Source organism: Clostridium algoriphilum (genome assembly GCF_020443705.1).
Lineage (GTDB): Bacteria > Bacillota > Clostridia > Clostridiales > Clostridiaceae > Clostridium_AD > Clostridium_AD algoriphilum.
On record NZ_JAIZZK010000004.1, the window covers coordinates 1 to 57,671 of the forward strand.

Sequence of the window (57,671 nt, forward strand, 5' to 3'; positions counted from 1 at the left end):
ACAATTATAACAAATAGAGGGGGTCATTGTTTTTTTTATTATAAAAGTAGCTTAAACCCTTGCTAATGCAAGGATTCAAATAAATAAAACAAAGATAGTGTTAACACTATCTATTAAATTATAGGGGGAGAAATATGGAAAATAGTAAATCAGTAATTAAAACTATTGATATAGTACAAATAAGTCTAATGGCGGCTATAACGTTTATAGCTACTTCTGTTATACATATACCTACTTTTATGGGTGTGCTACATTTGGGAGATAGTATGGTGTTTTTATCAGCTATTATATTTGGAAGAAAAAAATCAGCAGTAGCTTCTGCTGTTGGTATGTGTTTATTTGATTTAATAAGTGGATATACTTTATGGGCACCATTTACTTTTGTTATTAAGGGTTTAATGGGATATATCGCTGGAACAATTGCCTATAGAAAAGATTATAATGGAAATAATATAAAAAATAACATTTTTGCATTTGTGGTAGCTGGAATTTGGATGATAGCTGCATATTATGTTGGAGGAGCTATTATACTAACATTTATTTCTAAGGAGTTTGCTCTTAAACAGGCATTAATTATTTCTTTAAAGGACATACCTACTAATATAATTCAGGTAATAGGAGGTATTGCTTTATCATTACCATTAATAGCAGCTTTAAAAAGAAAAATAGGGTAGGGATATAAAATGGTTATAAAGAAGGCATTATGTTAAGATTAATTTTAACATAATGCTTTCTTTATTTTCTAGTTACAGGATTATTTTTATTGTGTTTTTTAGTATTAAAGTAGAATATAGTAAATATTATGGTTGGTATTACAATGAAACTTATTAAAGAAAAATAGGCATAAATATTTAAGAACTTATATAATACTATTATTTTATCGGATATGAAGAAGGATATTATAAATACAAATAAGCTAATAATATATACAGTGTATTTGTTGATGAAGGAAAGGTTTTTTAGTAGAATTAGCATAGCATTTAGTCCTAATATGTATTTTATAAACCAACCGCCTACCATTTGAAGCATTACAAAAAATTCTCCACCTTCTATAAAACTAAGATAACTTATAAGCTGAGTTTGTATAAGCTTAGGATAGTTAATGCTTAAGACCCTAACTAGACTAAAGGTGCTTAAAATACCAATGCTTGCGAAAATCTCCATCTGAATTACAATTAATATTGCAATAATGCAATGTTTTGCGATTTTCGATCTATTACGAACTCTTGATAAATATGGAATAGTAATAGCTATGCTACCATAACATCCTAGTGCCTTTATTATAGATAATATAAAAGGTTTGGTAACGCCATTCCCCATTATTGGAAGTAAGTAAGTATATTTTTTATATTTAGCTGTAAGAATTGCTAGAATTATGCCTGATACCATAATAAGAAATATACCAATTATAACAATTATAGTTATTGATCTAGTACCTTTCATTGTAATATATATGGCAGGTATTATTATAAACAAAAGAAAAAACCAAGGTGGCGTATCTGAAAGTAAATTTATATTCAGGGCACTTGCTTCTACAGAAGAACTTTCTATTAAACTTATAAATAAAGTTATAACAAATAGAATTAAAAAAATGTTTCCTATAGTATTACCTAAAGCTCTATGGTATATTTCATCCATATTATAGCAATTTCTTTTTTTACAAACGTAAAGTATATAAATAAAATAAAGAAACATAAGAATAGAGGCAATAATAACAGAAATCCACGAATCCCTACCTCCATTCATAATAAATACATTGGGGTAAGTTTTCATTGCTACAATGGAAGTCCCCCAAATTATGAACATTAAATGCTTTGTATTAAGTTTATCAATATTATCCATATTATCTCTTTGTCTCCTCATTGTTACTTTTATATTGAACTGTAATAAAATTTGCAATACATATAGTATTATTTCCCAATATCAAAATATTAAACTTAAATATTATAAAAAACTAGAATATTAAACTTATATATTACAAAAATACAGAATATTAAACTTAAATATAACAAACAATAAAATTGGGTGATTAAAATGGATAAAATAGATAGAGATTATGTTAAAGAAAAATTAAAAAACAGCTATGATGTAAAATATAGGGAAATAGAGTGTGAAGTAGGAACAATATATGGTGTATTCATTGATGATCTATGTGATTCTAAATTTATAAGTGAATATATATTTAGCCCGCTTATACATCACAAGATTGCGACAGTAGATTTAGATTATATAAAGAGAGAAGTATTACTAGCTAATAGCATTGGAGACATTAAGAGTAATGATGACGCGATATCACACGTTTTGTCTGGGGATTTAGTACTTTTATTTTCTTTTACAAGTAAAGCAATTTTTTGTGAGGCAAAAGGATATGTAAGGCGGGGAGTTGGTATCCCCGTTACTGAAAACGTAATTAAAGGTCCAAGGGAGGGATTTACCGAGGCTTTTGTAGATAACGTATCACTAATTAGGCGAAAAATAAAAAATCCATCGTTAAAATTTGAACCTCTGACCTTAGGAAGTAAATCTAACACAATAGTTATGATATGTTATATAGAAGGAGTAGCTCCCGTTAAACTTGTGAGTTATATAAGAAAAAAAGTGTCTAATATAAAATTAGAGTTTATACTAGACACAAATTATATTGAGGAAGCATTAAAAAATAAAAACACAGCCTTTGATACAATTGGAACTACAGAGAAACCAGATGTAGCTGCATCAAAACTTTTAGAAGGAAAAGTAGCAATAATTGTAGATGGGACACCTTTTGTTATTACTGCTCCATACTTTTTTGTGGATAATTTTCAAACACCAGATGATTACTATTCTAATAAGTTTTTTGGAAATATATCAAGAGCTACAAGATTAATTAGTTTTTTTGCGGCTGCTTTATTGTCAGGGATGTATTTGGCTTTTGCTACTTTTCATTTTTCACTTATTCCATCTGTACTTGCTATAAAGTTTGCAATATCTAGAGCAGGTGTACCTCTGCCTACGGGTTTAGAGCTATTATTAATGACATTCTTCTTTACATTACTTCGTGAGGCGGGAATAAGATTGCCACAGTCCATAGGTCAGGCAATGAGTATTGTTGGAGCTTTAATTCTTGGTGATGCTGTAGTTGGAGTAGGTATAGCTTCCCAAAGTACTGTGGTAATAGTAGCGCTGTCGGCTATATCATCTTTTTTAGTGCCCAAGGTTTATGGTGCTTTATCTGTATGGAATGTAATTATTATCTTATTTGCTGCGGTACTTGGACTTCCAGGATTTTATATTGGATTTTTTATATTTATAGCACATATGTCGGGCCTTGAAAGTTGTGGGTATCCATATTTATTCCCTTTAGGTACATCAGAAAGCTTTAGATTTAGTGATGTATTATATAGAAAAGATCTTAACAAGATATCTAATAGCATTTTTGATAAGGATGATTGTGATGAATAAATATAAAAAAGTATTGGTTATAATATGCATAATAATGAGTTGTTCAACAATGTCTGCATGTTTTAGTTATAGGGACATTAATAGGGCTTTATTTGTCACTGCATTAGTGATAGATGTAGATGATCTTGGTGATCCTGTAATATATGCTGAAACTTATAGGGGGGTAAAAGAAGGATCTCCTGAAGGGTTAGATCAGAGAATATTATTTAATGGGACAGGAAAAACAATGTTTGAAGCTATTAGGAATATGAATTCTACTTCTAGTTATAAATTAAATTATACACAAAATAAAGTCGTAATATTTACTAAAAAGGCTGCGGAGTTTGGGATGGAAAATTTTATAGATTTTTTAGATCGTGATCAAGAATTGCTTGTAAGACCATATATAGCTGTATATCCAGGAGATCCAGAGGAACTTATGAAGCTAAATATTCCACAAGAAAAATACATTGGAGTGTTTATATCAGAACTTATAGAAAATATTGGAACATCCCCAAGAGCTGTAGTTATAACTCTAAACCAATTTTACAATGAAAGAGTTACTGGAGATAGAACAAGCGTATTACCAATAATAGATATACCAAAAGATAGTTTGGAGGCAAAACTTGAAATAAATGGTGGAGCTGTTATTCAAAATGATAAAATGGTTAGTACTTTAGCAAGAGAAGAAGGGTTAGGATATAATTTTCTAAGAGACAAACTTTCAAGTGGTACCTTAGAAGTAACTAATCCTTGTGATATTAATAAGTTTGTAACTTTAGAAATTATAAAGAGTAAAACTAATACAGAAGTTAGTTATAAAAATAATACAGTTCATCTAAAAAAGAAAATTAAAGTTAAGGTAGATTTTGCAGAGGCACAAAAAAGTATTGTTCTTACAAAAGAAAATGTAATGAAAACGCAAGAGCAGTCAGAAGAAAATATTATAAAAGCTTGTAATCTACTATTTGCAAAATACAAGGAAATGGGTATAGATATTTTTGACATAAGAGATCAATTTTATGGAAAATATCCTTCAGTAAAAATAGATGATATTATAGAGAAAACTGAATTAAAGGTAGAGGTAGAAGTTGAAATAAGGAATACAGCGACTATTAATAACTTCCAGTAATTTGTTTAATTAAACTTAGGCGATGGTATTCCATCGCCTTTTGTTGTAAACTATTATTATAAAAACAATTACAAATATTATTGAAACATTACAATACAATATACATAGTATATTGTTATAGCGCGTTTGAGGTGAGATATATGGATATCAAAAAGATAAGAATGTTGCTAAAGAGAGATGAGGGTACAAAATTAGATTTTAAACAAAAAATTGATGCATTAACGGAAGGTGGTAAAAAAGAATTAGCTAAAGACGTATCTGCTATAGCAAACTCCCGTGGGGGACGTGGATACATTATTGTTGGAGTTGAAGATAAAACAAAAAGAATTGTAGGTATTGATGATTACCAATTTAAAGAAGAACAAATTCAACAAATCATTAGCTCGCGGTGTGAGCCTCCTATCCCAGTATCCATAGATTTTGTAATATACCAAAGTAAAAAGATAGCGATTATAACTATATATGATGGTGGTCAGAAGCCATATCAATTAAGGGAAAATGGGGCTTTTTGTATTAGGCGAGGGTCTACAACAGATACTATGCGAAAAGAAGAACTAATTTCATGTTTACAAGAAAATTTGAGCATCAATATTGAAACTATGCCTATTATAAATAGTGATATTAGTAGTCTGGATTTGAATATGGTTAATAGATATTTATTAAATAAGGGTATTTTAGTGAATGATGAAAATAGGTTTGGACTTATGGACAATGCAGGAATAACTTTTATTGAAAGAGATTATAACAAAAGAAGAGTTACACTTGGGGGGCTATTGGTATTTTCACATGTTAATAGTATTTACTTACCTCATAATATGATAAAAATAATAAATAAGTTAAACAATAATTCTGATGAGGTTATAATCGTTCAAGGAAATTTATTAAATATGTTGGATAGGGTAGAAGAATTTTTAAAAGAAATATGTCCCGCAAATTATCCCATAGTGGCAGTTCATGAGGCTGTAAAAAATGCAATACTTTATAGGGATTATACTATATTTTATAAGGAAATTGAGATAATAGTAAGCTATAACAGTGTAAGTGTAATTAGCCCTGGGAACCTATTATATTCGAATGAAACTAATGCACATAATTATTTAAAAAGAAACATGTGGATATATGATAAGTTAATAGCCTTAGATGATAGAAAAAGATTTATAAAATCCGGAAGAGGTTTTGCACGAATGAAAAAAGCTTTTATTAAATATGGTAAGGTAATATTTGTGGACTCAAAGAATGATAATACTTTTAAAGTGATTTTCCCAGGAATTAAAAATTATATTTGAAAATGACTTGATATATTTTAGAAACATATGTATAATTAGTGAAATGAAAAATTATATCTAAAAGGCTATGAAAGAAAAAAGTAACTGTAGGAATTATTAAGAGAGCTAGTGGTAGGTGTGAACTAGTTAATGAATACATTGAAATACATTCTGGAGCTTTAGGCTGAAATAAAGTTAACTTAAATTAAGCTGAGACGGGTTGACCTTACGTTATAAGGGAAAAGCGGATTGTTAAATCAATTTGGGTGGTACCACGGAATTATTTCGTCCCTTTCTTAGGGGGGCGTTTTTTTTATTTCCAAAAACATATTGAAATTAAAATAAGGAGGAATAATATATGCAAAATGTATATGATACACTATGTGAGCGAGGATACATAAAACAACTTACTCACGAGGATGAAATAAAAAAAATATTAGAGGAGGATAAGGTTACATTTTATATTGGGTTTGACCCAACAGGAGATAGTCTACATATCGGTCATTTTATCGCTATGATGTTTATGGCACATATGCAGAGGGCAGGGCATAGACCTATAGCATTAGTCGGTGGTGGAACTGCAATGATAGGTGATCCATCTGGTAAAACTGATATGAGGAAAATGCTTTCTAAAGAAGAGATTGATCACAATATAAGTTGCATAAAAAAACAACTTTCAAGACTTATAGATTTTAGTGATGGTAAAGCAATCCTTGAAAACAATGCTAATTGGTTATTAAACTTAAATTATGTAGACTTTATAAGAGATATAGGAGCACATTTTTCAGTTAATAGAATGCTAACTGCTGAGTGTTTTAAACAGAGATTAGAAAAAGGTTTATCTTTCCTTGAGTTTAACTACATGCTTATGCAAGGATATGACTTTCTAGTATTAAATCAAAAATATGGGTGCAGCATGCAATTAGGCGGAGATGATCAATGGTCCAATATAATAGCTGGTATGGAGCTAATAAGAAAAAAAGAAAGTAGGGCTTCTTATGGTATGACCTGCACATTACTTACTAACAGCGATGGCAACAAGATGGGTAAAACGGTAAATGGAGCTTTATGGCTTGATCCGGATAAAACATCACCTTATGATTTTTACCAATACTTTAGAAATGTTAATGACTTAGATGTAGAGAAATGCTTATCATTACTTACTTTTGTACCGATGGATGAAATAAGACGCCTAAGTTCTTTAAAAGATCAAGAGATTAACGAGGCTAAAAAAGTTTTAGCTTTTGAGGTTACAAAACTTATCCATGGGGAACAAGAAGCAATTAAAGCTCGGAGCGCAGCAGAGGCGTTGTTTGGTGTTGGAACTAATATGAGTAGTGTGCCTTCAATATCAATACCAGGCACCATGAAGAATGCTGGATTAATGGATATACTAGTTCATACTAAAGTGGTACCTTCAAAAGCAGAGGCTAGAAGACTAATTGAACAAGGTGGTTTAACCATTAACGACATAAAAGTTGTAGACAAAACTGCTACTTTATTAGATACGGATTTCAAAGATGGTTCTGTGCTTATTAAAAAAGGAAAGAAAAAATATTATTCTTTAATTATAGAATAGTAAAGATTGGCAAAGTTAAAATTTTAATTTTAGCTTTGCTTTTTATTTTTTTGAAAACAGAATCAACAATTAATACATAGTTATTAACTGTACCCTTTAAAAAACAATATTTTATACGATAATAAAGGAGTGTTAACTTTTAAACCGTAATTATGCCAAAATAATGGGATGTGGCTTATGTCAATAATTAGTAATGCACCAATACCTCAAAACCAACAAACCAAAAAAGCCTTTAGTAAAATATCTTTTGAGGCTGGAGAAAAATTCAACGCAAGAATTGTAAGTACAGATTTGCTAAAGGGAGAAATTGATTTAAAGTTATTAGATGGATGGCAATTTTCTGCAAAACTTAATAAACAACTAGAGCAAACTCTTGATGGCAGTGTGTTGAGGTTTGAGGTAGAAGGATTTGAAGAAGGCAAGCTTAAGTTAAAATTAATAAATGAAGATAAGGGAATAATAGAGGTTAGTGATAATTTAGAAGACACTCATTATGGTAAAACATTAAGTTCTGATAAAACTGACGCCTTACTTTTTGAAAAAATGATAAAACATGATATGCCTTTAACAAAGGATAATATATTTGACATAAAAAATTTAGTTGATTTTAGAGAAAAGATATCTTTAAACCCAGTCAAAGAGGATATATTTATTGCTAAATATCTTGAAAGTAGAAATGTAGACATAAATAGTGAAAAGGCAAATGAAATAACGATAAATTTAAAAAACTTTTTTGCTGCTCTAAAGAATTTAGATGTTGATGAGATATTATTATTTAAAGAAAATAATATTGAACTTACTAAAGGAAATCTTGAGAGCTTTATAAAGTTGTTTAAAGGCGACTCAGCTATATATAACAATTTAAAAGATATACATCACTATCTTTCAAATAGTGATGTAACTAAAGATATAATAAAAAACAATGAAGCTTCATTTTTCATTGAAAATGAAAACATTTTTAAGGGAATAGAGGAGGATAAAGGAGCGCTAATACCTAAGAATTTAGAAGCTTTAAAGCAAAATGAAGAAGTGAACGTAAATAGGTCTCAAAACAATACAACGAATGATGTTGGAGTAGATAGCAAAAACGCCAATACTAAAGTTAAAGGCTATGGTAAAAATAATTCGCTTAATGAAATTGTAAATATGATAAAAAAAGAACTGAATATTTTAGAGCTAGACAAGGGGATTATAAATAATGCATACAAAGAGATTGAGAAAATAGCTACGGATCTTTTCATTAAAGAACAAGTTCAATTAAAGACTGAAGAAATTAAGAATATAGTTAGCGCCATTATTGAAAATAAGTTTAATTTAAAACCAGAAACTTTCACGAAGGTTATGGATTTATTTAATCAAAATATTAACGATATAAAAATATATAATTCGATGTCAGAACAGTATTATCTTTTGGACTTACCAATAAATGTTGAAGAAAATGAACACCAATTAAAATTAATTATTAAAGATGATAGAAAAAAAGGTAAAAAGATAGATAGTAAAAATGTAAAAATTGCTACTAGTGTCAAAACAATGAATATGGGAACAGTGGATGCATATATAAAAGTTAACAATAATAATATGACTATTGATATTAAATGTGATAAGTTATATGTTAGAGCTTTGGATTTTAGTAAAGAGAATCTAGTTAAGGATCTATCTAGTATGAATTATAGGGTTAGTATTAAAGTCAATAAAAAGGTTAACGAATTTACTCTCGCAAGTTGCGGAGAATTTTTTAATGATAGAAGTTTAAATGCAATCAATATAAAGGTATAATAGTATGGAGACATTTCTAAGGTTGTAACTTTAAGCAATAATGAGGTGTGTTATAAAATGAAAAGGGTGAAAAAAGCTACTGCAATAAAATATGATAAGGGATATGATGCGCCTATAGTAACCGCAGCTGGAATGGGGTATATTGCAGATGAGATTCTTAAGACAGCAGAGGAGAGTAAGGTAGCTATAGTTCAGAATGAGGAATTAGCCAATTTACTAACAAACGTTGATATAGGATCGGAAATACCCTTAGAATTATATGATGCAATAGCAAAGGTTATTGCTTATGTAATGGATATAGATGCATTAAGAAAAAAAGACTAAATAGTTGATAAAGGAGGTATATTATGGCTTTATGGGCAATATCTGATCTGCATTTAGCTATAAATTCAGATAAACCCATGGATATTTTTGGAGATAACTGGAATAACCATGATGAAAAAATTAAAGAAAATTGGCTTAGGAAAATTTCTTCAGAGGACACTGTATTAATTGCAGGGGATATTTCATGGTCTATGAATATTGGTGAGGGCAGGTCGGATTTAGAATGGATTCATAAACTTCCAGGTAGAAAAATACTTGTTAAAGGAAATCACGATTATTGGTGGAGTAGTATCACAAAACTGAATTTGCTTTATGATGATATGGACTTTATTCAAAATAACTTTTTTAGTTATAAAGAGGTTGCTATATGCGGAACACGTGGCTATATTTGCCCGGGCGCAGCAAGGTTCTCATCTCATGATGAGAAAATATATAATAGAGAGTTAATAAGGCTTAGAATTTCATTAGATGAAGCAGTGAAAAATGGGTATAAAAAAATTATTGTAATGCTACATTATCCACCTACAAATGATAAGTTTGAGGAAACTGAACTTATAAAGATATTAAAAGAATATAATGTGGGAAGGGTTATTTATGGACATTTACATGGACCATCTTTAAATAGATTATATGAGGGAAATATAGAAGGTATAGAGTATATAGTTACTTCTTGTGATTATTTGAATTTTGATCCTTTATTAATATTAGAATAAAATAAAAAGTTAATATACTGTGGATAATTAAGACTATTAAATTTATTTCTGTGGATAATAAATTTAATAGTCTTAATTAGTGTTTAAAAAATTTAGATAAAAAACCAGATTTCTTAGTCGTATTTTCTTCATCAGGTTTGTTAGCTGAAAATTTATTATTAGTAGTAGCAGCTAGTGATGAGGATTTTGCATTTGTAGTGCCCTCTTCTTTAATCAAGTACTTCATGTCTCTAGCAAGTTTTTTCAAATTGTCCTTAACATCGGGGGTTGTTATGATAGTGCTAAACCAGATTAATGACTGATCTGAATGTCCGGTTCGTCTATTTAACTCACCGATGAGATACATAATGCTGTATTTATTCATCCCGTATAGGGGGAATGCTTCAACGTAATATGCATCATTAAGTCCATCTAGAGCCTGGGTTAAATACCTTAGTTCAATTTCTTTGGCGTTTTCTGTTTCTAGTAACCTGTACATCCATGCTAGCTTTAAACAATTAATTGCTTTCTTACTTGCTTTTGCGTTTATTATTATATAATTTAAGAGAGACAACTTATACCTTTCAATAGCAGTATTAACATCATAAATTTCAGGATACGTTCTTCCACGCCATTTAGGAGTAATTAATTTGTATACTAGGTCTATTTCTGTTTTTCTCAGAGTGTTAAAATCTGATTTCATAGCTGCATAACCGCAGCTGTTACAAACCCAAACATCATAGAAATAAGGATTAATTAGAGAATATCTAATAAAAAAATCACTGTCTTTGTTTATCATTCGATATGCCGAGGATTTTACTGTAGTAGCATTAAATACATTCTCGCATACAGGGCAGGTAACTTTCGTACTATATAAAAGAGATTTTGATTTCTTCTCTATTTCTTCTTTTATGGTTTCATTTCCACTATTATCAGTTTTATTACTAATACCATCATCAGAAATCAAACTATCATGATCGAAAAATATTTTATTATCCATCTAAACACCTCAAAACAAGATTTAATGTGGTATGATTGGTTTATATAATTTGGTATATTTTACTTAATTAATTGCTTTTATATTAATTAAGTAGTAAATTAATTATAACAGAAAATTAATATAATTATAATATAATATGTATCATGAACTAAATTTATCTATTTGTTAATTATGAATATTAAAATGATATGAAATTTTAAGTGAAGGACTGAGTATATGGCTATAAGAGAGTGGAAGAGATTTCTAATTCCTTATGAACAGGGAGTAGAAGAGCTAAAAGTGAAATTCAGAAGTATAAGGAGAGAATATAGACGTAAAAATGATTATTCTCCTATAGAATTTGTTACAGGAAGGGTTAAAGAAATATCTAGTATTCTTGAGAAAGCAAATAAGTTTTCTATTCCTCTTGAAAGAATTGAGTTTGAAATGGAGGATATTGCTGGAATAAGGATAATGTGCCAATTTGTAGATGACATTGATAAGGTTGTGAATCTAATTCGCGAAAGGCGTGATATGCAGATAGTTTATGAAAAAGACTATGTTGCAAATGTAAAAGGTAGTGGGTATAGAAGTTATCATATGATTATAAAGTATCCTGTAAACTTAGCTGCTGGGCAGACTGAAATACTCGCAGAATTTCAAATTAGAACATTGGCTATGAATTTCTGGGCAACAGTTGAGCATTCTCTAAATTATAAATATAAGCATGACATACCTGAGTATATAAGGGAAAAACTTAAAAATGCTGCAGATGCGGCTTTTCAGCTAGATGAACAAATGCTAGAGATTAAGGATGAAATTAAAGATGCACAAAAATTGTTTGAGGTAAAATCTAATTTGGTATCAGATATAATGAATAATATTCTTTTGCTTTCCTCTCTCGGAAAACTAATGGATGCGACTAGATATAGAGAACAATTAAATAAGCTACTTGAAGAAGGGGAGGTTTTTGAGCTTAGCAGCTTACTTAGGGCTACTCAAAAAACCTTAAATATGTATGGTGGTTAATATAATTAATAAATAAAAAAGAAGAGTAGAGCGTGAAATTAAGACGCTTTACTCTTCTTTTTAATAATTATATCCATTAATTTAAAATGTAAGTTATTTCGATTAAGAAGCTACAATATTAACTAGTCGTCCTTTAATTACAATAATTTTTCGTATAGACTTACCCTCAAGGGCAGTGATAACTAGTTCATCATTAAGAGAAATCTCTTTTATACTTTCTTCACTTAAACCTTGAGCTATAGTTATTCTAGATTTAATTTTGCCATTTATTTGAATGGCTATCTCTATTTCATCTTTAATAAGAGCACTCGCATCAAAGAAAGGCCAACTTTGATTAAATACAGAGTAATCCATACCTAAAGTTTCCCACTTTTCTTCTGCAAAGTGAGGAGCGAAAGGAGCTAAAAGCTTAAGATAATCAACAAGCACTTCTTTTAAGAATTTACTGTTTTTATTTTCTATACTAATATATTTTGTTATGGCATTTGTAAGCTCCATAAGTCTTGCAATAGCAGTGTTAAATTGAAGCTTTTCTGCATCTTCAGAAACTCCTTTTATTGCAAAATTTCTCCAGTAGTTTAATTCTTTCTCGTCAGGTCCAAGTGAAGTTTTACTATTACTTTCTTTTGATATTTCATGAGTTCCAGAATCAATTGATCTTTCAATTCTATCAACGAATCTTCCAATGGCTTTTATGCCATCATCACTCCAAGAACCACCATCGGCATAGCTAAAACCAAACATTAAATACATTCTAAATACATCTGCTCCAAACTCTTTTATATATCTGTCTGGAGAGATAGTATTCCCTTTTGATTTACTCATTTTTAGACCATCTTCTCCTAAAATCAAACCTTGATGGGTAAGAGATAAGAATGGTTCATCAAAATCTAAATATCCCATGTCACGAAGAGCCTTTGTGATAAATCTTGAATAAAGTAGATGCCCACAAGCATGTTCAGGCCCACCTACATATTTGTCTACAGGAAGCATTTTATTTACTAAATCTCTATCAAAAACTTTTTCACTGTTTTTGTTATCCACATATCTAAATTGGTAGAAAGAAGAACAAACGAAAGTATCTAAGGTATCAACTTCTCTATGAGCTGGCCCACCACATACAGGGCAAGTTACATTTACAAAATCATCACATTTAGCGAGTGGAGATTCTCCGTCTGGTGTAAATTCCACATTGTATGGTAATTCTACAGGAAGCTGATTCTCGGGTACAGGAACGGTACCACATTTATCACAATAAATTATTGGAATGGGAGATCCCCAATATCTTTGCCTTGAAACTAACCAATCACGAAGTCTGTAGTTTATTTTTCCTGAACCGAGATTTAAGCGTTCTAACTTTTTAACTATTGCTTCTTTTCCGTCATTTGTAGATAAACCATTAAATTCTTTACTATTTACTATTTTACCATGTTCAGTATAAGGAAGGTTTTCTTCGTTTTCATCAGTACATTTAAAACCAATAATTACTCTCTCTATTGGTAATTTGTATTTAGTAGCAAAGGAAAAATCGCGATCATCATGAGCAGGAACAGCCATTACTGCACCAGTTCCATAAGTGTTTAGCACGTAGTCTGCAATCCAAATTGGAACTTTGCGGTTATTAATGGGATTGATAGCATAGGAACCTGTGAATACACCAGTCTTATCCCTTGTAATAGACTGTCTTTCTATATCAGTTTGTTTTCTAGCCTCATGTTTGTAAGCTTCAACAGCATCCTTATTTTCGTCTTTAGTGAGAACATCAACAAGATCATTCTCAGGTGCTATAACTACATAAGAAACACCAAATAAAGTGTCTACTCTTGTAGTGAATACACTAAAGTTTACATCGGAATCAGATACTTTAAATACAACGTCAGCACCAGTAGATTTTCCTATCCAATGTCTTTGCATTGCTTTAGTTTTTTCAGGCCAATCTAATGTTTCAAGTTTTTCTAGTAGCTCCTCCGCATAATCAGTAATTTTTAGAAACCATTGCGTTAAATTCTTTTTAGTAACTTCAGTGCTGCATCGTTCACAAGAGCCATCTGCTAGTACTTGTTCATTTGCAAGTACTGTATTACAGCTAGGGCACCAATTTACAGGGGCTTTTTTTCTATAAGCAAGGCCATTTTTAAATAGTTGTAAGAATAACCATTGAGTCCATTTATAATAATCTGGCCTACAAGTTACAACTTCATGATCCCAATTAAACATTGCACCCATAGCTTTTAATTGCTTTTTCATATTAATAATATTTTGCTTTGTAGAATCCTTTGGGTGTACTCCTGTTTTTATTGCGTAGTTTTCCGCAGGTAGTCCAAAGGCGTCAAAACCCATTGGCTCAAATACATTATAACCCTGCATCTTTTTCATCCTAGCCCAAGAATCTACAGGTCCGTAATTAAACCAATGGCCTGCATGTAGTTGGCTTCCAGATGGATATGAGAACATTTCAAGCACGTATAGCTTTTTATCAATTTTATTCTCATCAAATTTGTATAGATTAGTTTCTTCCCATTTTTGTTGCCACTTTTCATCGATGGTTGTATTGTACTTTGCCATTAATATTCCTCCTCAAGGTGCTTTAGGGACGTAGATAATTATTAATCTTTTATACATCAGTTTCAATGTTTATATGTAATAATATGTTAAATATAAAAACAAAAAAACCTCCATCTCAAATAAGAGACGAAAGTAACATTCCGCGGTACCACTCTAGTTAGGCATTACACCTCACTTACGAATATAACGGTTTTAACCGTACTTGTTTTTCATCAAGTAAGCTCTTACTTACAGAGTTAAATTTTTACTTGTAAGTAAACTCATAGGCAAGTTCGTATTATATCATTACTACTTCGCACCAGACAGCAGCTCTCTTAAGTGATATTAATACTACTACTCCTAATCAAAGCTATTTATTATAGTAGTCTTTGTTTATTATAGGATTATTATCCATTATAATTTAAATAAATTATTGTGTCAAGACTATGCAATTATCTCATTAAATAATTAAACTGAACATGTTTTCATTTTATATGCTTTATTTTAATTTTTTAAGAAGATTTTTATTTGCATAGGATATAAATGCTGTAAGTGCATAGTCATATATTACGAAGGCAATCTCCATAGCAAGTATTATTAAATATATATTTATATTTAAGCTAGTCATGTTTAATAACACTAATTTATATGCTGTTATAATTATAGCTGAGGTTATATTAAAATACAATAATTTTAATATAATTTCTAGAGGGGCGTTTCTTAGTTTTTCTATATAATATTTTGCAAAACCATAGGAACCAAAAATTAATATATAGGCAATGCTTATGATTTTAGAAGGAATAATAAAAAAACTAAGAAGAGAAACAGCACTATAAACTACAACAGTGTTTTTTATTCCAGTAACCATAATGGAAAGAGGAATAATGCAAGATGCAATCCCGAGTATAAATAACTTGTTTGTAGGGAATACAGAAGAAAGATATAGTAATATTAAACTAAGTGCTACAAATATGCCACCCTTAGCAATATGGTTAGATTTCATAAAACCATCTCCTAAATTAATATAATTAGCAACAGGAAATAAGATCTCCGCCTAAACACTCGCAAATAGTATCTGCACACCAGATGTTGAGACACATGTTACCCATACCAGAATCATTTCCACGTCTGCCATAATAGTTATCCCTATAATTCGAATTTCGAGAATTAAGTTCATTAAAACTACGTCTGTATTCAATATTTTTAGGATCCTGAGTGCAGGCTGTATTAATAAAATTATAAGCACTATCATGCCAACCTTTTTTTAGATGAACCATACCCATTAAAAAATTCCACTCAGCAGTTTTTGTATTCATGGTATTTAGTTTCTGCTCAGCTGAAGGAATGTTTCCACTATTTAAATCCATTCTTACAGATTGATATATGTTGTTATTAGTATAGTCATTGTTTGACGTAGAACCAGAATTACTTTGAGAATTATAACTACTTGATGATCCATTATTTGATGAACTATGGTTTTTCATAAGCGAATCATAAGCTTCGTTTAGTTCGCGCATTTTAACTTCTGCTAAATCCTTTAATGGATTATCACCATATTGATCGGGGTGATATTTTTTTGCTAGCTCTCTATACGCTTTTTTAATATCTTCTTTAGAGGTGCCTTCTTTAACACCAAGTACTTCATAGGGATTTGTCATCTTTATCTTCCACTCCTTTTAAATAATCAATATTAAAAACCTTATCCATTTTTTCCATTAGTCCGAGTTCCAGTATATTGTATAGTATATCTTTGTTTTTTATTAAAGGTAAATCATCTAAATATTTTAAACATTGCTGGGCACAGGTAGCTAATAAAAAATCAATTCTTGGTTTTATACATTTCGAAAAACTTTTGAAATCCAATTTATCTAGATTAAACAATGAATTTATAGCGTTAAAAGAGTCACTGTTTATGTCTTTTTCTAAATCATCATATGCATCTATAATGTATATCCATTTACCTAAATTATACCCAAGCCAGTATAAGTCATCTTTAAAGGCTGCTTCTTTATAATAAAATGATATTATAAAACCTGTAAGGTCAGCAAATACATGAGATAACTCATCAATTCCTATATCCACGTGGCGCGCTTCTAGGGTATTTAATAATAATAGTTTTTCTTTTGTATATTTCATTACATCAGTATATGAACTTTTGGATTTTGATAAGTAGTTCTTTAGAAATATTGATAACACTTTACTTTTTATAGTTTTATTATCGTAAGCGTCGTCCATTAATTTATAATAAGCTAAAGTAACATTACAAAAGGCTGCGTAATCTAATGCTTCATTATTATTAATCATAATTCTTTTTCTAAGTGGATGAATTGAGCATTTAAATTTTTTAAAGTTATATTTATTTTCTGAAAGTGAGTCCAGAAGTATTGCGAGGAAAGTCATATCATAATTTAGAGTAAGTCTTGGTAGGTTACCAAAATTATTTTTAATGGAGTTACATAGACCGCAATAATAAGCTTTAAATGTTTCGTAGTCTTTTATTTTCATTTCCATTTTACATGGAGTTACATATCCAAACATTACAGTCCTTTCGCTACTTTTTTTGAATTTAATATTTCGTAAATAGTTTTAGAGGTAGTATCCTCTAAGGTGTAACCAAGTAAAGTTATAACTTCTATTATTTCAGCTTCGTCTGCACCTTCAACTTCGATATAAGGGAAGGGACAAAACTCCTTTTCATTTATATCTATTTCTATAAGAGTATTTTTATATCTATAACTCTCTCTATATTTTTTAATTGATTGTATAAGAAGTAGGCCTAAAGATTCAAAGATGCCTTTAGCTGCAACTTCGTCTTTAATTTCTGACTCAAACTCATCCATAATTTTGTACTTTTCCTGACTTATAAGTTTCTTCGTAGTTATATAATGAGTTGTTGAATTTGTTAACTCATCTTGAACTGTACGTATTCTTGCATAGCCTTTGTTGTTTAAGAGTCTTTTATCCGAGAAATCGTAAATGTTATTTACTTGATTTTCTTGTTTTACTTTTTGTGCATTTATATTTAATAGTTTTCCACGAATTTCTTTAACATCAATATCTATAATTCTAGTTTCTATTTCTTTCAAAGTGATCCTCCTTGTGGTATTCTTAGGTGTTTAATTAAGAATTTCTATGTTCCCATTAATTGTGATTATATCATAACTTAATTAAAGTAACATTAATAATTGATTAAAATTATTGATTTCGATCTAGTTATGTAGCTGGACGTCATAATATTCTATTATATACTAAGTATAATAGCAATATATAACTTTGTTATAATTGCAAATACATAGTATAATAGTTAGGCATATTCAAATAAATAGACAAGCATTAGTAACTTGTTATTTGTTTGTTTGTGCCTTAGATAATTATTAAGGTGGTGTTTTTTTTTGGAGTACATAAAAGAAGTTAATATAAATGAGGCAATTATTCATGTTCTAGATAACAATGCAGATGAACCTATATTAAATGAATATGCATTAGATTTAGACGAGGAAAAGTATAGTTTTTTACTTAAACACATCCAAAAATGTTTAAAAGATGAAGAATTGAAATATGGTGTTTTTAACGCAGAGCACAACGTAGTAAAAGACTTATCACAAGAATACTTAAATGGTGAGAATAATTTACTTGTTGTATCCAAGGAACTAGCAAAACAGATGTTTATATTAATGAGAACAAAAGGGAGTATTCCGTCATGTGATCTGGTAGTAGTATCATTTACTACAGAGTTTGGACCGATACTCGGAATATTTAAAATGGATTATATTAAGAACTATGTACATACTATTGAGTTTGTGGATAATAAGTTAGGAATTGATATAATATCACAGATAACAGGGCTTCCTGGTAGTTCACAAAGGATACAGAAATGTGCTTTCCTTAAACCGATTAGAGATGAAAATAATTTTGACTTAATGGTTATTGATAAAAAGAGCAAGTCCAAGGATAATGAGGAAAATGGATCAGACTACTTTATCAATGATTATTTAGGGAGTAGTATTATTGATAATGAAAGAGATGTTACTAAGAACTTTGTGAAGGCCGCTGAAAAATTTACCCAAAACACCTTTGCAGAAAATGCAGAGGAAGCGGAAGCAGTTAGAAGTACTATAAAAAGAAGACTTAGACAAGAAGATAATATTGATGTAAAAGAATTGTCAGAGGAAATATTTCCTGAAAATAATGATAACAAGGAAAAGTTTGTTGAGTTTATAGCAGAACAAGGTATTTCAGAGAATATTAGTCTTGATAAAGAATGGATAGATAAAAAATTAAAAAGGGTAAGACTTAAAATTGATAAAGATATAGATTTATATGTCGACGAAGAAACGTATCATGATAATAGTCGTTTTGAAATACAAAGAAATGGTGATGGGACTATAAACATGGTCATTAAACATGTAAGTAATTATGTAGAAAAATAAAATAAAAGAAAAAATAAGCCCCTAGTAAAATACTAGGAGCTTATTTTTATTAATTATTTAGATGAGTTACTAGAACCTAATACATTAGTAATTTTACCCTCAACTAATTTAGTTATGTTGTTTCTTGCTTCTCCTAGATATTTTCTAGGATCTATTTCGCCAAGATTTTTAGTTAGTACTTTTCTTATTGAACCTGTCATTGCAAGTCTTAAATCAGTATCCATGTTTATTTTACAAACAGCCATAGAAGCTGCTTTTCTAAGCATTTCTAGTGGAATTCCTTTTGCACCTTTCATTTCTCCACCAAATTCATTAATCATAGTAACATAATCTTGATCTACAGCAGATGCACCATGAAGAACTATTGGGAAATTATGAAAGCCAGCTTCTTCTAATTTTTTTGTGATTATAGTTAATCTTTCAAAGTCAAGTTTAGGTTCACCTTTGAATTTATATGCACCATGGCTTGTTCCTATAGCTACAGCTAAAGAATCAATACCAGTTCTTGTTACATAATCTACTGCTTGTTCTGGATCGGTATATGTTGCATCTGCTGCTGAAACATTAACAGCATCTTCAACTCCAGCAAGTTTACCAAGCTCAGCTTCAACTACAACACCTTTAGAATGAGCAAAATCAACTACTTCTTTAGTTGTTCTTACATTTTCTTCATAATCAAGATGAGAACCATCATACATTACTGAAGTAAATCCAGAAGCTATTGCAAGTTTACATTGTGCAAAATCTGAACCGTGATCTAAATGAAGAGCAATATCAAGGCCTGTGTCTTCTATTGCTGCCTCTACCATTTTTCTTAAGTAAGTAGGTCTTGCATATTTCATAGCTCCACCTGATACTTGAAGTATAACTGCTGATTTGTGTGTTGCACAAGCGTCGATAACACCTTGAATTATCTCCATGTTGTTGATATTGAAAGCTCCAATTGCGTATTTTCCTTCAAGAGCTTTTTCGAACATTTTAGTAGTAGTAACTAATGCCATGTTAATTCCACCTTTCAAATTTTGTAATAGGGACATATATTGTCCCTGCGGGACATTTAGGATATATTACAATTATAAGCTATTATTAGACTATTTTCTACCCCTTTATCATAAATGATTTATATGAATAAGAAAGATTAGAAAACATTTCCTATAGATACTCTCTCATGAGCCATTATATGACTTACAAGATGTTTAAGAACATGTACAGTTGCTAAGCCTTCAGATTTGTCCTCATTTTTTATATATTGAGTTAATTTTAAAATCTCTGTGTCTATATAATCTAAGTCTTCATGATGCATATATAAAGTTAAAAACTTAGAAGTTTTATTCCACTTAGCTATGTAATCTAATGATAAATTGTATGCATCTTGGTACTTGTCTTTAATTATATAGCTTTCTAGAGTAGAATTCAAATTTTGCAAATGAATACAAGTACGATTTATATAACTTGAAGATATAAATATGCACACAATCATTACAGCGAATAAGGTAAAGGCTATCATAACGTTTTTCATATTAGTTTATCGTTCCTTTCCTTAAGTTGATAATAAAATTTATTATTAGAATCAAGCATTGCTATGAAAAGATCATTTGCATTTGAAATTTTATGTCGTGCTAATATATTATTTAACCAAATTTCGTCTTTATTTATAAGTTTTAAATTTTTATGATTTATATTACCATCCATAATTAAAGGTATAGGCAATGACTCTTGAGCTACAGTTATATTTAAATCATCTTTAGTTGCGGAGGAGCTACCAGTTTTAGGTAATATGGATAGTTCACCACTAGTTTCTAATATAGCATATTGAATATCTGATAAATTAAAAAAACCTTTTATTCTAAGTTCTTCTAGTAGATCATTAATATTAAATCTTTGGTATCTTAATTCTCCAATATCAATTTTCCCGTTTTTTATTAGTATACTTGGATTGCCTGTTAATATACGCCTAGCCTTTTCACTTTTGATTTCTAGATAGGATGTAGCTACTTGGAGAAATAGTAAGGTGACTATTGGTATAATCGCATGTATAATGGGTATTCTTATATCTTCCATTGGATAGGTAGCAAGATCAGAAATCATTAATGCAATTACAAGCTCAAAAGGTTCAAGCTGACCTATTTGCTTTTTACCCATCATCCTCATGATAAATATTACGGCAAAGTATAAGAAAAAAGTTCTGATTACTAGAATAAACACAATATCACCTCTTTACTATATAATGTATATGTTTTGTTTAATTGCAAAAATTATAAGGGGGACATGATACATTTTTTTAATATTAAAGTATAATAGTAGTAATCACTAAATTTAGGGGATGATTGTATGAGTAGTTTCAACATAGAGCTTAAGGATGGTAGAAATATTTTAGTTAAAGAGGGAACTATGTTAAATGATATTATAAAAGAAAATAATTTGTTATATGATTTACCTGTAGTATTAGGTAAGCTAGATAATAAATTTTATGAACTAGCAACCACAATTTCACAAGATGGGAAATTTGAAGCTATAGATATTACAACAAGGATAGGAATGATGACATATGTTAGAACACTTCAGTTTGTTCTAATTAAAGCAATATCTGAATTGTTCCCTAAAGCCAAAATTTCTATTGAACATTCTTTAAGTAAAGGCTTGTTTGGAGAAATTCATAAGACTTTAGCATTAGATATTGATGATATATATGATATAAAAAATAGAATGGGTGAAATAATTCGGGCAGATATACCTATTAGGAGAATAGCATTTTCAAAAGAGAAGGCAGTAGAAATTTTTATGGAATATGATATGCAGGATAAAGTTAAGCTTTTAAAATATGTAAGCGCGGAGGAAATAAAGCTATATGAATTAGATGGAAGATACGACTATTTTTATGGGCCAATGGCTTATTCAACAGGAGTATTAAAAACATTTGATTTAATATATTATGAGCCGGGGTTTATATTAAGATACCCAACTAGTGACTCGCCAAACAAAATTCCAAAGTTTTATAAACATGAAAAATTAGCCAAAGTATTTTATGAAGCAGCACAATGGGGAGAGATACTAGGGGTTGGAAGTGTTGGAGCGCTAAATGATGAAGTTGTAAGTGGTGATATCGTTGAGCTAATTAGAGTAGCTGAAGCACTTCATGAAAAGAAAATTGCATATATTGCTGACATGATTCATAGACGGGGAAATGTAAAGTTAGTACTTATAGCAGGGCCGTCATCTTCAGGGAAAACAACATTTTCAAGAAGGCTTGGTATTCAATTAAGAGTAAATGGATTAATACCAATTTTTGTATCATTAGATGATTATTTTCTTAATAGAGAAATCACTCCAAGAGATGAAAATGGCGAATACGATTTCGAATCTATATATGCCTTAGATTTAGAACTTTTTAACAAGGATTTAGAACTATTACTGAAAGGTGAAGAAACTGAAATACCAAGTTTTAATTTTAAAACAGGCAAAAGGGAATGGCATGGTAATAAAATTAAAATGCCTAAAAATGGAGTTATGATTGTAGAAGGAATACATGGGTTAAATGAAATTTTAACGTCATCTATATCTAAGGATAGCAAATTTAAGATTTATATAAGTCCTCTAACGCAGCTTAATTTAGACGATCACAACAGAATATCAACAACCGATGTAAGAATGACAAGAAGGATAGTTAGAGATTATTTGTCTAGAGGATATGGGGTAGAGGATACACTGAAAATGTGGCCTTCAATAAAACGTGGAGAGGAAAAGAATATTTTTGTGTTCCAGGAACAGGCTGATGCAATGTTTAATTCTAGTTCAGTTTATGAGCTTTGTGTACTTAAGAAATTTGCTTTAGCTGAGCTTAACAAAATTGGAGAAGAAAGTCCAGTATATTTTCAAGCAAGTAGATTAAGAAGTTTTCTGAATTTCTTTAAAGATGTAGACAAAGAGTTAGTGCCAGATAATTCAATAATAAGAGAATTCACCGGTGGAAGCTGTTTTTATCAATATTAAAAATTTTAATAATTTATACTTAAAATAAGTTTTAAAATAAAAAAATGAAATATCTCTTGCATGCATTGCAAGTAACGATGGGAAAAATGTATAATTAATATTAGGCTACTATATTGTTGAGCCATTTGAAGGTTATTATATAGAAAACTAACAATTAGTACTAGCTAAATAATTACAAAAGAATAACATAAGTTAATGCTTAATAAAGACAATTTAAAATTGTTTTATACTGCGCAGAGACGGATAAGGAGGAAAAAATGAAAAACTATAGCGCTTTTGATATTTTGGGACCAATTATGATAGGTCCATCAAGTTCTCATACGGCTGGAGCAGCAAGGCTTGGAAAAATTGCTTCTATAATTTCAGGGGGAGACATAACATCTGTAAAATTTATTTTACATGGCTCTTTTGCTAAAACTTATAAAGGTCATGGAACAGATAGAGCATTAATCGCAGGGATTTTAGGGATGGACCCTTGGGATGATAGGCTTAAAGGTTCTATGAGTATAGCTAAAGAGCAAGGGTTTCACATAGAGTTTGCTTTCGAAGATTTGGGAGATGTTCATCCTAATACAGTAAAGTTTATTATAACAAAGAAAAGTGGAAGGATAGTTGAAATCATTGGTTCATCTGTTGGAGGAGGTAATATTCTTATATTTGAAGTTGATGGGCAAGCAGTAGAATTTACAGGTAACTGTCCAACAATTATAATTAGTCATAAAGATATTCCAGGCATGATTTCAAAAGTAAGTACAATTCTATATAATGAAGATATTAACATAGCATTAATGAAAGTATATAGGAATAGCAGAGGACTGAAAGCTGCTATGGTGTTTGAAACGGATAGTGTAGTACCTGAGAATGTTCTAAATGGAATTAGGTGTATGGAAAATATATATAATTTAAGAGAAATATTGCCTATACCACAGTCTTGATATAGATATAAGAACTAATATTTTAATAACTAAAGATACCACTGGGAGGGAATAATTGTGTTTGTAAACAAAGGAATAAACCTTATAGATATATGTGAAGAAAAAAACATATCAATATCCGAATATACAATAATGTGTGAGGAAGAAGAAAGTGGATGTGCTCGAAGTGTAATTATTGAAAAGATGAGAAAAAATTTAAATATAATGAGAGAAGCTGCAGAGTATGGACTTACAAACGAAACTAAATCAATGGGCGGCTTAATAGGCGGGGACGCAATTAAACTAAATAGATACATGGCAACCGGAAATTCACTAACAGGTGACTTCATGATTAAAGCAATGGCAAGAGCTGTTTCTTGCTCTGAAGTAAATGCAGCCATGGGTAAAATTGTTGCAGCACCAACAGCTGGGTCATGTGGAATAATTCCGGCAGTAATTATCACAGTAGGAGAGAAGTTAAATAAAACTGAAGATGAGCTAATCAATGCGTTGTTCACGGCTTCTGGTGTAGGAATTTTAATAGCTAAAAATGCCACCTTATCAGGAGCTGAAGGCGGGTGCCAAGCTGAATGCGGATCGGCTGCTGCAATGGGAGCTGCGGCTGTAGTTGAGATGATGGGTGGTACCCCTGCTATGGCACTCGATGCAGCTGCTATTGTAATAAAAAACATACTAGGATTAGTATGTGACCCTGTTGCAGGTCTAGTTGAGGTACCTTGTTCTAAAAGAAACATTGCAGGTGCAGTAAGTGCTTTAACTACTGCAGATCTTACTATGAGTGGGGTTAAAAGCAGGATACCTTTTGATGATACCGTGATTGCTATGTATAAGGTAGGTATGCAATTACCTTGTGAATTAAGAGAAACGGCCATGGGTGGCCTCGCAACTACACCAACAGGTTTGAAAATGGCAGAAAATATTATGTTAAAACAAGGCAAAATCAAGTAAAATACACAACTAAATACAGTGGGTAATATTAGGCATTTGTTGTATTTTTATTTGTCATTTATTTTCATGTGTCGTAGCATATTTTAATTTATATAATAATATAATTAAACTAAAAGGTGATTATTTGGCACATAGAAGAGTAGTTGAGAATTATTACAATGACATAAATAATTTAGCAGATTTGTTAACTAAGCTAGTTAGTTCTTATAGGCTATTAATAGGTGGAGCAGACGAATTAAATAAAATTGCACTATCTAAAAAAAGTGATGTTAAGGATGCACTTAAAAGGGCTGAAGAAGTGGGAGACATTATTGATGAAACAATAAAGGTATTAGATGATGCTAGCTATGGTTATAGGTCTTATTGCAAAATGAAAACTGAAATTATGAAAAGTAAGTTTCAAATAGAGTATATAGAAACAGAGATTAATGAGGATCTGAGGCTGAAAGATTAGAAAAAGATGTGAGAAATATTTCTCACATCTTTTTTATTTTGAATTTACTCACCATAAGGTAAGAGAGTATAAACATTATAATAATAGTAAGCGCAAAATTATGAGGTGAATTTAAAGTTACTAAGGCATAGATTGCTACGAGCATACCAGCTAAAGTAATAGGAATACCAGTGTAAATATTATTAAATTTAGAGTTATTATACCTTGCAAGTCTATATGCACCTGCTACAGGAAAAATTAAAAAGCAGACATAGCCAAAATAGCTTAAAGATATAAAATCATACAAATTAAATATAAGAACAGATGGTGCAACGCCAAAAGAGACTAGATCAGCTAAGGAATCTAATTCTTTTCCTAAATCACTGGATACTTGTAGATAACGTGCTACTTGGCCATCGTACCTATCCATAAGACCAGCGAGTAATATAAAGATTACAGATAATTTGTAATTAGCTTGGAACGTCATTAATAAGGATAATAAACCGAAAATTAAATTGCCGAAGGTAAGAATATTTGGTATTGAGGATTTTTTCACTAAATATCACTCCTAAAATATTGAAATCTCATTTAAATATAAATATCATAACAATATATATTTTATAAAAAGCATCTTAATTATACATCATTTTATAGCAATATTTAAGCATACAAATCATATAATTTAATTTAATGCAATTATGTAATAAATAATCATAAAAAATATTAATAATAAATTTTATTTATGGTTAAAATAATTACAAATATAAGTAATAGTTTATATAATTAATTACAAAGGAGGATTTTGAAATGAAAGTTTCCGAAATAATGACTAAAGATGTTATAAGTTTATCAGTAGAGGATACAGCTGAGCGTGCAGCTGAGCTTATGAAAGAGTATAACATAGGATCAATTCCTGTAAATGCTGAGGATAGAGGAGTAGTTGGCATTGTAACAGATAGAGATATAATACTTAGGTGCGTTGCAGAAGGGAAAGATATAAAGCTTCAAAAGGTTAGAAGTATTATGACTTCAAATCCAGTACTAGGTGACGAAGATATAAATGTAAATGAAGCTGCTAGGATTATGAGCGAGAGGCAAATAAGAAGATTACCAATAACCTCAAATAATCATTTAGTAGGAATTGTTTCACTAGGAGATTTAGCAATCGAGCCAGATCTTCATGAAGAGGCTACAGAAGCGCTCAGTGAAATTTCTGAAACTTGCCTCCACAGCAATTAGGATGTAGGAACAGTTTTATTGAATAGAAAACTAGATTTATAAACTCTATCTTACTTGTTATTCATTCCCAGTTACTTACCTAGAAATCCACAAGAAAACGGAATCTTGTGGATTTATTTTTAAAGAGTTATACTATATAAATAAATCATTAAAATTAAGCGGGAAATAGGAGAGAATGCAATGAAAAAGGTGAAATTTATTTATAATCCATATTCTGGAGAAAAAACTATAGCATCAGATTTAGATAAAATAATAATGATTCATCAAGAATATGAGCATACAATAGTGCCATATAGAATATCCAATGAACACCCTATATCAGATGCCTTTTCTGATATAGATAATAGCTATAGCTATATTTTGATAGCAGGTGGAGATGGAACAATAGATAGTGTGGTAAATGATATGAAAAAGAAAAATATTTATTTACCTATAGCGATTCTTCCCGCGGGTACCGCAAATGATTTTGCAAATTATATAGGTATGCCTCATGATGTGGGTGATGCTTGCAATCAAATACTAAAAAGTAGTGTAGTGAATGTTGATTTAGGAAAGATAAATAATAAATATTTTATGAATGTAGCGAGTACTGGTTTATTCACTGATATATCTCAAAAAATGGATATGAATTTAAAAAATACTATAGGAAAGTTAGCATATTATGTAAAGGGAATTGAGCAGTTGCCTAATTTCAGAAAATTAAAAATAAAGGTTGTTTCAGAAGAAGTTTTTTTTGATGGAAATATGTACTTAATGTTAATCTTTAATGGACAAACTGCAGGAAATTTAAAGTTTGCATACAACGCTAAAGTAGATGATGGACTTTTAGATGTCATTATAATAAAGGCTGGTACTATGAAGAATATCTTAAACATTTTTATCAAAATGCTTAGAAATGAGCACTTAGAAAATGTTGAGGGAATTGTTTATTTTAAGACAAATAGATTAGAAATAGAATGCTTTGAAGATATTGTTACAGACATAGATGGTGAAAGAGGACCAGATTTTCCGTTAGTTATAGAATGTGTAAAAAGTGGAATATCTATATTAGGAGCTAAAATATAGTTAATTAGGCATATTTTTATATATTAATTAATAAATATTAACAGTAGCAATTTTAGGGAGAGTCTAAGAATGAGTATATATTTTACACTGCTGTCAATAATGGTTTTTTTATTATATGAAGGTATAATTTCCAGTTTGTTTTATGCCCCTAAAAAAATTAAAATAATAAGTGTTATAGCTTTAATTTTAATGTCGTTTAGATACATAGCTTTAATAATTCTCTTGATTGTAAAAAATCAAAATTATTTATATTTATTAAAACCTGTAGTATATACAAACTTTTTGTGTATACCTATATGTGGAATTCTTTCAGTTTTTATATTTGCAAGAAATAATAAAATCAAGCTTAGAAAGATTTTACTTATATGCGCTATGTTATGTATAGCATATTTCATTGTAGTATATAAATCCTCTGCAGATATTATTATATCTAATATTTGCGGATATACAATAACATTAAAATTAATAGATTATTGTAATGTTACATTACTTATATTTAATTCTGTTTTTATAATAAAAGGTATAGGATTATTTAATAAAACTTATTCTAACAAACTTGGGGCATTATTAATAATAATATCTTCGAGCATTACATTAATATCAGTCCTTCTAACTTTAATAAATACAAATTTTGCGTGGTTAATACTCGGAGATATTTCTTGGATTTTAACTTTGAATTATGGTTTAATAAAGTTGAAAAGGTAAAATGTTAAAAAAACAGATTTAAAAGACATATAACGCTAGGATGAATTCTAGCGTTATATGTCTTTTTTTATCCTTGTCGTTTTCTAGGATTAAATTTTGGGGTAGTTTTTGTTGTGCGATTATGAAATGGTTTTGTGTCAGTTTTTAAAACAGTCTTCGAGGTGGGTTTCACATCTACATTCGACCCAGTCTTTGGAGCGGACGCCTTAGAATGTTTCCTCTTAGAAAACTTAGAATTAGTATTTGTCTTTAGAGGTCTTGGTGGAATTAATGACTTTTTATCAAAGCCAATTAAGTCTTCTCTATGAGCTTTTACTAGCGCCTCTTTTACAATACTATAGTTTTCTGGGTTCTTAAATTGAAGCAGAGCTCTTTGCATATTTTTTTCCTTCTGCTCATTTGGCACATAAACCTTCTCACCCGTGAAAGGGTTAATTCCGGTGTAATATATCGTGGTAGATAAACTACCAGGTGTTGGGTAAAAGTCTTGGACTTGTTCAGGGGTATAGCCCATTTCCTTAATGTATTCTGATAATTTAATGGATTCCTTTAAGTCACTACCAGGGTGGCTTGACATAAAGTATGGAACTAAAAATTGATTTTTATCTATTTTTTTATTAAATTCAAAATACTTTTTTACGAAACTGTCATACACTTCTTTTTTGGATTTCCCCATTTGGTCTAGAACCTTGTCGCTAATATGTTCAGGGGCTACCTTTAGTTGCCCGCTAATATGATGTTCGCACAATTCTTCAAAGAATGTAGTATTTTTATCAAATATAAGGTAATCATATCTTATTCCAGAACGAATAAAAACCTTTTTAATGTTTGGAATGACCCTTACCTTTCTTAATAAATCTAAATACTCAGTGTGGTCAATAATAAGATTTTTGCATGGAGATGGAAACATGCATTGTTTATCGCGGCATACGCCTACTTTTTCTTGAAGCTTGCAAGCCCTGTGTCTAAAATTCGCTGTAGGACCACCTATATCGTGAATATATCCTTTGAAATTCTTTAAGCTAGTTAAAAGCTTAGCTTCATCTATAATAGATTGCTGACTCCTATTTTGAATAACTCTACCTTGATGAAAGGTTAAAGCACAAAAAGCACAGCTACCAAAACAACCCCTATGGCTAGTTATAGAAAACTCAACCTCAGTAATTGCAGGTATGCCACCTTTAGATTCATAAATAGGGTGATATGTTCTAGTGTACGGAAGTCCGTAAGTTATATCCATTTCACTTTGAGTTAAAGATATTTGAGGCGGATTTTGAACGACGTATCGGTCATTATGTTTTTGAACTAATGTTTTCCCTCTTATATCATCTTGTTCTAATGACTGTAATTTATAACTCTGTGCATAAGCATTTTTATCTGTCGAAACATCTTCAAATGAAGGAACTTCTATAAAATCTTTAAGTTCACTAATTTCTTTTGTAGCATAAACTGTACCTCTTAGAGAAGTCATTTTATCTACAGTCATGCCGTACTTGAAAAGATTAGCCATTTCAACTATAGTTTTTTCTCCCATACCATAAATTAGCAGGTCTGCTTTAGCATCAATTAATAAGCTTCGCCTAACTTTATCGGCCCAATAATCATAATGGGCAAATCTACGTAGACTTGCTTCTATGCCACCAATTATTATTGGAACATTTTTAAAAGCTTCACGGGCGCGATTACAATACACAATTACTGCTCTATCGGGTCTATGACCTGATTCGCCACCTGGTGAATAAAGGTCGGTGTGCCTTTTTTTCTTTGCGGCTGTATAGTGATTAACCATAGAATCTATATTGCCGGAGTTTATTATAAAAGCATATTTAGGTTTTCCAAGTTTTCTAAAATCATCTACGTTTTCCCAATTAGGCTGCGCTATAATTCCTACGTTAAAGCCTTCTCGTTCTAATGTTCTTCCAATAATAGCAGTTCCAAAGGATGGATGATCTATATATGCATCCCCTGTAATTATTATAAAATCTAATTGTGATATGTTTCTTTCTTTTAAATCATTCATGCTAATAGGTAAAAATTGTTTGTTTACTATCATATAATCCTCCTGAGAGATTAGTCGAACTAAGTTTCATTGAACTAAAGTTCGTTGAACATATAATTCGTTGAAAATAAAGTTCATTATCATGTGTTAACGGTATATAATAATATTAACATATCTACAGAAAAATATGAACTACAAAAGTTTATAATTGCTAAACCTTGATTATAAAATTTCAAAATTTAATATAATACAAGGATTTTAAAGTAATAATGATAAATACTCTATTAGGAGTATTTAATAGAGTATAATAGAGTTTAATGGAGAAATCTAATTGAAATACTTATTTTTAGTTGCATTCTGAAGCATATATAATATAATTATATAAAGAGAAGAGTTTTTACAGTTGAATTCAGATATAAAATATATTAATATATAAAGCGAAAATTATAGGTGGTGAAAACAAATGGAAAATGGCCCTCGAATTAGAAGGTCAAAATTAAACTTAAAATATAATATAATTATGCAGAGAATTTCTAATAATAGAAATTGACATAGATAGTAACCATTATAAAATAATGGATTTTATATTTAGTTATTTCTCTGCATAAGAGGAGGAATAACTATGAAAAAAATTGCTGAATTTTATTTGAGCCAGATATTAAATCAAAAAGTATTTGATGAATTTGATGATGATATTGGTAAGATATTTGATATTTACGTTTCTACTGATCAAGGATATCCAAGGGTTATAGGTTATAAAATTAAAAAAGCAAGCGAAATATTTAATTATGAATTTAGATCAATTGAAATATGTATAGAAGATAAAAAAGTAAGAGTAAGAGTAAGAGGAGTTAAAGATATAATTCCTAGAAAATTTTCTTATCTTTTATCTAAACATTTATTGAATAAACAAATAGTTGATGTTAACGGCAAGAAAGTGGTTAAGGTTAATGATTTAACAATGAATAAAGTTGCTGGAGAAATAAGGGTTGTAGCCGTAGAATCTGGAATTGTTGCAGTTGCTAGAAAATATAAGTTAGATGGCATAATTAGAGCTCTTTATAATATATTAGGCAGAAAACCTCGAGACAATAGTATAACATGGGAAAGTGTTCAGTCACTCGAAATGGTAGACCATAGTTTAAAACTTACAAAGCCCTATGGAAAATTAACTAAACTTCATCCAGCGGATCTTGCAGATATATTAGAGGGGCTAGATACCGAAGCTCGAAACAAAATATTTGAAAGTCTAGATAAAGATTTGGCAGCACATACTTTAGAGGAATTGCAACCAGAAATTCAGGCGGATATTTTAAGTACTATTAATAACATAACTGCACAGGAGATTTTAGATGAAATGCCTAACGATGAGATTGCTGATATTTTAGATGAAATGAAAGAAGCCGATGTAGAAAAGATCCTTATAAACTTCAAAAAGGATGATGAAGAAGAAATTAGAAATCTTATGGATTACGAAGAAGAAGTTGTTGGAAGCATAATGAATAAAGATTTTATATCTTTTAAATTAAATATAACAGCTAGTCAAACTATTGAAATATTAAGGGAACTTCAACCTGAAGATGAGGTAATTCATTATATTTATATTGTAGATGAGTATGAAAAACTTCAAGGAGTTATATCTTTGAGAAATTTAGTTCTCGCATCTCCAGAGCAAAAATTGAAGGATATTATAGATGATACAGTAATCAAAATAAAAGATTCTCAAGATATTGAAGAAGCTGTAGAATTGGCACTTAAATACGATTTAATATCATTGCCAGTAATAGACATTGAAGATAAGTTATGTGGAATAGTAATTATGAATGATATAATTGAAGAGCTATTGTCTCCTAGATGGAAAAGAAAACTTAAAAAAATAATATGAAAATACACTGTGCATTATAGAAGCACAGTGTATTTTTTTTTGAATTTAACACAAACTAGCATTGTTAATGAAAAATATTATTTATTTAAGGAGGGATACACTTGAAGCTTAAAAAACATTTACTCAAAAGATGCAGTGCTGTGGTTATGATAATTTTGATTGCATATTTTGCAAGTGAAGTTAATTTTAATCTTTCTAATAGTAAAGCTATAGCACAGGTTTACAAATATGGAGCGCGTGGTGAACAAGTTAAAAATATTCAAACTAAATTAAAAAGATGGGGCTATTATAAGCAAACTGTCGATGGAATATATGGCTATAATACTTATCTTTCTGTTAAGGCCTTTCAAAGAAGTAATGGAATAAAGGCGGATGGATTGGTAGGTAATCAGACACTTGAGGCTATCGGAATTGTTCCTAGTAAATCAACTGCTGGAGGATCAGCTTCTAGCAAAAATGTAACCAATGATAATGATGTAAATTTAGTCGCTAGGCTTATAAATGGTGAGGCTAGAGGTGAGCCTTATGAAGGTCAGGTTGCTGTTGGAGCAACAATTTTGAATAGAACAAGAGATGCAAGATTTCCCTCCACAATAGCGGGAGTAATTTATCAACCAGGTGCATTTACGGCTATTGTAGATGGACAAATTAATGCAGATATGGCAGAGAGCTCTACAAGGGCTGCAAGGGATGCACTTAATGGATGGGATCCTTCTGGAGGCGCTGTGTTTTATTTTAATCCTGCAACGAGTACTAATAAATGGATATGGTCACGAGAATTAATAAAAGTAATTGGTAAACATAGATTTTGCAACTAATTAGATTTTTTATAGAATACGAATAAAATAGGTAGTAGAAAGTTTTCTACTACCTATTTTATTCGTATTATTCTTTTTTACAGTATTTAATTATTAAATTAAGAGTACATAGTATGGAATCCATATGAGTTCTTTCATAACCATGTGAAGCAAAAATTCCAGCACCGATTAAAGCTGTCTTTATGTCCCATCCTGCTCTTAGAGCAGCGGAGGCGTCAGAACCATAATGTGGATAGACATCTATTTTATAATCTATATTTTCATCTTTACAAATCTGGGTTAACTTTTTACGTAGTTCTAAATCATAGGGACCTGATGAGTCTTTAGCGCAAATACAAACACTATATTCTGATGAATTTTGATCAAGGCCAGGGCAACCCATATCTACTGATACAAACTCTTTAGTTTCTTTTGGAATCGCGGCCGAGGCCCCGTGACCAACTTCTTCATAATTACTAATAAATATATTAACTGTATAGGGAAGCTCAATGTTATTATCTACTATGTATTTAGTAGCATAAAGTAGAATTGCAACTGAAGCCTTATCATCTAGATGCCTTGATTTTATAAAGCCTTTTTTAGTGAATAGGGTTCTCGCATTAAAACAAATAAAATCACCAACGCTTATCCCTAATTCCTCTACTTCATTTATTGAAGATATTTTTTCGTCAAGTATTACTTCCATATTTTCAGGTGTTCTTTTTAGTTCACGAGCATCATTACCACTAATATGGACTGAAGGTTTTGTGCTTTGAACAGTTCCTGTGAAGGTTTTGCCATCGATAGTTTCTATTGTGACGTTTTCACCTTCTATCGAATTCATCATGTAGCCACCTATAGGATCTATTGCTAAAGAACCACTAGAATTAATTTTCTTAACCATTGCTCCGAGTGTATCTACATGAGCTGAAAGTGTTCTTTGATAATTACTATCTTTGCCTTTTAAGGTAGCCACAACTGCACCTTTATTAGTAACGATATATGGTACGTTTAGCAAGTTAAGCTCATCTTTTATATAGTCCATAATATTTTGAGTATAACCTGATGGACTTGCTATTGATAGAATATTCAACAAATAGTATTTTATTTTATCTTCATTATAATTCATAATATCACTCCTTAAAAATGAGATTAGTTCAAGCATAATTTTACCATAAAAGATGTTAAATTAGAACTATTATATTTAGGTAAAGCATATAACAAGTATATATGAATAGAGTCAAAGCATATATGAATATTAGTTTTTGTGTAGTATTATGCCCATGAGTAGAAAAAGGAGATTATATATGAAAAATAAGGCAATTATAATATTAGGCGTTTTGGTTTTGGTTGGTATAATTACGTTTAGTAGCTACTCCTATGTTAAAGTAAAACAGTGGGATTCGATAATTTTACCCTCAGTTAAAATAGAAAATGAGGATTTAGCAGGTAAAACGAAAGAAGAAGCCCAAAGAATATTACAGGACAAGTACTCAAGTGAGGTAATAAAGAAAAAAATTACTATAGCCACTGACGATAAAGAATATATTTTAGATTATTCAAAGTTAGATGCAAAATACAATATTGATGAAGCGGTGAATCAGGCAATTAGTTATGGACAAGATATGAATATGTTCCAGAAATATAAAGCTATAAAATATCCAACAAGCAAGCAAATAAAGTTAGTATTTAACTATAATGATAAAATTGTTGATAAAACATTATTGGTCATAGCTAAAGATACAAATAAAGATCCATTAAATGCAACTATAGCAATGGGTGGTAGTGGACAATTTACGATTACAAATGACATTTCCGGAATGCAATTAGAAACAGATAGGTTAAAAAAAGAAATTAAAAGTAAAATAAATGGTGTTCTTTCAGAAGATTATATATATATTACGGCTCCTATAAAGAAATCAAAAGCTAAAATATTAGCAACTGATCTAAAAACAATAAACAAGAGAATATCAGGATTTACTACAAACTTTGGAAGATCATCAGAGGGTAGAGCAACAAACATAAATTTGTCTACTAAAAGTATAAATGGGACATTACTTATGCCAGGAGATGTCTTTAGTTTTAATGGAGTTGTAGGGCAAAGAACGGCTGCAAGAGGATATCGAACTGCAGGCGTAATTATAGGAGAAAAACTAGATAAAGGAATAGGTGGTGGAGTATGTCAAGTATCATCTACTTTGTATAATGCAATGCTTTCAACTTCAATTAGGTCGATTGAAAGAATTCATCATACAATTTCATCAGGTTATATAGCAAAAGGGCAAGATGCTACGGTCGACTATGGCAATCTTGATTATAAGTTTAAAAATACCTTTAAGTACCCAATATATATTGAAGGTAATACATCGAATAGAAACATACATTTTAATATATACTCAAATTCTATATTAACAAATAGAACTTATGAAATTGTAAATGAAATATTAGAGGTAACAGAGCCTAAAACGGAAACGATACAAGATCCTACTAAAAATGCAGGTGAAATGGAAATTATAAAAACGGGTTATGCAGGCTTTAAAGTTAAGGTATCTAGAAAAACTTATGAAAATGGTAAGCTAATTAATACTGAAATTATAAATGAGGATACATTCCGAGTTATTAATGGCATAATAAAGGTCGGTACTAGAAAAGCATAGCGTTTTAATTAACGGTATGTTTTCTTTTATGCATATACTTTCGGCTGAATTAAAATAAATCTAGAACACATAATACAATTAATGGATAGATAAAGGAAATTATGATACTATATAAATATTATAATGCTATAGTATTTATAACCTAAAGCTTAATGAGGAGGATAAAATAATGGATTATAAATTAATATGTATAGATATGGATGGTACTTTGTTAAGTGATGAGAAAACTGTTAGTGAGAGGAATCTTAGAGCTATAAGATTAGCTAATGAACAAGGTGTAAGGATTGCAGTTTGTACGGGAAGAATATTTACTTCCGCTGATTATTTCTCGAATTTACTGGGAGTTAAGTCACCAGTAATAGCTGCAAATGGTGCTTATATTAGGGAGAAAGATAGGGATGAAGTAATATACAATGCATCAATAGGTGAAAATAAATGTAGAAAATTACTATCTGTGTTTAAACAGTATGATATATATCCACATTTTTATACTAATGAAATGATTTTCACAGAGAATGCAGCGTTTTCTACACGTTTCTATAAGGAAGCAAATAAAAAATTATCAAAAGATAAGCAGATTAAAGTATTGATCGTAAGAGATTGGGACGAGGTTTTTAAAAAATATGAAAATGAGATCTTCAAGGGTATAGGTGTAGATGCAGATGCAGAAAAAATAAGGAAAGCAAAAATAGCCATAAGAAACATGGATGCTTTTGAGGTGGTAAGTTCTAAATTTGATAATTTTGAGGTGACAAATAAGGGAGTAACAAAAGGAAATGCTGTTAAGATATTAGCAAATTATTATGGAATAGAAAGTGAACAGATTATTTGTATAGGTGATAGCGAAAATGATTTATCTATGATTAAATATGCAGGACTTGGAGTTGCAATGGGAAACGCGGATGGTGTCGTGAAAGAAGCTGCGCAATATATTACCGAGACTAATAATAATGATGGGGTAGCTAAGGCTATTGAAAAATTTATATTAGAAGTATAAAATAAATTTTAAATTAACTAAAGGAGTATTTTACTATGATCAATAAGTTTTTACATTCAATAAGAAGTGATTATAACAAAGATGTTGATAAGAAAAGAGATTTCAATAAAATTAAGAAGTTTTTTGATATACATAAGAAACATGAATACACCTTAGATAATCAAACATGGGAAGATTTAGATATGAATAAAGTATACGAAAAATTAGATAGAGCATATAGTAGTCCTGGAGAGGCAGCTTTATATACAATGCTTAGAAATCCTTTAATGAATGAAGAAGAATTAAAAGTAAGAGGAAAACTGATTGAGACACTTAAAGATGATAATAATTTAAGAGAGAGCCTACAGTGTATTTTCTTTGAATTAAACAGCGATTTAAAAAACAGTTTTCTAGATATGATAGAAAATAACCTAATCATAAATAGAGCTAAATATTTTGTGTATACAGTTCTTGGAAGGATATTACCAGTAGCGGCAATTTTGCTTGCAATATTTGTAAATGTAAAATTTATGTTAGTATTGTTTGGTATATGTTCTATTAATATGCTAATAAACTCTTCTGAGGTAAAGGCCATTAAATCCAATGGCATATTCTACTTACAAAGAAATATAAAGGCAGCTAAAAAAATTGCCAGCATAAATAGTAAAGATATTATTTATTATAAGGATAAGATATCAACGATGCTTAAATCTGTAAAGGATATAGATAGAAGTACAAGACAAATAGGATTTGTGAATATGTGGGGAGGAATGTTTGAATTTGTTTCTGTGATTTTTCTTTTTGAAGAAAGCGCTTATTATTCCATATCTGATAGAATAAAAGAAGAAAAAGAGGTTTTAATGGACCTTTACTATACTGTTGGTGAACTAGAAGCATTAATTTCTATTGCGGGGTATAAACATATTTTAGGTGAGCAGTATGTAAAACCTAAGTTTATAAAGCAAGTTTCTTTAAATATAAAGGACGGAATCCATCCTCTCATAGATAAGGCTGTAGCCAACACAATTGGAATAGGTAATGGGGGTATTGTGCTTACGGGCACAAATATGGCGGGTAAATCCACTTTTTTAAGAATGCTTGGCGTAAATATAATTCTAGCTCAATGTTTTGATTTTGTTTTGGCAAAAAAATATGAAGCTCCTTTTTTAAACATAGTTACATCAATTAGCCCGAATGATGATCTAACAAAAGGGAAAAGTTTCTACATGGCTGAAGCGGAATCAATTCTTCGAATAATTACGGCTCTAGAAAAGGATGCACCGGTATTTTGCCCAATAGATGAAATATTCAGGGGTACAAATCCAATAGAGAGAATTGCAATGTCTGCAGAAATACTAACATACATAAACAATGGGAAAACTATTTCGATTGTAGCAACACATGATAGAGAATTAGTCAATATATTAAAAGCTAATTTTGAATTTTACTATTTTAGCGAAAAGGTTGATACTAAAAAGGGGTTAAGTTTTGATTATAAGATAAAAAAAGGCGTTTCTCAAACAAGAAATGCTATAAAACTTTTAGAGTACATGGGTTATCCAAAGCAAATAGTAGAAAAATCGTTTATTAGAGCTGAGAATATAGGAAAGTAAGGAGGAATAATTATGAATTTAAATATAGTTTTATTTGAACCAGAAATTCCACAGAATACTGGTAATATTGGAAGAACTTGCGTGCTTACTGATTGTAAACTTCATCTTATAAAACCTTTAGGGTTTAGTTTAGAGGAGAAGCAACTAAAAAGGGCGGGTTTAGATTATTGGCCATATCTGAATTTAGAGGTACATGAATCATATGAAGCATTTATGGAAAAATATAAGGGGTCAACTTTCTATTATTCTACAACAAAGGGTTCAAAATTTTATACAGAAGCGGAGTTTAAAGAGGGAGATTTTATAATTTTCGGACGAGAATCCTCAGGATTACCGGATAGCGTTCGAGGGAGTAATCCTGATGGATGTATAAGAGTACCCATGATAAGTAGTACAACAAGGTCTCTAAACCTTTCAAATACAGTTGCAATTGTGACATATGAAGCGCTTAGACAAATAGGATTTATTGATATGAAATAAAATGAAAATGAGGAGGTTAGAGTTATGGAGCATATATACGATACTATAATTATTGGCGGGGGTCCTGCAGGGTTATCAGCTGGTCTTTATGCATCAAGATCAAGAATGGATACCCTAGTTATAGAACGGGCAGCATATGGTGGACAGGTAGCTACAACTGATGAATTAGATAATTACCCAGGTTCTATCGAAAATTCTACAGGGGCATCATTAAGCAAAAGAATGAAAGAGCAAGCAGCAGAATTTGGAACAAAATTTGTAAATGAAGAAGTTGCAGGAGTTGAACTTGAAGGTGATATAAAAGTAATTAAATGCATGAGCAAAAGCTATAAGGCTAAAACAATAATAATTGCCACAGGAGCTTATCCAAGACTTGGTGGATTTAAGAATGAAACAGAACTAAGAGGAAAGGGAGTTTCTTATTGTGCAACTTGCGATGCTGACTTTTTTGCAGATTTAGACATTGCAGTTCTTGGAGGTGGAGACTCAGCTATATCTGAAGCTATATACTTAGCTAAATTTGGAGAAACTGTTACTGTAATACACAGAAGAGACGAATTAAGAGCTGCTAAGTCACTTCAAGAAAAAGCTTTTAGTAATCCTAAAATAAAGTTTGTTTGGGATACAGTAGTTGAGGAAGCTAAAGGCACAGAAGTATTAGAAAGCTTAGTACTTAAAAATATTAAAACTGGAGAAATTAGTGAACTAAAATCAGATGGGTGCTTTGTATTTATAGGATACCTTCCAATTTCAGAACTATTTAAAGGAAAGATTACTATGAATGAGCGTGGCGATGTTATTACTGATGAAGAAATGAGAACTAATATACCAGGAGTATATGCAGCAGGAGACATAAGAGTTAAATTATTAAGACAAGTTATTACAGCAGCTGCAGATGGAGCGATTGCGGCAACGCACGCTGAACATTACATTGAAAGTAAACTTAGATAGTTTATTAAAAATATAACTTTATAAATTAATACATTGCTATTTAATTTTATTATAGTATACATAAGATAAAACGGAGGTTATTAGTAATGGTAGAATTAAATAAAGACAACTTTGAAGTAGAAGTATTAAAATCAGACAAACCAGTATTCGTTGATTTTTGGGGTGAAAAATGTGAAATGTGTCTAAAACTTATGCCCGGAGTGCAAAGCCTTCGCGAGAAATACTGCGATAAAATTAAATTTGCTAGTTTAAACATTGCAGTATCAAGAAGAACAGCTATAACGCAGAGGGTTTTAGGACTACCAACAATGATAATATATAATGCTTCAGAAAAAGTTGCTACAATAACACCAGATAAAATTTCTTCATTAAATGATATAGAAATATTTATTAAAGATTATTACAATACATTGTAATCTGGTTAGAGGCTTATGGCTAATAAAAAGCTATAAGCCTTAAAATATATTATATAATGTGAATAATTTAAGTGGTGAATAGAGAAAATATTAATTAAACAGATTAACTTTATTGAGAGTAAAATAAGAAGCAAAGGTAAAAAAATACATATTGCATATAAATTAAGTGAAAAAATTGAATGAGAAGGAAGATGAAAATGCTTAAAGGAAAAAAAATTATCATTATAGGAGATAGAGACGGAATACCTGGTATATCAATAGAAGCTTGCGTAAAATCTGCTGGGGCAGAAGTGGTGTTTTCATCAACCAAATGTTTCGCTTGCACAGCAGCAGGAGCAATGGATATAGAGCTTCAACAAAAGGTTAAGGACATTACCTTAGAGTATGGCGCTGAAAATATAGTAGTCGTTATTGGAGGAGCCGAAGCCGAAGCATCTGGAATTTCAGCTGAAACAATGGCTGCTGGAGATCCAACACTTGAGGGTCCTTTATCTGGGATTGCTTTAGGTCTCGCTGTATTTCACGTAGTTGAACCAGAAATTAAAGGTGCTTGCAGTCAATTAGTTTATGAGAAGCAATGCGCAGTAATGGAAATGGTGTTAGACATAGATGAAATAATTTTAGAAGTTCGTTCAATAAGGGAAAAGTTTTGTAAATACAGAAATAAACAATATGAATTTTAAAAAAGAGGAATATGAAAACAATTAGAGAATACATACTGCGAGGCAATATTCTTAATTAATTATCTAGGGGGCGAAATAATTATGAACAAAAAAAAGGTGATTGCAATACTTGCAGCAGTCTCTGTGGTTGCAACATTGTTTGTTGGCTGTGGGACTAAAAAGGAAGAAACAAAAACGAAAGTAACAAAAAGTACTGTAACTATAGGACTTTCTACTGATGAAGGTGGATTAAATGACAAGTCATTTAATCAGTCAGCCAATGCAGGAGTAAACAAGGCTAAAGGTGAAGACGGTTTCAAATATACTCCTATTGAATCTAAACAAAAGGAAGATTATACACCAAATTTAGAAACGTTAGTTGAAAATGGTTCGAATTTAACTTTTGCTATTGGATACCAAATGGCAGATGCAATAACAGAGGTTGCGAAAAATCATACTGATAGTAACTTCGCAATTATAGACTCAGTTGTTAATCTACCAAATGTAGTATCCATTAATTTTAAGGAACAAGAAGGTTCTTTCTTAATGGGAGTTATTGCTGGAAGAATGACTAAAACTAATAAAATTGGATTTATTGGTGGAAAAGATACTGAATTAATATCAAGATTTGAATCTGGTTTTGTAGCGGGTGTCAAATCAGTTAATCCAGAAGCTGCTAAAGGTCTAACAAGTACAAATGGAAAGAGTCCAGGATCAACTGTAAAATATGCAGATAGTTTTGATGATTCAGCAAAAGGGTATGAAATAGCTAAATCATTATATCAAGATGGTTGCGATGTAGTTTATCATGCAGCGGGTGGTGTTGGTATTGGTTTATTTAAAGCAGCTAAAGAATTAAAAGATAACAAAAAACAAGTTTGGGCTATTGGAGTTGATATGGATCAATCTTTAACAGTTCCACAGTATGCTGATGTTATTTTATCGAGTATGATAAAGAGAGTTGATACAGCGACTTATAACGAATCTAAAGCTCAAGTTAACGAAAAATTCAAAGGTGGCACAAGTTTAACACTTGGACTAAAGGAAAAAGGTGTAGGAATAGCGGATACATCTGGTAAAAATGTACCAAAGACCGTTTTAGATGAAGTAAAAAAATATGAAAATAAAATTATTACCGGAGAAATAGTTGTTCCAGTAAATAGAAAAGAAGTAATGAGTTTTAAATAAAAGGTTTATTATTTAATATTTCATTATATTAGTAAGCAATAAGAGCTAGATGTATTACATCTAGCTCTTTCTAAGAATAATGGTAGTTTAAGACGTTGCACAATGCAGCGCAGGTAATGTGATACAGTTGGTGATGGCAGCACCTTTGGTGATGAAAATCTTTTAAGGGGGAAAGTAGATGGAAAAGGTAATTGAGATGAAGGGTATAACAAAAATTTTTCCAGGAACAATTGCCAATGACAATGTAGATTTTGAACTATTAAAAGGAGAGACACATGTTCTTTTGGGCGAAAATGGAGCAGGGAAAACAACTCTTATGAACATTCTATATGGTCTATATAAACAGGAAAAAGGCGAGATCTATGTAGGTGGTAACTTAGTAAACATATCTACTCCAAATGATGCCATAAAATTAGGAATAGGAATGGTTCATCAACATTTTATGCTTGTACATAACTTCACTATAGCGCAAAATATTATTTTAGGAATTGAACCAAAAAAAGGTTTTAAAATTGATATTAAAAAAGCAAATCAAGAGGTAAAAGAAATTTCAGAAAAGTATGGTTTTGCAATAGATCCAAGCGCGGTTATAGAAGATATATCTGTAGGACAACAACAAAGAGTAGAGATACTAAAGGCATTATATAGAGGTGCAAAAATATTAATACTAGATGAGCCTACAGCGGTTTTAACACCAAAGGAAATTAAGGAACTCGGAACTATAATTAGAAATCTTGAAAAAGAAGGGAAATCGGTAATACTTATAACTCATAAATTAAAAGAAGTTATGAGAATGAGTGATAGGGTTACTATAATTAGGCGGGGTGCTATTACTGGAACCGTTAAAACTAAAGAAACTAGTATAGATGAATTAGCAGAGCTTATGGTAGGTCGAAAAGTCAATTTAACTGTAGAAAAAAAGCCTGCTATGATTAAAGGTGAAATATTAAATATTAATAACATTTGCGCAAACGACCAAAGAGGATTACCTGCTGTGCGAAATTTAACATTAAAAGTATATGGCGGCGAAATTCTTGGCATAGCTGGTGTTGATGGAAATGGTCAATCCCAATTAATAGAAGTTCTAACTGGACTTCGAAAGCCTAAAAGTGGGAGTATTACCATAAACGGTAAAAGTACATACGGAAAGTCACCGAGATATATCATGTCAGCAGGTGTTGGACATATACCTGAAGATAGGCAAAAAAGAGGTCTTATATTAACGTATTCACTTTTTGAGAACTCAGTGCTTGGTATTCATAAAAATAAGCCATTTAGTAAAGGTATAGTTATGAATTACAAAGAAATCAAAAGCCACTGTGATGATCTTATTCGGGAATTTGACATTAGAACTCCCAATGGAGATGTAAACGCGGAGTCATTATCAGGTGGCAATCAACAAAAACTTATAGCAGCTAGAGAAATTTCAAAAGATCCTGATTTGCTAATAGCGGCGCAACCTACAAGGGGGCTCGACGTTGGTGCAATTGAATATATTCACAAAAGATTAGTGCAGGAACGCGATAAGGGAAAGGCAGTTTTGCTAGTATCTTTAGAACTAGATGAAATAATGGCATTGTCGGACAGGATAGCTGTAATGTATGATGGGAAAATAGTAGATATAATTGATAGATGCGGCGCCACTGAGCAAAAACTAGGAATACTTATGGCTGGTGGAACTCTTCACGAAACGAAGGAGGGAGAGAAGGAGAATGAGTAAAATAGAGAATAAAAACAATAGTTTTGTTAATATAATAAAAAACACGCTAAAATCACTTGCGTTCCCTTTGTTTTCTATAGTAATTTCTATTTTTGTTGCTGTATTCTTTGTGATGTGGGCAAAAGGATATTCTATATTTCAGTATTTTTCAGCGCTAGGAGATTTATTTGGACTTATATTTAAAGGCGGATTTGGTAATGAACGAGTAACCTTTGTGACGGTCTCAGAAGTTACTCCTTTAATATTTACAGGAGTTGCAAATGCTGTAGCATTTAAATGTGGATTATTTAATATAGGTGTTGCTGGTCAATTTATACTTGGAATGGTAGCGGCAGCTATTGTAGGGACTGTGCCAGGCTTAAATCCAGCAGTTCATGTAGTTTTAATGATTTTATCAGGTTTTATAGCAGGTGGAATTTGGGGAGCTATACCGGGTTATTTAAAGGCGAAAGTAGGTACTCATGAGGTCATTAATACAATTATGATGAATTATATATCTATGGCACTCGCTAATTTTATTATATTAAGAACCGGATTTGGAGTGACAGGGAAATCAACTACTCCGAGTATTCAAAAGAGTGCAGAGCTACACAGGTTTGTTACTGGTAGTGGTGCTAATATTAGTATATTTCTTGCAATTGCTGTAGCTATCTTTATATTTTGGCTATTATGGAAAACTACTGTTGGGTATGAAATAAGAGCAGTTGGCATAAATCCACATGCTGCAGAATACGGGGGAATTAATATAGCAAGAAATACAGTGATTGCTATGGCACTTTCTGGTGCAATAGCAGGAGTTGGTGGTGCAACCCATGTAGCAGGAGTTCTTCATAACGTAAAAGATTTTATGGCACTTCCATCTTATGGGTTTGATGGTATTGCAGTTGCACTACTTGCCAAAAGTAATCCCATTGGATGTATAGCGTCAGCCTTATTATTTGGTACATTAAATAGTAGTTCTAGAACCCTTCAATTAAATGGAATACCAAAAGAGATAGTTTATTTAATACAGGCTATAATTATTATATTTGTAGCCACAGATTATATTGTTAAGTACTTCACTGAAAGGAAGAAGAAGGAGGCAATTAAGAATGAGTAGTGTTATTTTGATTAATTTGTTAGCTCAAACACTTAGAATAGCTACGCCTCTAATTTTCGCCGCGTTAGGTGGTATATTTTCAGAAAAATCAGGTGTTGTAAATATTGGACTTGAAGGTATGATGGTAATAGGTGCTTTCTTTGCAGTATACGGAAGTTATAGGACTGGAAGCCCAGTAGTAGGAATACTTTTCGGCGTGATAGCCGGTGGCGTATTGGGCCTGATTCATGCCATCCTTAGTATACATCTGCGTGCAGATCAAGTAATTTCAGGTACGGCTATAAATCTCTTTTCAACTGCCCTTGCTAGTTTTTTAATATATAAGTTTTTTGGTGGTAAAGGTGGTCAAACAGATATAGTAACAGGGCTTTCATATAATATACCGGACACAATTAAGAATATACCAATATTTGGTGATTTAATATCTCAGTTAAATTGGTTTGTTATACTTGCAATAATCTTAGTATTTGTCTCTAATTATGTAATATATAAAACACCTCTAGGACTTAGAATTAGAGCTGTAGGAGAACATCCAAAGGCTGCTGATACTTTGGGAATAAGTGTATATAAAATGAGATACCTATGTGTCATTATATCAGGCATGCTTGCAGGCCTCGGTGGAGCTGCCTTATCTCTTGGAATAACACCACTTTATAGAGAAGGAATGGTTGCAGGACGAGGATTTATTGCTTTAGCAGCTGTTATATTTGGTAATTGGAAGCCTTTCGGTGCATTTGGCGCTAGCTTATTATTTGCATTTGGTAGCGCGTTTAACATATTTGCACAAGGACTTAGTTGGAATTTACCAACAGAGGTATATGATGTTATTCCATATTTACTAACTATGATTGCACTCGCAGGGTTTGTTGGAAAAACAACAGGACCACTAGCGAGTGGTAAGCCATATGACAAAGGATCAAGATAACATTTAAAAAAAATCTCAGCATCTGTTGAGATTTTTTTATTTTTAGTGATAGCCCAATGTATAATTTATCTCTGCTATGTTATAATATAATATATGAATTAGATGAGGTGATGGATAAAATGAATATTAATTTTGGGCTAAATTTGGTCCAAGAACAAAAATTAATAATGACGCAAGAAATGCAAATGTCTGTTAAACTTCTTCAAATGTCAGCATATGAATTAGGGCAATATGTTAATAAAGAGATGCAAGAAAATCCTGTGCTTGAAGAAAAAGATATACAAAGTAATAAAAGCAAGAGTAATGATACTAATGACTATAAAGAAATTATTAAATACCTTGATAAGGATGATTATAAAGTAAAAAATTATGCTGTAAAAAATGATAATGAAGAAGTTTCACCATTTTATTATATTGCACAAGAGAAATCACTTAAAGATTATCTTAAGGAGCAAATAGGTGAACTTAACGAGAAAAGTGAAATTATAGAAATATGCAAGTATATGGCGGAGAACTTAGATACTAAAGGTTATTTGTCAGGAGAATTATCTGATATATGCAAGGAACTTGGTATATCAAGAGAAAAAGCTGAAACTGCACTTGATATATTTCAAGCTTTAGATCCAGAGGGGATAGGAGCTAGAAATTTAAGAGAATGCCTAAAGATTCAATTAAATAATCAAGGCATAGATGACGATAATATATATTTAATTATTGATGATTACTTGGAGTTATTGGCAGAAAACAAATATAATGATATAGCTAAAGAATTAAAAGTTAAAATTTCTGATGCCCAAAAATATGGAGATATAATAAAAAATTTAGAGCCCAAGCCATCAAGAGGATTTTATACTGGTGAGATTGTTAAGTATATTGTGCCTGATGCGTACATAAGCAAAATTGATGATCAATATTTTATTTCTATGAATGAAGATGTACTTCCAAAGCTTAATATAAATACTTTATATAAAGAAATTATTAAAGATGAAAAAGACGTAGAAGCAGTAGAATATGTAAAAGATAAGCTTAATAGCGCAATGTTTCTAATTAAAAGTATTGAACAAAGAAAAAATACTGTGTATAGAGTTTTGGAAGAGATATTGGCAGTTCAAAGGGAATATTTTGATATTGGTGAAGAATATTTAAAACCAATGACACTTAAAAAGATTGCTGATAATGTAGAAATGCATGAATCGACTATAAGCCGCGCAATTAGAGAAAAATATGTTAGTATAAATAATGGTAAGGTAATAAAAATAAAAGATTTATTTACTAATGGAATTGCATCAATAGCTGGTGGAGAGGATATATCTACAACTAATATTAAAAAAATTATCAAGGAAATGGTGGATAACGAAGACCAAAAGAAACCACTATCGGACCAAATAATTTGTAATCGATTAAATACCGAAGGGATGAATATTTCAAGAAGAACTGTGGCAAAATATAGGGAAGAACTCGAAATTAAAAGTTCGAGTAAGCGTAAAAGATTTTAGAGGGATTTATGTGAATAATTATGCTGTTTACACAATGTTAACATATTTTTTGCAAATACTAATTTAAAAAAGTTAGTATTTCAACTATAATGTAAGTGGGAACAAAATATATATACCGGGACTAAAAAAGCCCAGAAAGGTGTTCAAGTGGAGAATATATTAAAATTAGAGCAGAAAATAGTACCTGAACTTATAGAGCTACTTGGGAAACGGTATGATATATTAAGGATGATATGTTACAATCAGCCTATAGGACGAAGAATTTTAGCAGAGCATATGTGTATAAGCGAGAGAATAGTGAGAAATGAAATAAACTTTTTAAAATCTCAAAATTTAATTGAAGTTAATGCCTTAGGCATGTTTATAACAGATGAAGGTGAAATAATTATAAATGAGCTAAAAAAATTCATCCATGAAATAAAAGGATTGACCAAATTTGAAGAATTTATTCAAAAACATTTAAAACTTCAGCAAGTTATAGTTGTTCCCGGTGATGTAGAAATGGACAAAAGCGTTCTTAAAGAATTAGGGAAGGCAGCAGCTAATTATGCTATGGATATAATTAAGGACAATAGTGTAATTGCATTAACTGGTGGATCAACAGTTAAAGAAGTCGTAGATAGTTTTCATAAAAGTAAAAAATATAGCAATATTCTAGTTCTTCCAGCTAGAGGTGGTATGGCAAGAAATGTAGATATTCAAGCTAATACACTAGTTGCAAGACTTGCAGATAAAATTGGTGGAAATTACGAATTACTTCATGTACCTGATAATTTAAGCAATGCAGCATTAGCAACTTTATTAAATGAAAAAAACATAAAAACTATAATTGATAAAATACAAAATGCTGAAATTCTTATTTATGGCATAGGTATCGCAAGTGATATGGCTTTAAAAAGAGGAGTACCTGAAAAAGAGATAAAACAACTTGAAGATTTAGGTGCGGTAGGAGAAGCATTTGGTCAGTATTATAATGAGGCAGGAAAAATAATTCGTTATACACCTACTATTGTGGTAAATAACGAACAAGCTAAAAATAATACAATACTTATTGCAGTAGCAGCTGGAAAAAATAAAGCGAGAGCAATAATAGCTACTGAAATCAATCGTTCCAGTACTGTTTTAGTAATTGATCAAGCAGCTGCGACAGAAATAATTAATATTTTAGAGAAAAGAGAGTAAACTATATAATGATTTTACTAAAGTGAAGATTATATATTTACATATAATTTGTTTTTAAAAAACTAGGAGGTTTTGTCAATATGATAAAAGTAGGTATTAATGGATTTGGACGAATAGGAAGAAACGTATTTAAGGCATTAGTGGCAAACTATGCTACAGAATTAGAAGTAGTAGGAATAAATGATTTAACAGATGCTGCTACATTAGGACACCTTTTAAAATATGATTCACTTTATGGTAAATTTAACGGAACTGTAGAAGCTAAAGAAAATTCAATAGTAGTTAACGGAAAAGAAATTAAAATATTTGCTGAAAGAGAACCAAAAAACATTGATTGGAGTTCATTAGGAGTAGAAATAGTTTTAGAATCAACAGGATTCTTTACAGATGCTACTAAAGCTAATGCACATTTAGGAGTAAGTGTTAAAAAAGTTCTTATATCTGCACCAGCTAAAAATGAAGATATAACAATAGTTATGGGAGTTAACGAAGAAAAGTATGATACTTCAAAACATAACGTAATATCAAATGCATCATGTACAACTAATTGTTTAGCACCATTTGCTAAAATATTAGACAAAGAATTTGGAATTGTTAAAGGCTTAATGACTACAATTCATTCATACACTGGAGATCAAAGATTATTAGATGCTCCTCACAATGATATGAGACGTGCAAGAGCTGCTACACTTTCAATGATCCCAACTACAACTGGAGCTGCTAAAGCAGTAGCATTAGTTTTACCACAATTAAAAGGTAAATTAAACGGATTCTCATTAAGAGTTCCAACTCCAACTGTTTCATGTACAGATTTAGTTTGCGAAGTTAAAAAGAATGTTACTATAGAAGAAGTAAATGCAGCATTCAAAAAAGCTTCTGAAAATGAAATGAAAGGAATTCTTGGTTGTTGTGAAGAACCATTAGTTTCAATTGATTTCAAAGGAGACGAAAGATCTTCTATAGTTGATGCAATGTCAACTATGGTTATTGAAGGAAACATGGTTAAAGTTGTTTCATGGTACGATAATGAAGCAGGATATTCAAACAGATTAGCAGATTTAACTAAATATGTTGCAGACAGACTATAAAATTTAATTCTACTATAAAACTGTAGGATACTGTAAGCATAATGAACGCATACTGCAAGAATAGTATTAAGGTCTGGTTTTATAGTTAGTCTATGGAACCAGACCTTTTTATATGTAATTTTTAATATATGATTATTTAATATGAAATAGCATTAAAAATATATTATTTCGCCTATTATAGGATACAATAGTTTTATATTATAAACTTTAGAGAGGAGACTGAGTATGGAATTTAATAAAAAAACAATAGAAGATATTGAGGTTAAAGGAAAAAAGGTTTTAGTAAGGTGCGATTTTAATGTACCATTACAAAATGGAGAAATAACAGATGTAAATAGATTAGTAGGTGCAATGCCGACTATAAACTATTTGGTAAAAAATGGAGCAAAAGTTATATTATGCTCACATCTTGGAAAACCAAGTGGAGAGGCAAAACCTGAGCTTTCTTTATCACCAGTTGCTAAGAAATTAAGCGAAATGTTAGATAAAAAAGTGCTTTTTGCAGCAGATCCAAATGTAGTTAGTGATAACGTAAAATCTGTCGTTTCAAAAATGAAAGATGGAGATGTTATATTACTCGAAAATACAAGATATAGAAAAGAAGAAACTAAAAACAAAGAAAACTTTTCTAAAGAATTAGCATCTCTTGCAGATGTATTTGTAAATGATGCATTCGGAACAGCTCATAGAGCTCATTGTTCTACTGTTGGTGTAACTGAATTTGTTGAGACTTCAGTATGCGGTTATTTAATTCAAAAGGAATTAAAATTCTTAGGTAATGCAGTAGATCATCCAGTTAGACCATTCGTTGCAATTTTAGGTGGAGCTAAGGTATCTGACAAAATAGATGTTATTGCTAATTTACTTGAAAAGGTAGATACTTTAATAATTGGTGGAGGAATGGCATATACATTCTTAAAAGCTGGCGGTTATTCTGTAGGAAGTTCTCTAGTTGAAGAAGATAAAGTAGAATATGCTAAAGATATGATGCAAAGAGCTGAGTCTAAAGGAGTTAAATTCTTAATACCTTTAGATCATGTTATCGCAGATAAATTTTCAGCTGATGCACAGCCAATAGTTACTGAGGATCAAAATATTAAAGACGGATACATGGGCCTTGATATTGGACCTAAGACACGAGAAATATATAAAGGTGCTATAAGCATAGCTAAAACTATTGTTTGGAATGGCCCAATGGGAGTATTTGAATTTGCTAATTTTGCAAAAGGAACAATAGCTGTAGCAGAAGCCATGGCAGCGGTTGATGGAACTACTATAATAGGTGGTGGAGATAGTGCAGCAGCTGTTAATCAATTAGGATTTGGAGATAAAATGACTCACATATCTACAGGTGGTGGAGCATCTCTTGAATTCCTAGAAGGCAAATTGTTACCAGGAATTGAAGCTCTTACAAATAAATAATTATAGAAACTATGTTACAATAAATTAAAAGTATATGATTGTTAGTTATAATAAAAGAATATTGGAGGTTTTTTTGATGAGAAAAGGTATAATTGCAGGAAACTGGAAGATGAATAAAACTGTAGCTGAAGCTGTAGTTTTAATTGAAGGAATGAAACCATTAGTTAAAGATGCAAAATGTGATGTTGTTGTGTGTCCAACATTTTTATGTTTAGATGCAGTAATAAAGGCAGCTAAGGGTACAAACATAAAAGTTGGAGCTCAAAATATGCATTATGAAGAAAGTGGTGCTTTTACAGGTGAAGTTTCACCAGGAATGCTTAAAGAAATAGGCGTTGATTATGTTATAATTGGCCATAGTGAAAGAAGACAATATTTCAATGAGACTGATGAAACTGTAAATAAGAAGCTTAAAGCTGCTTATAGCCATAGCATTAAACCTATACTTTGCGTAGGGGAAACTCTTAGTGATAGAGAAGGAAATGTTACAGAAAAAGTTCTAGAAAGTCAAATTAAATTAGATTTAGCAGGACTTATAAAACAGCAAGTAGAAACATTAGTTATTGCTTATGAACCAATATGGGCTATAGGTACTGGTAAAACTGCAACTGCTGATCAAGCAAATGAGACAATTGGGTTCATAAGAACAACTGTAGGAGCTATGTTTGGTAAAGACGTAGCAGATAAAGTAAGAATTCAATATGGTGGTTCAGTTAAACCATCAACTATAAAAGAACAAATGGGTAAATCAGATATAGATGGTGGATTAATTGGTGGAGCCAGCCTTAAGGCAGAAGACTTCGCAGGAATAGTAAACTACTAAGCCACATCAGTGAATTAAGCCACTTAAGTGGATTAAGACACTATATTAGATAAAACCACATTTGTTGGTTAATTATAATACAAATAAGCAATACATATTATTATGTATTGCTTATTAAAACAATTAGTGGGGGGAAACCAATATGTCAAAGAAACCAGTAATGCTAATGATTTTAGATGGATTTGGATTATCAGGTAACAACGATGGAAATGCAGTATCTGCGGCAAATAAACCAAACTATGACAGATTAATAAAGAAATATCCACATACAAAATTAACTGCAAGTGGCCTAGAGGTAGGATTACCAGAGGGTCAAATGGGAAATTCAGAAGTTGGTCATTTAAACATAGGTGCTGGTAGAATTATATATCAAGCACTTACAAAAATAACAAAAGAAATTAAAGATGGAATCTTTTTTGAAAATCATGCGTTTAATAAGGCTATAGATGAAGCTATTAAATCAAATTCTTCGCTGCATCTTGTAGGGTTATTGTCTGATGGAGGAGTTCACTCTCATATTGATCATTTAAAGGCACTTTTAAAGCTTGCTAAAAATAAAGGCGCCAATAAAGTTTATGTTCATGCTTTTTTAGATGGTAGAGATGTACAACCAGGTTCAGCACTAAAATACATAGCAGAAATAGAAGAATACATGAATGAAATAGGTGTTGGAAAAATTGCTACTGTATGTGGTAGATACTACGCTATGGATAGAGATAAGAGATGGGAAAGAGTTGAACTTGCATATAATGCTATGGTTTTATCTAAGGGTGAGGAAAATACCTCAGCAATAGAGGCTGTTAAAATAGCTATTCATGATAATAAGACAGATGAATTTGTTCTTCCGACTGTTATAATGGAGAATAATAAACCTGTGGCATCTATAAGTAATAATGATAGCGTAATATGTTTCAATTTTAGACCAGACAGAGCTCGCGAAATTACTAGAGCAATAAATGATAAACAATTTAATGGCTTTAAAAGAGAAACTTTAGGTTTGAATTTTGTATGTACTACTCAATATGATTTATCCATAGAAAATGTGGATGTAGCGTATGCACCAGAAAGTTACACTAATACTCTTGGAGAATATGTTAGTAAAATGGGTAAAAAGCAGTTAAGAATAGCTGAAACTGAAAAATACGCTCATATTACATTCTTCTTTAATGGCGGTGTGGAAGCTCCAAACGCTAATGAAGATAGAGCGTTAATTCCATCGCCAAAAGTTGCAACATACGATATGCAACCAGAAATGAGTGCACATGAGGTTACAGAGGAGTTACTTAAGAGACTTAAAACTGATGAGTACGATATGATTATATTAAATTATGCTAATCCAGATATGGTAGGTCATACAGGTGTTTTTGAAGCTGCTAAAAAAGCAATAGAAACAGTTGATGAATGTCTTGGAAAAATAGTTGATTGTGTTCTAGGTAAAGATGGCACAGTGTTTATTACTGCGGATCATGGAAATTCTGAGCAAATGATTGATTATTCCTCTGGAAAGCCAATGACTGCGCATACTACAAATTTAGTCCCATTCACATATGTTTCAAATCATAGTAACGAACTACGTGATGGTGGAATATTGGCTGATATAGCACCAACAATGCTACAAGTTATGAATCTTGATATACCAAGTGAAATGACAGGAAAGTCTTTAATAAAGCTTTAATTTATTATAAATTGGAATGAATTATTAAATTATCTAAAATTAATTTATTTTTTTTTGAATTATAGGATTATCTTAATTTAACTTAGGAAATAATAATAATATTGAGAAAAATTTTGGAGGTAAGATAATATGAAAAACTTTATTGAAATAATTGATATTTATGCAAGACAAATCTTGGATTCTAGAGCGTTTCCAACAGTTGAGGTTGAAGTAACACTCGAAGATGGAACTATAGCAAGAGCATCAGTACCATCAGGTGCATCTACTGGTATATTTGAAGCTGTAGAACTAAGAGATGGAGACAAAGATGTATACAATGGTAAGGGAGTTCTAAAGGCGGTTGATAATGTTAACAATCTTATAGCTGAAGAGATTGTTGGAATGAATGTATATGACCAAATAGCAATTGACAAAGCGATGATTACTCTTGATGGAACACCTAATAAAGCAAAATTAGGAGCTAACGCAATTCTTGGAGTATCACTTGCATGTGCAAGAGCTGCTGCCGAGTCATTAGGTCTTGGATTATATCAATATATTGGCGGAGTAAATGCTAAAGTGTTACCAGTTCCAATGATGAACATTATAAATGGTGGAAGCCATGCTGACAATAACGTAGACTTACAAGAGTTTATGGTTATGCCAGTTGGAGCTACTTCATTCAAAGAAGCTTTAAGAATGAGTGCAGAAGTTTATCATGCATTAAAGGCATTGTTAAAAACTAAAGGACTCGCTACTGGTGTTGGTGACGAAGGTGGATTTGCTCCGGATCTATCATCAAATGAAGAAGCAATAAAAATTATAATAGAAGCTATAGAAAAGGCTGGATATACTCCAGGAAAAGATATATTTATAGCACTTGACCCAGCAGCTTCTGAATTCTTTGAAGGTGGTAAGTACAACTTAGCGTCTGAGGGAAGAATACTTACTCCAGAGCAAATGGCTGACTATTATGTAGAACTTGTTAACAAATATCCAATCATATCAATTGAAGATGGAATGGCTGAAGAGGATTGGGATGGTTGGAAGTACTTAACTGACAAAATAGGAGATAGAGTACAATTGGTCGGAGACGACTTATTTGTAACTAACACTGATAGATTAAAAATGGGTATTGAGAAGAAAACTGCAAACTCAATTCTTATAAAATTAAATCAAATAGGAACATTAACTGAAACATTAAATGCTATAGAAATGGCTGAACGAGCTGGATTTACTGCAGTAGTTTCTCATAGATCAGGAGAAACTGAAGATACTTCAATAGCAGATCTCGTTGTAGCTATGAATGCAGGGCAAATTAAAACTGGTGCTCCAGCTAGAAGCGAAAGAGTTTCTAAATATAATCAGCTACTAAGAATAGAAGAAGAATTAGAAGATATGGCTGAATATAGAGGAATAAAAGCATTTTATAACATAAACAGGTAATTTTTATAGATAAGAGTATAGTCGATAGGCTATACTCTTACTTTTTATATTCCATTGTAAACTGTCTTAAAGTATGATAAAATAGTTATGTATTTAATAAACGGGGGTGTATACATGCATAGTTTTCTCGTAGTTTTACAGGTTATAACATCAATTGCTATAATCGTCTCAGTTATGATGCAACCTAGTAAGACAGATGGATTAAGTGGCCTTATAGGAGGAACTTCTGAAACCTTTTTTGCGAAGAACAAAACAAAAACTGCAGAGTCAGTAATGGCACGAATCACAGTGGTTTCAGCAGTTTGTTTTACAATAACTACATTGATGTTAAATATGGTTAAATAATATATTTATCTATGATATAATTTAGGATATTAAATAAATATTTTCAGTATCGGCAGTTTATTTAAAAAAAATAATAAACTGCATTTTTTTATATGTTTTTTAAAATAATGATAATATATAAATAATTTAGGTATTATACAAGTGATAAGTGGTACATAAGTAATATAAATGATAGAATTGTTTTAAATAGTCTATGATTATTAGAGGTGAAGAAGGATGAGCGAATACAGTTCTAAATTAGAAAGCAAGGATATGGATTTTCTTTTTGAGGGTGTTTTAAGCCTGAAAACAAAGGAAGAGTGTTATAGGTTTTTTGAGGATATATCTACAATAAACGAAATTAAGGCATTTGAGCAAAGACTTCAAGTAGCAAAAATGTTATCAGATAAAAGAACCTATTTGGATATAGCAGGTACTACAGGGGCAAGTACTGCAACGATAAGTAGGATAAATAGAGCGTTAAATTATGGTAGTAATGGATATAAACTTATATTAGAACGTTTGAAATTAAAGAAATAATTATGTTTACTTTGAGGGGCCTTATAGATGCAGATAGAAAGGGACGGTTAATATATATTTACTCAGTTTAACTAACGATAAAAGAGTGAATATATATTAACCGTCTAAATTTTTAAAATCAATTAAGTTTTGCGTTGTGTGATATAATTAAAGGTATGTTTATGATATAAAGTGACGTAGTAGTAATTATTATAGATCTAAAGTAATGCTAGGAAATCTAGTATTAATATAATATATAAGGAGTGGTCTCATGGATTTAGAAAGTTTGTTAAACAAAGAGCAGTGCGAAGCTGCAATAACAGTTAATGGGCCGTTGCTCATATTAGCTGGCGCGGGTTCTGGAAAAACTAGAGTTCTGACTTATAGAATTGCACATATGATAGAAGATTTAGCTATATATCCATCACAAATTTTATCTATAACTTTTACGAATAAAGCAGCAGGTGAAATGAAGGATAGAGTACGCTCCTTAGTAGGCAAAGTAGCTGATAATATGTGGATTTCTACCTTCCATTCTAGTTGTGTTAGAATTTTAAGGCGGGAGATAGACAAGCTAGGATATAATAAAAATTTTACTATATATGATAGTTATGATCAAAAGAGTCTGATTAAACAATGCATGAAACAACTTGAAATAAATGAAAAAGATTTAACAGACTCAGAAATTTTAAATAAAATATCTAATGCTAAAAATGAACTTATTTCTCCAGATAGATACAAAAAAGAGAATGAAAGTGATTATAGAATGAATAAAATTGCTGATGTTTATCTTCTTTATCAAAAAAAACTTAAAGGTAATAATGCATTAGATTTTGATGACTTGATTTTTAAAGCAGTGGATTTGCTAAGAAAGAATAAGGAAGTTTTGGACTTTTATCATTCGAAATTCAAATATATTATGGTGGATGAGTATCAAGATACAAACAAGGCACAGTATGAGCTTATAAAGCTTTTAGTAGATGAGAGAGAAAATATATGCGTTGTTGGAGACGATGATCAATGTATTTATGCTTGGAGAGGTGCAGATGTTACTAATATCTTAGACTTTGAAAAAGATTATCCAAAGGCTAAGGTTGTAAAACTCGAGCAAAATTATAGATCTAAAGCAAACATACTTATGGCAGCAAATGAGGTAATAAAAAATAATTCTCAAAGAAAAGATAAAGCTCTAAGGACTGAAAAAGATTGTGGAGAGAAGATAAATTTATATAGAGCATTTACAGATAGGGATGAAGCTAATTTTGTAGCTAACCAGATTAAGACATTAATGGGGGCTGATAAAAGTCGGAGCTATAAGGATTTTGCAATTTTATATAGGATGAACTCCCAATCACGTATATTTGAGGAAAGTTTCAGAAAACATTTAATCCCATATAGGATAGTTGGAGGATTGAAGTTTTATGATAGAAAAGAAATAAAAGATATCATGGCATATTTAAAGCTTATTAATAATCCGCTTGACGATATTGCCTTAAAAAGGATTATAAATGTACCTAAAAGAAATATAGGTGATGCAACTATTCAAAAGATTCAAGAATTTGCTAATGGGATAGATCAATGTTTATATAGTGCAATTTTAGATGTAGAATTTATACCTACACTGACTACTAGAAATAAATCATCTATAAGTAAGTTTGTAAGTCTCATGAATAACTTTATGGCTAAAAATGAAGAGGTTACTGTATCTCAATTAATTAAAACTATAATAGAGGATACAGGATATATGAAACAATTAGAAAATTCTAAAGAACCTGAGGACGAGAGCAGGGTAGAAAATATAAAGGAATTAGTATCTGATGCTGTAGAATTTGAAAAAACTTCAGAAGATAAATCACTTTTG

At 30.9% G+C, this 57,671-nt stretch carries 53 protein-coding genes and 2 other annotated features (1 of these 55 running past the window's edge); of the genes, 40 read left to right on the forward strand and 13 right to left on the reverse strand.

Going from position 1 to position 57,671, the window contains the following annotated elements:
* Positions 1-134 precede the first annotated feature (134 nt).
* Entirely contained in the window at positions 135-674 is a 540-nt protein-coding gene (locus tag LGK95_RS04810) for an ECF transporter S component (protein WP_226122849.1), read from the forward strand.
* A gap of 61 nt (positions 675-735) precedes the next feature.
* On the opposite strand, the gene LGK95_RS04815 is transcribed toward LGK95_RS04810, so the two are convergent.
* Complete coding sequence (locus LGK95_RS04815) at positions 736-1,842, reverse strand: GerAB/ArcD/ProY family transporter (RefSeq protein ID WP_226122851.1); 1,107 nt, start codon at positions 1,840-1,842, stop codon at positions 736-738.
* A gap of 192 nt (positions 1,843-2,034) precedes the next feature.
* Here LGK95_RS04815 and LGK95_RS04820 point away from each other — a divergent pair, with 192 nt between their 5' ends.
* The 7 genes from LGK95_RS04820 (at position 2,035) to LGK95_RS04850 (ending at position 10,212) form a co-directional block, all read left to right on the forward strand.
* A complete protein-coding gene (locus LGK95_RS04820; protein ID WP_226122852.1) occupies positions 2,035-3,441 on the forward strand; it encodes a spore germination protein in 1,407 nt (468 codons plus the stop codon).
* Positions 3,434-4,552 carry a Ger(x)C family spore germination protein gene (locus LGK95_RS04825; protein WP_226122853.1) on the forward strand — a complete coding sequence of 373 codons (1,119 nt, stop codon included), beginning with the start codon at positions 3,434-3,436 and terminating at the stop codon, positions 4,550-4,552. Before LGK95_RS04820 ends, LGK95_RS04825 begins: the two co-directional genes overlap by 8 nt.
* Positions 4,553-4,692: 140 nt before the next feature.
* Positions 4,693-5,838, forward strand: a complete 1,146-nt coding sequence (locus LGK95_RS04830; protein WP_226122854.1) for an AlbA family DNA-binding domain-containing protein — start codon at positions 4,693-4,695, stop codon at positions 5,836-5,838.
* A gap of 58 nt (positions 5,839-5,896) precedes the next feature.
* Positions 5,897-6,113: a binding site (T-box leader), on the forward strand.
* Between the two features lie 62 nt (positions 6,114-6,175).
* Positions 6,176-7,396 carry a tyrosine--tRNA ligase gene (gene tyrS, locus LGK95_RS04835; RefSeq protein ID WP_226122855.1) on the forward strand — a complete coding sequence of 407 codons (1,221 nt, stop codon included), beginning with the start codon at positions 6,176-6,178 and terminating at the stop codon, positions 7,394-7,396.
* A 177-nt stretch (positions 7,397-7,573) separates the two neighbouring features.
* A complete protein-coding gene (locus tag LGK95_RS04840; RefSeq protein WP_226122856.1) occupies positions 7,574-9,175 on the forward strand; it encodes a hypothetical protein in 1,602 nt (533 codons plus the stop codon).
* Between the two features lie 57 nt (positions 9,176-9,232).
* Positions 9,233-9,499: an EscU/YscU/HrcU family type III secretion system export apparatus switch protein gene (locus tag LGK95_RS04845; protein ID WP_226122857.1), complete on the forward strand. Its 267-nt coding sequence runs from the start codon at positions 9,233-9,235 to the stop codon at positions 9,497-9,499.
* Positions 9,500-9,522: 23 nt separating this feature from the next.
* Positions 9,523-10,212: a metallophosphoesterase gene (locus LGK95_RS04850; protein WP_226122858.1), complete on the forward strand. Its 690-nt coding sequence runs from the start codon at positions 9,523-9,525 to the stop codon at positions 10,210-10,212.
* 76 nt (positions 10,213-10,288) lie between these two features.
* On the opposite strand, the gene LGK95_RS04855 is transcribed toward LGK95_RS04850, so the two are convergent.
* Positions 10,289-11,191, reverse strand: coding sequence for a DUF2225 domain-containing protein (locus LGK95_RS04855; RefSeq protein ID WP_226122860.1), 903 nt, complete (start codon positions 11,189-11,191; stop codon positions 10,289-10,291).
* Between the two features lie 216 nt (positions 11,192-11,407).
* On the opposite strand from LGK95_RS04855, the gene LGK95_RS04860 reads away from it, so the two are divergent.
* Positions 11,408-12,199, forward strand: a complete 792-nt coding sequence (locus LGK95_RS04860; RefSeq protein WP_226122862.1) for a GTP pyrophosphokinase — start codon at positions 11,408-11,410, stop codon at positions 12,197-12,199.
* 102 nt (positions 12,200-12,301) lie between these two features.
* Here LGK95_RS04860 and leuS read toward each other — a convergent pair whose 3' ends face one another.
* From leuS to LGK95_RS04885, 5 genes are all read right to left on the reverse strand, one after another.
* A complete protein-coding gene (gene leuS, locus LGK95_RS04865; RefSeq protein ID WP_226122863.1) occupies positions 12,302-14,764 on the reverse strand; it encodes a leucine--tRNA ligase in 2,463 nt (820 codons plus the stop codon).
* Positions 14,765-14,883: 119 nt separating this feature from the next.
* Positions 14,884-15,120 (reverse strand) — a binding site (T-box leader).
* A 122-nt stretch (positions 15,121-15,242) separates the two neighbouring features.
* Positions 15,243-15,746, reverse strand: a complete 504-nt coding sequence (locus LGK95_RS04870) for a hypothetical protein (RefSeq protein WP_226122864.1) — start codon at positions 15,744-15,746, stop codon at positions 15,243-15,245.
* Between the two features lie 25 nt (positions 15,747-15,771).
* A complete protein-coding gene (locus LGK95_RS04875; protein ID WP_226122865.1) occupies positions 15,772-16,401 on the reverse strand; it encodes a J domain-containing protein in 630 nt (209 codons plus the stop codon).
* The gene (locus LGK95_RS04880; RefSeq protein ID WP_226122866.1) at positions 16,385-17,281 is read right to left on the reverse strand and encodes a DUF5685 family protein; all 897 of its coding nucleotides are present in this window, start codon (positions 17,279-17,281) and stop codon (positions 16,385-16,387) included. The genes LGK95_RS04875 and LGK95_RS04880 overlap by 17 nt, the downstream gene beginning before the upstream one ends.
* A complete protein-coding gene (locus tag LGK95_RS04885; RefSeq protein ID WP_226122867.1) occupies positions 17,281-17,829 on the reverse strand; it encodes a class IV adenylate cyclase in 549 nt (182 codons plus the stop codon). The genes LGK95_RS04880 and LGK95_RS04885 overlap by 1 nt, the downstream gene beginning before the upstream one ends.
* 306 nt (positions 17,830-18,135) lie before the next feature.
* Here LGK95_RS04885 and LGK95_RS04890 point away from each other — a divergent pair, with 306 nt between their 5' ends.
* Positions 18,136-19,173 carry a nucleoid-associated protein gene (locus LGK95_RS04890; protein ID WP_226122868.1) on the forward strand — a complete coding sequence of 346 codons (1,038 nt, stop codon included), beginning with the start codon at positions 18,136-18,138 and terminating at the stop codon, positions 19,171-19,173.
* A gap of 53 nt (positions 19,174-19,226) precedes the next feature.
* On the opposite strand, the gene LGK95_RS04895 is transcribed toward LGK95_RS04890, so the two are convergent.
* The 3 genes from LGK95_RS04895 to LGK95_RS04905 form a co-directional block, all read right to left on the reverse strand.
* Positions 19,227-20,174 (reverse strand): ketose-bisphosphate aldolase, encoded by a 948-nt coding sequence (locus LGK95_RS04895; protein ID WP_226122869.1) that lies wholly within the window; start codon positions 20,172-20,174, stop codon positions 19,227-19,229.
* A gap of 137 nt (positions 20,175-20,311) precedes the next feature.
* Positions 20,312-20,692, reverse strand: coding sequence for a DUF4363 family protein (locus LGK95_RS04900; RefSeq protein WP_226122871.1), 381 nt, complete (start codon positions 20,690-20,692; stop codon positions 20,312-20,314).
* Positions 20,689-21,378, reverse strand: coding sequence for a DUF421 domain-containing protein (locus LGK95_RS04905; protein ID WP_226122877.1), 690 nt, complete (start codon positions 21,376-21,378; stop codon positions 20,689-20,691). Before LGK95_RS04905 ends, LGK95_RS04900 begins: the two co-directional genes overlap by 4 nt.
* A 126-nt stretch (positions 21,379-21,504) precedes the next feature.
* Between LGK95_RS04905 and LGK95_RS04910 the strand changes: the two genes are divergently transcribed.
* The 4 genes from LGK95_RS04910 (at position 21,505) to LGK95_RS04925 (ending at position 25,500) form a co-directional block, all read left to right on the forward strand.
* Entirely contained in the window at positions 21,505-23,163 is a 1,659-nt protein-coding gene (locus LGK95_RS04910; RefSeq protein WP_226122878.1) for a nucleoside kinase, read from the forward strand.
* 257 nt (positions 23,164-23,420) lie between these two features.
* Positions 23,421-24,098, forward strand: a complete 678-nt coding sequence (gene sdaAB, locus LGK95_RS04915; RefSeq protein ID WP_226122880.1) for an L-serine ammonia-lyase, iron-sulfur-dependent subunit beta — start codon at positions 23,421-23,423, stop codon at positions 24,096-24,098.
* A gap of 57 nt (positions 24,099-24,155) precedes the next feature.
* Complete coding sequence (gene sdaAA, locus LGK95_RS04920; RefSeq protein ID WP_226122882.1) at positions 24,156-25,046, forward strand: L-serine ammonia-lyase, iron-sulfur-dependent, subunit alpha; 891 nt, start codon at positions 24,156-24,158, stop codon at positions 25,044-25,046.
* Positions 25,047-25,170: 124 nt separating this feature from the next.
* Positions 25,171-25,500, forward strand: coding sequence for a hypothetical protein (locus tag LGK95_RS04925; protein WP_226122884.1), 330 nt, complete (start codon positions 25,171-25,173; stop codon positions 25,498-25,500).
* A gap of 22 nt (positions 25,501-25,522) precedes the next feature.
* Here LGK95_RS04925 and pssA read toward each other — a convergent pair whose 3' ends face one another.
* Positions 25,523-26,035: a CDP-diacylglycerol--serine O-phosphatidyltransferase gene (gene pssA, locus LGK95_RS04930; protein WP_226122889.1), complete on the reverse strand. Its 513-nt coding sequence runs from the start codon at positions 26,033-26,035 to the stop codon at positions 25,523-25,525.
* A gap of 251 nt (positions 26,036-26,286) precedes the next feature.
* On the opposite strand from pssA, the gene LGK95_RS04935 reads away from it, so the two are divergent.
* The 3 genes from LGK95_RS04935 to LGK95_RS04945 all read left to right on the forward strand — a co-directional run bounded on the left by LGK95_RS04935 (position 26,287) and on the right by LGK95_RS04945 (position 28,488).
* The gene (locus LGK95_RS04935; RefSeq protein WP_226122891.1) at positions 26,287-26,718 is read left to right on the forward strand and encodes a CBS domain-containing protein; all 432 of its coding nucleotides are present in this window, start codon (positions 26,287-26,289) and stop codon (positions 26,716-26,718) included.
* A gap of 180 nt (positions 26,719-26,898) precedes the next feature.
* The gene (locus tag LGK95_RS04940; RefSeq protein ID WP_226122893.1) at positions 26,899-27,783 is read left to right on the forward strand and encodes a YegS/Rv2252/BmrU family lipid kinase; all 885 of its coding nucleotides are present in this window, start codon (positions 26,899-26,901) and stop codon (positions 27,781-27,783) included.
* 69 nt (positions 27,784-27,852) lie between these two features.
* Positions 27,853-28,488, forward strand: a complete 636-nt coding sequence (locus tag LGK95_RS04945; protein ID WP_226122895.1) for a hypothetical protein — start codon at positions 27,853-27,855, stop codon at positions 28,486-28,488.
* A gap of 67 nt (positions 28,489-28,555) precedes the next feature.
* Here the strand turns inward: LGK95_RS04945 and LGK95_RS04950 are convergent, their stop codons facing one another.
* Positions 28,556-30,541 carry a YgiQ family radical SAM protein gene (locus tag LGK95_RS04950; RefSeq protein ID WP_264174478.1) on the reverse strand — a complete coding sequence of 662 codons (1,986 nt, stop codon included), beginning with the start codon at positions 30,539-30,541 and terminating at the stop codon, positions 28,556-28,558.
* A gap of 568 nt (positions 30,542-31,109) precedes the next feature.
* On the opposite strand from LGK95_RS04950, the gene LGK95_RS04955 reads away from it, so the two are divergent.
* Positions 31,110-32,372 carry a magnesium transporter gene (locus LGK95_RS04955; protein ID WP_226122897.1) on the forward strand — a complete coding sequence of 421 codons (1,263 nt, stop codon included), beginning with the start codon at positions 31,110-31,112 and terminating at the stop codon, positions 32,370-32,372.
* Between the two features lie 146 nt (positions 32,373-32,518).
* On the forward strand, positions 32,519-33,190 hold the full coding sequence (gene sleB / locus LGK95_RS04960) for a spore cortex-lytic enzyme (RefSeq protein WP_226123231.1): 672 nt from the start codon (positions 32,519-32,521) through the stop codon (positions 33,188-33,190).
* Positions 33,191-33,257: 67 nt separating this feature from the next.
* On the opposite strand, the gene LGK95_RS04965 is transcribed toward sleB, so the two are convergent.
* Positions 33,258-34,298, reverse strand: coding sequence for a M42 family metallopeptidase (locus LGK95_RS04965; protein WP_226122899.1), 1,041 nt, complete (start codon positions 34,296-34,298; stop codon positions 33,258-33,260).
* A gap of 178 nt (positions 34,299-34,476) precedes the next feature.
* Between LGK95_RS04965 and LGK95_RS04970 the strand changes: the two genes are divergently transcribed.
* From LGK95_RS04970 to pcrA, 21 genes are all read left to right on the forward strand, one after another.
* Complete coding sequence (locus LGK95_RS04970) at positions 34,477-35,826, forward strand: VanW family protein (RefSeq protein ID WP_226122902.1); 1,350 nt, start codon at positions 34,477-34,479, stop codon at positions 35,824-35,826.
* 169 nt (positions 35,827-35,995) lie between these two features.
* Positions 35,996-36,823, forward strand: a complete 828-nt coding sequence (locus tag LGK95_RS04975; protein ID WP_226122904.1) for a Cof-type HAD-IIB family hydrolase — start codon at positions 35,996-35,998, stop codon at positions 36,821-36,823.
* Between the two features lie 35 nt (positions 36,824-36,858).
* Positions 36,859-38,415 carry a MutS-related protein gene (locus LGK95_RS04980; protein WP_226122906.1) on the forward strand — a complete coding sequence of 519 codons (1,557 nt, stop codon included), beginning with the start codon at positions 36,859-36,861 and terminating at the stop codon, positions 38,413-38,415.
* A gap of 12 nt (positions 38,416-38,427) precedes the next feature.
* On the forward strand, positions 38,428-38,895 hold the full coding sequence (locus LGK95_RS04985; RefSeq protein ID WP_226122908.1) for a tRNA (cytidine(34)-2'-O)-methyltransferase: 468 nt from the start codon (positions 38,428-38,430) through the stop codon (positions 38,893-38,895).
* A 24-nt stretch (positions 38,896-38,919) separates the two neighbouring features.
* Positions 38,920-39,846 (forward strand): thioredoxin-disulfide reductase, encoded by a 927-nt coding sequence (gene trxB, locus LGK95_RS04990; protein ID WP_226122910.1) that lies wholly within the window; start codon positions 38,920-38,922, stop codon positions 39,844-39,846.
* 86 nt (positions 39,847-39,932) lie between these two features.
* Entirely contained in the window at positions 39,933-40,262 is a 330-nt protein-coding gene (locus tag LGK95_RS04995) for a thioredoxin family protein (protein ID WP_226122912.1), read from the forward strand.
* Positions 40,263-40,453: 191 nt separating this feature from the next.
* Positions 40,454-40,945, forward strand: coding sequence for a glycine/sarcosine/betaine reductase complex selenoprotein A (gene grdA, locus LGK95_RS05000; RefSeq protein WP_226122914.1), 492 nt, complete (start codon positions 40,454-40,456; stop codon positions 40,943-40,945).
* 81 nt (positions 40,946-41,026) lie between these two features.
* Positions 41,027-42,112 (forward strand): BMP family lipoprotein, encoded by a 1,086-nt coding sequence (locus LGK95_RS05005; protein WP_226122915.1) that lies wholly within the window; start codon positions 41,027-41,029, stop codon positions 42,110-42,112.
* 178 nt (positions 42,113-42,290) lie between these two features.
* Positions 42,291-43,832 carry an ABC transporter ATP-binding protein gene (locus tag LGK95_RS05010; protein ID WP_226122916.1) on the forward strand — a complete coding sequence of 514 codons (1,542 nt, stop codon included), beginning with the start codon at positions 42,291-42,293 and terminating at the stop codon, positions 43,830-43,832.
* Entirely contained in the window at positions 43,825-44,931 is a 1,107-nt protein-coding gene (locus LGK95_RS05015; RefSeq protein WP_226122917.1) for an ABC transporter permease, read from the forward strand. The genes LGK95_RS05010 and LGK95_RS05015 overlap by 8 nt, the downstream gene beginning before the upstream one ends.
* Positions 44,924-45,856, forward strand: a complete 933-nt coding sequence (locus LGK95_RS05020) for an ABC transporter permease (RefSeq protein WP_226122918.1) — start codon at positions 44,924-44,926, stop codon at positions 45,854-45,856. Before LGK95_RS05015 ends, LGK95_RS05020 begins: the two co-directional genes overlap by 8 nt.
* Positions 45,857-45,981: 125 nt before the next feature.
* Positions 45,982-47,352: an RNA polymerase factor sigma-54 gene (rpoN, locus tag LGK95_RS05025; RefSeq protein ID WP_226123232.1), complete on the forward strand. Its 1,371-nt coding sequence runs from the start codon at positions 45,982-45,984 to the stop codon at positions 47,350-47,352.
* A 147-nt stretch (positions 47,353-47,499) separates the two neighbouring features.
* Positions 47,500-48,534: a sugar-binding transcriptional regulator gene (locus LGK95_RS05030; protein ID WP_226122919.1), complete on the forward strand. Its 1,035-nt coding sequence runs from the start codon at positions 47,500-47,502 to the stop codon at positions 48,532-48,534.
* Positions 48,535-48,614: 80 nt separating this feature from the next.
* Entirely contained in the window at positions 48,615-49,622 is a 1,008-nt protein-coding gene (gene gap / locus LGK95_RS05035; RefSeq protein WP_226122920.1) for a type I glyceraldehyde-3-phosphate dehydrogenase, read from the forward strand.
* A gap of 225 nt (positions 49,623-49,847) precedes the next feature.
* Positions 49,848-51,044 carry a phosphoglycerate kinase gene (locus tag LGK95_RS05040; protein WP_226122921.1) on the forward strand — a complete coding sequence of 399 codons (1,197 nt, stop codon included), beginning with the start codon at positions 49,848-49,850 and terminating at the stop codon, positions 51,042-51,044.
* Positions 51,045-51,120: 76 nt separating this feature from the next.
* Positions 51,121-51,867 carry a triose-phosphate isomerase gene (gene tpiA, locus LGK95_RS05045; protein ID WP_226122923.1) on the forward strand — a complete coding sequence of 249 codons (747 nt, stop codon included), beginning with the start codon at positions 51,121-51,123 and terminating at the stop codon, positions 51,865-51,867.
* A gap of 142 nt (positions 51,868-52,009) precedes the next feature.
* Positions 52,010-53,542: a 2,3-bisphosphoglycerate-independent phosphoglycerate mutase gene (gene gpmI / locus LGK95_RS05050; protein ID WP_226122925.1), complete on the forward strand. Its 1,533-nt coding sequence runs from the start codon at positions 52,010-52,012 to the stop codon at positions 53,540-53,542.
* Positions 53,543-53,671: 129 nt separating this feature from the next.
* On the forward strand, positions 53,672-54,967 hold the full coding sequence (eno, locus tag LGK95_RS05055) for a phosphopyruvate hydratase (protein ID WP_226122927.1): 1,296 nt from the start codon (positions 53,672-53,674) through the stop codon (positions 54,965-54,967).
* A 114-nt stretch (positions 54,968-55,081) separates the two neighbouring features.
* Positions 55,082-55,312, forward strand: a complete 231-nt coding sequence (gene secG, locus LGK95_RS05060; protein WP_226122929.1) for a preprotein translocase subunit SecG — start codon at positions 55,082-55,084, stop codon at positions 55,310-55,312.
* Positions 55,313-55,528: 216 nt separating this feature from the next.
* Positions 55,529-55,831 (forward strand): YerC/YecD family TrpR-related protein, encoded by a 303-nt coding sequence (locus LGK95_RS05065; RefSeq protein ID WP_226122930.1) that lies wholly within the window; start codon positions 55,529-55,531, stop codon positions 55,829-55,831.
* A 250-nt stretch (positions 55,832-56,081) separates the two neighbouring features.
* Positions 56,082-57,671 carry the 5' portion of a DNA helicase PcrA gene (gene pcrA / locus LGK95_RS05070; protein ID WP_226122931.1) on the forward strand. The gene runs 693 nt beyond the window's last position, so 1,590 of the gene's 2,283 nt are visible here — the first part of the coding sequence; the start codon lies at positions 56,082-56,084; its stop codon lies off the right edge, out of view.

Coding starts and splice junctions, on each gene's coding strand:
- LGK95_RS04810 (WP_226122849.1), top strand. CDS start 135: ATGGAAAATAGTAAATCAGTAATTAAAACTATTGATATAGTACAAATA.
- LGK95_RS04815 (WP_226122851.1), bottom strand. CDS start 1,842: ATGGATAATATTGATAAACTTAATACAAAGCATTTAATGTTCATAATT.
- LGK95_RS04820 (WP_226122852.1), top strand. CDS start 2,035: ATGGATAAAATAGATAGAGATTATGTTAAAGAAAAATTAAAAAACAGC.
- LGK95_RS04825 (WP_226122853.1), top strand. CDS start 3,434: ATGAATAAATATAAAAAAGTATTGGTTATAATATGCATAATAATGAGT.
- LGK95_RS04830 (WP_226122854.1), top strand. CDS start 4,693: ATGGATATCAAAAAGATAAGAATGTTGCTAAAGAGAGATGAGGGTACA.
- tyrS (WP_226122855.1), top strand. CDS start 6,176: ATGCAAAATGTATATGATACACTATGTGAGCGAGGATACATAAAACAA.
- LGK95_RS04840 (WP_226122856.1), top strand. CDS start 7,574: ATGTCAATAATTAGTAATGCACCAATACCTCAAAACCAACAAACCAAA.
- LGK95_RS04845 (WP_226122857.1), top strand. CDS start 9,233: ATGAAAAGGGTGAAAAAAGCTACTGCAATAAAATATGATAAGGGATAT.
- LGK95_RS04850 (WP_226122858.1), top strand. CDS start 9,523: ATGGCTTTATGGGCAATATCTGATCTGCATTTAGCTATAAATTCAGAT.
- LGK95_RS04855 (WP_226122860.1), bottom strand. CDS start 11,191: ATGGATAATAAAATATTTTTCGATCATGATAGTTTGATTTCTGATGAT.
- LGK95_RS04860 (WP_226122862.1), top strand. CDS start 11,408: ATGGCTATAAGAGAGTGGAAGAGATTTCTAATTCCTTATGAACAGGGA.
- leuS (WP_226122863.1), bottom strand. CDS start 14,764: ATGGCAAAGTACAATACAACCATCGATGAAAAGTGGCAACAAAAATGG.
- LGK95_RS04870 (WP_226122864.1), bottom strand. CDS start 15,746: ATGAAATCTAACCATATTGCTAAGGGTGGCATATTTGTAGCACTTAGT.
- LGK95_RS04875 (WP_226122865.1), bottom strand. CDS start 16,401: ATGACAAATCCCTATGAAGTACTTGGTGTTAAAGAAGGCACCTCTAAA.
- LGK95_RS04880 (WP_226122866.1), bottom strand. CDS start 17,281: ATGTTTGGATATGTAACTCCATGTAAAATGGAAATGAAAATAAAAGAC.
- LGK95_RS04895 (WP_226122869.1), bottom strand. CDS start 20,174: ATGGCATTAGTTACTACTACTAAAATGTTCGAAAAAGCTCTTGAAGGA.
- LGK95_RS04900 (WP_226122871.1), bottom strand. CDS start 20,692: ATGAAAAACGTTATGATAGCCTTTACCTTATTCGCTGTAATGATTGTG.
- LGK95_RS04910 (WP_226122878.1), top strand. CDS start 21,505: ATGAGTAGTTTCAACATAGAGCTTAAGGATGGTAGAAATATTTTAGTT.
- sdaAB (WP_226122880.1), top strand. CDS start 23,421: ATGAAAAACTATAGCGCTTTTGATATTTTGGGACCAATTATGATAGGT.
- LGK95_RS04935 (WP_226122891.1), top strand. CDS start 26,287: ATGAAAGTTTCCGAAATAATGACTAAAGATGTTATAAGTTTATCAGTA.
- LGK95_RS04940 (WP_226122893.1), top strand. CDS start 26,899: ATGAAAAAGGTGAAATTTATTTATAATCCATATTCTGGAGAAAAAACT.
- LGK95_RS04945 (WP_226122895.1), top strand. CDS start 27,853: ATGAGTATATATTTTACACTGCTGTCAATAATGGTTTTTTTATTATAT.
- LGK95_RS04950 (WP_264174478.1), bottom strand. CDS start 30,541: ATGATAGTAAACAAACAATTTTTACCTATTAGCATGAATGATTTAAAA.
- LGK95_RS04955 (WP_226122897.1), top strand. CDS start 31,110: ATGAAAAAAATTGCTGAATTTTATTTGAGCCAGATATTAAATCAAAAA.
- sleB (WP_226123231.1), top strand. CDS start 32,519: ATGATAATTTTGATTGCATATTTTGCAAGTGAAGTTAATTTTAATCTT.
- LGK95_RS04965 (WP_226122899.1), bottom strand. CDS start 34,298: ATGAATTATAATGAAGATAAAATAAAATACTATTTGTTGAATATTCTA.
- LGK95_RS04970 (WP_226122902.1), top strand. CDS start 34,477: ATGAAAAATAAGGCAATTATAATATTAGGCGTTTTGGTTTTGGTTGGT.
- LGK95_RS04975 (WP_226122904.1), top strand. CDS start 35,996: ATGGATTATAAATTAATATGTATAGATATGGATGGTACTTTGTTAAGT.
- LGK95_RS04980 (WP_226122906.1), top strand. CDS start 36,859: ATGATCAATAAGTTTTTACATTCAATAAGAAGTGATTATAACAAAGAT.
- LGK95_RS04985 (WP_226122908.1), top strand. CDS start 38,428: ATGAATTTAAATATAGTTTTATTTGAACCAGAAATTCCACAGAATACT.
- trxB (WP_226122910.1), top strand. CDS start 38,920: ATGGAGCATATATACGATACTATAATTATTGGCGGGGGTCCTGCAGGG.
- LGK95_RS04995 (WP_226122912.1), top strand. CDS start 39,933: ATGGTAGAATTAAATAAAGACAACTTTGAAGTAGAAGTATTAAAATCA.
- grdA (WP_226122914.1), top strand. CDS start 40,454: ATGAAAATGCTTAAAGGAAAAAAAATTATCATTATAGGAGATAGAGAC.
- LGK95_RS05005 (WP_226122915.1), top strand. CDS start 41,027: ATGAACAAAAAAAAGGTGATTGCAATACTTGCAGCAGTCTCTGTGGTT.
- LGK95_RS05010 (WP_226122916.1), top strand. CDS start 42,291: ATGGAAAAGGTAATTGAGATGAAGGGTATAACAAAAATTTTTCCAGGA.
- LGK95_RS05015 (WP_226122917.1), top strand. CDS start 43,825: ATGAGTAAAATAGAGAATAAAAACAATAGTTTTGTTAATATAATAAAA.
- LGK95_RS05020 (WP_226122918.1), top strand. CDS start 44,924: ATGAGTAGTGTTATTTTGATTAATTTGTTAGCTCAAACACTTAGAATA.
- gap (WP_226122920.1), top strand. CDS start 48,615: ATGATAAAAGTAGGTATTAATGGATTTGGACGAATAGGAAGAAACGTA.
- LGK95_RS05040 (WP_226122921.1), top strand. CDS start 49,848: ATGGAATTTAATAAAAAAACAATAGAAGATATTGAGGTTAAAGGAAAA.
- tpiA (WP_226122923.1), top strand. CDS start 51,121: ATGAGAAAAGGTATAATTGCAGGAAACTGGAAGATGAATAAAACTGTA.
- gpmI (WP_226122925.1), top strand. CDS start 52,010: ATGTCAAAGAAACCAGTAATGCTAATGATTTTAGATGGATTTGGATTA.
- eno (WP_226122927.1), top strand. CDS start 53,672: ATGAAAAACTTTATTGAAATAATTGATATTTATGCAAGACAAATCTTG.
- secG (WP_226122929.1), top strand. CDS start 55,082: ATGCATAGTTTTCTCGTAGTTTTACAGGTTATAACATCAATTGCTATA.
- LGK95_RS05065 (WP_226122930.1), top strand. CDS start 55,529: ATGAGCGAATACAGTTCTAAATTAGAAAGCAAGGATATGGATTTTCTT.